Raw genomic sequence first — 48,159 nt, 5'->3', positions numbered from 1 at the left:
ACCCCGGAACCGACCAACCCGGCATCAACCCCGACCACTAACCCCAGAACCGCCCCCCGACACATCAAGCACCGCCCAGCCCCCTCCCCCCACTACGAGAAGTCTTTCACATTCCCTTCAGTCGCCACTCGATCACCTTGCGCAGCCTCAACAACGACTATGGGCGCAGGTTCATTGATCCATGCTTCAAGAAGCGTCGACGTAACCGCAAGAATCACCGGCCCGACGAACAGACCGACAATTCCAAACGCAAACATGCCGCCCAACACACCGGCCAAAATCAATAGCATCGAAAGGTTCACCCCACGCCTGATCAGAATCGGCCGCAGCAAACTATCGAGCATGGCGACCGCAACCGACCAGATCAGCAGCAAAATCGCGGCAACAGTCGAGTCATGCATAAAAAGCCACGCAACACCGCCAAGCAAAGGCAACAACGGCCCGATCTGTGCCAGACACAACATCAGCATGACCGCGGTCAATATCCCGGCAGCAGGGACGCCAGCGATCCACAGACCGATCCCGCCCAGTGCAGACTGCGCCACCGCCGTCACGACAATCCCAAGCGCAACCGCGCGAATCGCCAGCCCCGCCAGCTTGACAGCTTCCGCACCACGCTGGGCGGCAAGCCGGGTTGCGAAACGCGTAACGAAGCGGCCCGCTGCTTCACCCTGGCTATAGAGAATCCCCGCAATGATAATCGTGACGAACATGTGAATCACGAACACGCCCACGGCCGCCGCATGACCAAGCATCCAGCGCGCGACGATCGTCAAATAAGGTTCCAGCTTCGCCAGCAGGCCCCCCGGCCCGGCGTCCGACAAGGTCTGCCATTCACGCGCAACACGCTGCCCGGCCAGCGGAACCTCGCCGACCCAGCCGGGCGGCGGCGCCAGCGCATAGCTGGGCAGGCCCTTGATGGCTCCCATGATGTCGCCCGCGTGCAAGGCCAGTGTCGAAATGGCCTCATAGAGCGGCAGCGCGATCACGACCAGCAAGATGATCAGCATCACTGCAGTAGCTATCCATCGGCGATTACCGACTCGGCGCTGCACCGCCAGCATCACGGGCCAGGTGGCAACCACGATGGTGGTCGCCCAGATGAGGCCGGGAATGAAAGGCCGCAGAATATAGAGGCTGCCGATCGTCAACGCGGACAGGATGACAATAACGAACAGAATGCGGGCAATATCGACTGGTTGACGCGGGGTCATTTCGTGTTCCTGACAAGAATATCCTGGCCGTGCCTGAACGCGCGTTCCAGACACCCAACAGTGGATTCGGCCGCACGAGCCGCACGGCGAACCCGATGCTTGATTTAGTTTACCGGCTATTGGTTTCCGACAATGTGCCCGACTCGAACACATGATGCCGGAGGCTTCCGCAAGAGGTCACCCCAAATGCGCGGCGAAGCGACTTTGACAGGCTTCGCCCCGGATGTCGATATCTCTCAGGAGCTGAATGTGGTCATGTTGTCAAACTTCATTGCATGGGCCGCGACGTACGACACGTTCGCATCACCTTATACAGGAAATGAGCACGGCACTCAGCAGTATCGTGAACGCGTCGGTCGGGTCGATGCGCGGCGCGCTGGTCCGCCAGCCGCTGAGTTCACGCGATCGAAAAGGAAGCCGTGAAACGGGAAATTCCGCTATGGCCGGTGACATCACGAGTCACGTACTTGCCGGGCGCCAGCGGCAGACGCACCAGGAAATGATCGTCGGACGCACCGATGGACTTGTTCACGCCGTCGAACCTGAAGCTGAGGCGATTTGCGCGATCATCATCGGCGCCACGCTTGATCCTCACGCCGACAGGTCTACGTTGATAACCCGTGTGATAAGTTTTTTTTTGAGCGTGACGGTCATCAACGCGTGCGACAGCGAAGTGAAAATGTTCCAAAAACTTAAATAAATATCACCCGTTAACACAACCAGCGTAGACAGGTATCCACGACCATTAAAGCCTCATTGTTCCGGTCTCGGCGAACCGCATGTGCAGACCGAACGCGGTCGCCAGGTCGTGCGGCGTGTGCCCGCCGAATCTCAGCGCGTCGCGGTAATAGTCGCGCAGCAGGTCACGATACGACGGGTGCGCACAGTGCTCGATAATCTGCAGCGCCCGCTCGCGCGGCGCCAGGCCCGTCAGATCGGCCAGCCCCATTTCCGTCACGATCACATCGACGTCATGCTCGTTGTGATCGCAATGCGGCACCATCGGCACGATGCTGGAGATCGCACCGTTCTTCGCCATGGACTTGGTTGCGAAAATGGCATAGGCCGCATTACGCGCGAAGTCTCCCGAGCCGCCAATCCCGTTCATCATGTGCGTGCCGCCTGCATGGGTGGAATTCACGTTGCCATAGATATCGGCTTCGAGCGCCGTGTTGATCGCAATCAGCCCGAGCCGCCGGATCACCTCCGGATGGTTGCTGACCTCCTGAGGGCGCAACACCAGCTTGTCGCGGTAGCGCGAGAGGTTATCGAAGACCTGCCGTTGACGGTCTTGTGACAACGTGATCGACGCGCCGGAGGCGAACGCGACCTTGCCTGCATCCATCAGTTCGAAGGCCGAGTCCTGCAACACTTCGGAATAGATCGTCAGCGCGTCGAAAGGCGAGCTTGCGAAGCCGGACAGCACCGCGTTGGCGATCGTGCCAATGCCCGCCTGCAATGGCGGCAGCGTTCGAGGCAGGCGCCCGCGCGACACTTCGTGCTGAAAAAACTCAATCAAATGGCCCGCAATGCGCGCGGTGTCCTCGTCGGGTTTCTCGACCGTGGAGGGACTGTCCGGGCAGTGGGTCACAACGATCGCGGCAATCTTCCCGGGCGTTACATCGATCGACTGCGTGCCGATGCGCTGATCAGGACGCACAATGGGCAGAGGCTCGCGAAGCGGCCTGTCAGCCGGCAGCCAGATGTCGTGCAAGCCTTCAAGCGAGGCGGGCTGCGCCAGATTGATTTCGATGATCACCTTCTGCGCGCAAGCGGCGAACGTCGCTGAATTGCCAATGGACGTGGTCGGGACAATGCCGCCGGTCTCCGTGATGGCGGCAGCCTCGATGATCGCGATGTCCATCGACCCGAGGCGATTCGTGCGAAGCAGTTCCACCGTCTCGGACAGATGCTGGTCGACGTACATCACCCGGCCGTCGTTGATCGCGCGGCGCAGCGTACTGTCAACCTGAAACGGCAGTCTTCGCGCCAGCACACCTGCCTCGGTCAGGATCTTGTCTGTGTTGTGTCCGAGCGAAGCGCCCGTGATCAGCGTGATGCGCAACGGCTGGCTTTCGCGTTGCGCGCGCTCGGCAAGCGCTGCGGGCACCGCCTTGGCATCCCCGGCGCGCGTGAAACCGCTCATACCGACCACCATGCCGTCATGAATCAACTGCGCGGCGTCGGCACTCGACATGATTTTACTGAGCAGTGCTTTGCAATGAATGCGGTCTTCGACCATTTGAATGTTCCTCAGGACCGTCGATCGCAGGGTGCGTTCGTTCTGGTCAGATGAGCGGCGACGCGGGCGCTTGCCGGGACGTCGCGCAGATCAGCTTCCGCCGAAGAAAAGGCTGCAATAGCTGGCGGGTCCAACGCATTCGTCCGGCTTGCGCGCCACATGAGATACCTGGGGTACTTCGCGAACTGCCGCGCCGGCTGTATCGGTTGCAACCGTTCGCTGATCCTGTTGCGCCGCTTGCGTGTTTGCCGCGGCCGCCGCACTCACCGAGCCCGATTGCGCATAGGCAGCCGACAGGACAAACCACGAACAAACCACCAGCGCACTCTTCAATAATTTCATTTCATGTTCCCTGTTTCATTACTTGCATGCAGCAATCAATTCGCCGCCGAGGGAAATATATGACTGTGTGATGGGTTGATTAAGGGGCCGTGGTGTAACGCACCCTTCCTCATCTGCGGACAATAGGCACACGACTATTTGCCACGGCGCGGACCACGCCGGTCAGCGCCGATGGAACGGCGCATCGCGATCGAGCAACGCCGTGCGAATGGAATGTAGCGACGCCACCATGCGCCCCACTTCGCGCCCGTGGCCATGCGCAACACCCATCCCAAGGCTTTGTTGCGCCGCTTCGAGCGCCGACACCACTGCCCCAAGCGCCTGAAGCCGATGCTGATCGGTTGGCGCGGTGAAGAGCAGCGAAACTGCCTGCCGGAAGGACAGCATGGCCGCGCGCCAGTGCCCTTGTTCATCGATGGAGACGCCGGACGCCGCTTCACGCAGATCGATAACCGCCTGGCCCACTTCGAGTGTCGCCAGCATCCATCGCAACGCGCGCCGATGTTCCCGCGACCTGTCGGCAAGCAAGCCACGCAACTGGTACATCAAGTCGTGCGTGCTTGCGTGAAAACGATGATTCAATCCAACGAGCCTACCGTGGCATGCGCGCGCTACCTGAGCCCGCAGCTCGCGTTGAGTTCTTTCAACAAGCCATGCGGCATTGGGCGGACAGACCAGCGCGAAGCAGAGCGACGCGGCCAGCAACGCGAGGACCACTGCAACGCCGTTATTCATCAACGTCTCCGGGGCATAGCTCGTGACATTGTCCGGCCCCGCGAGCAAGCAAAAGAACACGAGAAACCCCGTCCCAAAGCCGCCACCATGCCGATGCGACGCCACATAAGCGCCCAGCACGACGACTGGCGCGAGGACCGCGCACAGCAACGCGAAGCCATCGATGGCGGGATATACATAACGTGTCAGCCCACAGCCAACGACCACGGCAAGCGCCGCACCGGCAGCCATTTGCAACGCGAGCCGGGACGGCCGTGCAGAGGTCGCGCACAAACCGCAAGCGAGCGTGGCCGCAATCACGGCCATGCCACCGCTGGGCCATGCTGTTGCAATCCAGAAGCTGCCGATCAGCGCGACCGTCGTTGCGGTCCGCACGAACGAGGCAAGCACGACACTGAGATGCGTGCGCGCCACGTGCGGATAGGTTACGCGATCAGGAAGCGCGAGCGGCTCGTCGTGTTTCCAGGCGGCATGCGTGCGGGTGTACCGGGCGAAGTCATCGACGAAACGAAACAGCAGTTCGATGGCGGTATCGAAATCGGGCAGCAGTGCGGGAACGTCCGACTCCATCCGTGCGCGTGCGGTGCGGATGGTCTCCTGCATACCGGCCCGGAAGCGCTGCAAGGCCCCGGTGAACTCCGCTTCGTGGTTAAGGCTGTCATGCGTTCGTAAGAGAATCGCAAGCGTGTCGAGATGCGCGGAGATAAGGGTGATCAGCGTGGCGCCATCGTTCGCCAACATACGCCTGAGCAACTGATGCAACCCATGCAGGCGCGCGCAGGCATCGAGGAATTCGCTGTTGAGCCGCGCAAGACGACGGCTTTGTGCACGCATGGCCGGCGTCTCATACGCGGCGTAACGAAGCTGGGCATCGAGGGCAATGGTTTCATCGACCCACGCGCCAAAGCGCTGCTCGAACGCGCCTCGCCCAACGCTGCGGCCGAGCACGTTTGCCGCGAAAGCTTTAAAATCCTCATCCCGCCGACGCAAACCCGCCGCGAATACGGCGCTCGCGCGCAAAGGCATCATGAGCGCGCTGATCGCGCCTGAACACAATATGCCGAGCGTGACTTCGGCTGTGCGGTTCAACGAGGCGAGCAACAAACCGTTCGGATCGTCCACGGCCGGTATGCCAATCAGCGCCGCCGTGTACCCTGCCAGCACGAAGCCGTACCACCTAAAGTGACGATACCTCACAGCCAGCGCCGTACAGACGGCAACCCATCCAGTCAGACCGGCCATGTAGGCCTCTGGCTGCTGCACAAACACCCCTCCGAGCACCAGAGCCGCGACCGCACCCAGCAGCGTGCCGAACAACCGGTAGACGCTTTTTGCGAGCACCATGCCCGCCAGCGGTTGCATGAGCACGACGGCCGTGGTCATCGCAACACGAGGCTGCGGCAACTGAAGCAGCATCGCGAGGCCCATCGCGCTCGCGACGGCCATGAATGTTTTCAGCAGATGCAGCCAGCTGGGCGCAGCGGTCGCGAGCCAGTCGCGGGCGGCATCTTTCACCCGATCCAACGCGCTCTCGGGCACCTCTTCGTCGTTCATGAACCAGCACGTTTCCTTGGGCCAGCGTTAGGCGCGGGCAGCTCGGGCGTGCTTCATGCAATCACGCGAGCCGCCATGCGAAGGTGCCGATTGTATGGAGCCGGCGTCGCCGGATTAAGCCGCCGCGCCACAACCCGCTTCTCCGGATTTCGCAACAATGTCTGCGTGCCGCAGGCAGACAATTCGGCCCTCTTCGCCAACACAAGGTTCTGATGGATACGCTACAAAACATGCGCGTCTTTGCGCGCGTGGTCGAATCGGGCAGCTTCACGGCAGCCGCGCTCAGCATGAATTCAAGCACCGGCGCAATGTCACGTGCCGTCTCCGAACTTGAAGAGCATCTGCGCACTCGCCTCATGACGCGCTCCACCCGCAAGCTCTCGCTCACGACAGCGGGCGAGCGTTATCTGAAACGATGCCTGCAGATCCTTGCAGACATAGACGGTGCTGAAGAAGAGGCAAGCTGCGCGCACGAACATCCGTCCGGGACGTTGCGCATGTTCAGCTTCGCGAGCATCGGACAGCATTACGTGCTGCCGGCGATTGCGCAGTATCGGCGGCAATATCCGGACGTCTCGGTCGACCTGACACTGTCGCAACGCATGCCTGATTTGTTCGAGGGAACCAGCGACGTGGCGATCATCTCGGCGGCGTCGCTGCCCGACTCCGAGATGGTTTCGCAGCCGCTCGGCGCCACCTTCAGCATCTTGTGCGCATCGCCTGAGTATGTACGTTTGCAGGGTATGCCCGAGCGGCCTGCTGATCTCGCGCAGCATCAGTGCCTGACGCTGCATACGCCTGCATTTCCGGCCAATGAGTGGACACTCGACGGTCCCGACGGCGTTCAGACGATGAACATAAGCGGCCCGGTGCAAGTGAATATTGCAGAGTCGCTCGCGGTGGCGATTCGCGAAGGCCTTGGCATCGGCATGCTGCCGCTGTATGCCGCCGTAGAGGGCTTGCGCAACGGCTCGCTGGTCCGCATCCTGGACCAGCACATTTTGCAGAAGACGAATATCTATGCGCTTTACGCGTCACGCCGCTTCGTCGATGCAAAGACGCGAACGTGGATTGATTTCCTGCGCACTTACCTGCCCGCCATGATCGCGCGCGATGAAGCGGTTCTCGCGCATGTCGCCAGCACCAAGTCAGTCAAGGCCGACGAAACTTTCCCACCCGATTTCATAACAATGCCTTCCGGACAGATATCTTAATCTTAAAGGTGCGCTTACCTAGACTTGAGTCACCGGTTGCGAACAAGACTGCTCGCACCGGACCAAGACCTAAACGAGAGGTAAGTCATCATGAAGTCCCTGATTCAAGCCGTTATTGCCGTAGCCGTGCTTTCCGCACCTGTTGCATCGTTCGCTCAGTCGAACGCGCCGGTCACCCGTGCGCAAGTTCGCGCGGAACTGAACCAGCTTGCACAAGCCGGGTATCACGCGGGTGATGGCGATAACACGCGTTATCCCGAGGACATCCAGGCTGCGGAAGCACGCATTGCCGTTCAACACAGCGCGGCGACCGGCGCAGCAACCAGCTATGGCGGCAGCGCCAACGGCACATCGGCTTCGGGTCGCCCCGGCGTATCGGCCGCTGACTGGAACGCGATGTACACCCGTTAAGATGGACACCCGTTAATCAAGTCAGCCGCTGGTTTCCGGCGAAAGCCCGAACTGATCGGGCGGTTCCCGCGCCCCGATGCGCGGGAACCGCCGTTGAATAAACTGCGGTCGTGATCGAACGCATCACGCCTCTGACTCAGCACTCGACACCTTGTTCCGGCCGGCCGCCTTCGCGTTGTATAAGGCCTCGTCCGCGGCTTTGATCACCGTCGTCAGATCGTCGTCCATTTGCGGTTCACGGCTCACCGCGCCAATACTGGCCGTCACGCATCCATACTCGCTGCCCGCGTGCTCGATATGGCATGCGCAAATAGCGGACCGGATCTTCTCCGCGATCAGCGAAGCGCCAAGCGCCGATGTATCGGGAAGCACGACAATAAACTCCTCTCCTCCATACCGTGCAGCGCTGTCGGACGGACGCCGGATATTGTCGGCAATACAGCGTGCGACCGCCGCCAGGGTATCGTCGCCGGCCTGATGGCCGTAGGTGTCGTTGTAAGCCTTGAATCGATCGATATCGACGAACAGCAGCGACAGCACGCTCCGCGAGCGTTTCGCGCGACGCCACTCAAGTTCAAGTATCTCGCCAAGACTGCGGCGGTTGTTCAGTCCGGTCAGGCCGTCCGTTCTCGCGAGCAATTCCAGCGCCGACTCAGCCCGCATGCGCCGCCGCAATTGCATCCCGAGCAAAATGGAGAGCGCAATGAACGCCGCGCCGAACACGGCCATCAGCGACCCGATCGTAAGAGCACGGCGCCGCCATGAAGCGTAGATATCCGTCTCGGACGCCGCCACCATGATGATGAGAGGCGCGTGCGGAAAGTTGGCAAACCAATACAGGCGGCGATCACCATCGATTGACGACTTTTCGATGAAGCTCCCCTCCGGCGCCAATAAAAACTGCTTGAACGTAGCGGCGTCCTTGATGTTTCGCCCGATAACACTGGGATCGTACGGCTGCCGCATCAGCATGGAGCCGTCGCTTCCGATCAGCGAAATCGATCCGCGCGGACCCAGCGACAAGCCGGCGAACAAGTCGTGAAAATACGCGATATTCACCGCGAGAAGCACGATCCCAGCAAACGATCCGTCCGGGTTGGAGAGCCGTCTGCTCAGGCCGATGCTTGGCGTGCCGTTGCGCAAGCGAGACAGGTACGGATCGCTTACATAGAGACCCGCATGGGGATTGTCGCGTTGAACCGTGAAATACGGCCGGTCGCTGAAATTACCCGCTCTTGGCGTGTCGCTGCCGGAGTCGATGACGACGTTGCCGAGCGTATCGATCACCAGCATGGAACCAAGATATTTCGCGCTGGCTGCGCGGTCGAAGAGTACTTCGCGGCGCATGTGCGGCGACAGGGCCATCACGTCCGCTTGTTGAAGCCCATCGACCACGGCTTGCAGCGACAGTTCGTAAAGTTCGAGATTGCGTTCTATATCGCGCTGTGCGATGACGGCGATATCACGCAACGTGTCGCGGGTATGCTCCAGCGCATCCTGGCGACTCTGATACAGGACCACGCCGCACAGGCCCACCATGACAACTGCAATAAAAACGCCACACGAAGCGACAGCAACGGATGTCGACAGACCACGCTTGATGCGGCTCACGATGCCGACGCAGCTGGATTGCTCTGCTTTTGTCATTATGGTTACGGTCTTTCCTGCTTGATAGAGGACACGGTTCCCGTCCCTGGTCCCGCCGGATCAGCTTCGATGCATCCGCGGATCTCACGCTCAACTAATGTCAGACCGACATCCCGCCGCCAAACCTCCATGCGAAGAACATCACTATCCGCTTCATACCTCGCGTCACTCTATCAGTACTACCGCTAACTACCGGCTCGGCGGTTCATTTGCCATGCCGTCATGCACACGCCATTATTGGCGGGCGGGTTTCCAACGGAGAACGCGCCACCCCACCGCTGTTTCCCGCGTTACGAATCATATTCCATCAACCCCGTACCCGGTGTTTCCGTGGAAAACCAGGCTCATAAGGAGGCGTCGATGTTCCAACCGCTATTTCAAGTCCATGAAGTGACGCAAGACACCAAAGAACTGGCAACGGCGCGCAAGATTGCGGCAATTGTCGCGGCGCTCACGCTTCCCGCCATTGCACATTCACAACTTGCTTACCACGCGCTGCCTGCTGATCTGGAAGCGAAGCTGGCTGGCTATCTTCAGGGGTTTTGCCTGCCGATCTGCGCGGCGTGGCAAATTGAAGACTCCGGTGTTCCGCTCGTGGCCGCCGGCCTTGTCATCGCATTGATTTTTCCCGATAACCCGGCATCGTTCACCCAATCGATCGACAGCGCGATCATGAGTTCGGAGGCTTTCGGCAAAGGCATGGAGGCAGGCCGCCGCGACGGCGAACTTTATCGTGCCACCGGACGTAAAGGCACCGGGCTATTGCAGATATTAGCGAGCGATTTCCGGGAGTTTTGCGACTATTCAAAAGTTGCCGCGGACGTGTCTGCGTAAGACTGCTTGACCCTTCGCGTTTATCGCGGATTGCATCGGCATCGGATTGGCGCCGGATTTGCAATCGGGGGAAATCGAAGCAGAAAACCGCTTCGAGGGGCGAGTGTTGTCCGCCGTTTCGACATTGGGCCGCTAATCGCCGGCCAACCGGTTTTGAGGTTCAACGCAGCGCGTTAGAAGATCCGGCGTACGGAGTACGAAACACCATCCGCTAACGTGCAAGATTGGGCGCGAAAGCGCATGACCCGCAACCGCTAACCCCGGAATCACGTGCAATCCGGCGTTGGTCACGGCGCGCTTATAATCTTGCGCGGCACCGGGCTGGGTGCAGCGTTCCGACTACGCCACGGTTTGCTCCGAAGCAAACCCAGGGCGGACAGGTCAAGCCGCATTGTCAGGCACGTGGCTAGCCGGTTCAATCGCCTGTCCAGGACTGTCCCGAGATTAAACAAGATAAAACAGGCCGGCGCGGCATCGTTCGCGCCGGCAACCCCTCATCGACTGAAAGAGTGACCATGACCATTTCCATGTACAGCACGTCCGTCCCGGTTTTCAAGCAGATGCTGACCGCCCTGTCCGACGTGCTCAAGAAAGCAGAAACACACGCCGCCGAAAAGAACATCGACCCGAACGCGCTGCTGCAAGCACGTCTGTTCCCGGACATGTTTCCGCTGGTGCGCCAGGTGCAGATCGCCGCTGACTTCACCAAAGGCGTGACCTCGCGCCTGGCCGGCGTGGAAGTGCCGTCGTGGCCCGATACCGAAGTCACGTTCGCCGATCTGCAAGCACTGGTGTCCAAGGCGCTGGCTTACATCGGCACGTTCAATGCCGAGCAATTCGAAGGTAGCGAAAACAAGGAAATCGTGCTGCGTCCGGGTACGCCGAAAGAGAAGAAGCTCGCCGGCAGCGCCTACCTGCAACACTACGGCCTGCCGCAGTTCTTCTTCCACGTGACGACGGCGTATGCAATCCTGCGCCACAACGGCGTGGATATCGGCAAGCGCGACTACATGGGCGCTTATTGATCGAGCTATTGATCGAGCGCATGGGCATCAGGCCGCAACGGGCTTTGACGCTGTCCGTTGCGGCCTGACTGACCGCCAATCGGCAATCGCCAATAGCGCTCGCGCAGACGCACGATCGTTCAGAGCTTGTCGATCTCCGGGGGCGCTTGGGCGAATAGTTGCGCGCATAACTCGCGGCCTGCTTCGCTCAACGCGGCCGTGGGCGTATTCGCGGCGGTTTCACGGGTGGTATCCGGATCGGCCGGATCCAGCAATGCCGCGTCGGACAGCGCGGTCAAGTGACGTCTCAGGCTGCTCATCGGCACGCCTGATTGCTTCGATAACTTCGCCAGCGACCACGCCCGTCCGGGGGTCTCCCGCGCCGCCCGCCATAGTTGCGCGAGAATCGCGATCAGCGCCGGGTCGATCTCATCGTCCATATTCTTAACCTCCAATTTTTTCGCGCGCCATGCCGGCGACCAGTTCGCCCAGCGTCTTCACCGCCGCTTCCGTCTGCGCGTTCCAGGGGTAACTGTAGTTGAGCCGGATGAAATGACGGAAGGCATCGCGCGATGAAAACATGGTGCCAGGTCCGATCGTGATCCCGAGCGCGAGCGCGGCTTCGTAAAGCAGCATCGAGTCGACATTACCGGGTAACTGAACCCACAACACATAGCCGCCCATCGGCGTTGACGTCTGCGTGCCGGCGGGAAAGAAGCGCGTGACCATTGCAATCATAAGGCGTGCCTGCTGCCGATACACCTTGCGCACATGCCGCAGATGACGGTCATAACCGCCCTGCCGAAGGTAGTCAGCCACCGCAACCTGCGGCACCGAAGGGGTAGTCAGCGTGTTCAGGAACTTGAGCTTTTCCACTTCGCGGCGGTAGCGCCCGGGCATCGCCCAGCCGATCCGGTAAGACGCCGTCAGGCTCTTCGAAAACGACGCGCAATGCAGCACCAGGCCCTTTTTATCGAAGTTCTTGAGCGCGGACGGACGGGCTTCACCGTAGTACAGCTCCTGGTACACATCGTTCTCGATCGCCGGTATTTCATGGGCGGCGAGCAGGCCGACAAGCCGCTCTTTGTTCGCATCCGACATCACGAAGCCCAGGGGATTCTGGAAGTTCGGCATGACCATGCACGCGGCGATCCGGTGTTCGCGGATGATGATCGCGAGTGCGTCGATGTCGATACCTTCGGCCGGATGCGTCGGCACTTCGATCGCCCGCATGCCGAGGCGCTCGATTGCGTGGAGCATCGCGTAATAAGTTGGCGATTCGACCGCGACGGTGTCGCCCGGTTTCGCCACGGCCTGCAAACTCAGGTTGATAGCCTCGGTGGCGCCGACGGTGATTACAATCTCGTCGGGGTCAACGGGCACGCCGTTCTCCGCGTAACGCCGCGCGATCTGGCGGATCAGTTCGGGGTTGCCGGGCGGCAGGTCGTCCATCAGGTTCCAGCTTGAATGTCGGCGCGCAATAGCGTTCGCCAACTGATTAATACGACGCCAGGGAAACAGAGATGGGTCCGGATAAGGCGACCCCAGCGGCGTGGCGTCCTGCGAGCGGATGGAGCGAAGCGTGGACAAGACCAGGCGGCTGACATCGACTTTCGATGCAACCGGCGGTGGCTGCGAGGCGGCCTGACTGACCGCTTGCGGCGCAGGCAGTTCGCGCACGAAGTAGCCCGACTGCGGCCGGGTTTCCAGCATGCCCCGGCTCTCCAGCAGCGCGTAGGCATGCAGGACCGTCTTTATGCTGACGCCATGCTGGGCGCTTGCCTGACGCACCGACGGCACACGCTCGCCCACGGCGAACACGCCGCGTCGTACGGCTTCCTCGATCTCGGCCGCCAGTTTTTCGTAGAGCGTCACGGTAGGTGAATGAGCAAAAGGGGTTGGCCGAGCCCGGCAAACCCCAAACTGTACTCCTCGTTTATCTATTTTTCTGTATACCGCGTTATTTTCGGAACACAGTAGTCTCGGATCATTGGTGAAAACCCTCATGGATCCGCGGCAGGCATTGTGAAAAAACCCGAACCTCGCATTGAACCGTACACGCACCCCGCAGCCGGCTGGGGCGCGCTCAAGTACGTCGCCCTCAATCTCCTCAAGGAGAAGGTCTCGGGCGGAAATTACCGCACGCTGTTCGGTCAGAACCAGCCAGACGGCTTCGATTGCCCCGGCTGCGCGTGGCCGGATCGCGAACATGCGTCCACGTTCGAATTCTGCGAAAACGGCGTGAAAGCCGTGGCGGCCGAGTCCACCAGCAAGCGCGTCACGCCCGCATTCTTCGAAGAACATACCGTCGAACAGTTGATGGCGCAGTCGGATTACGAGCTTGAACAGCATGGCCGCCTGACCGATCCGCTTGTCTACGACGCAGGACGTGACCGCTACGTGCCCATTGCGTGGGACGACGCGTTCGCGCTGATCGCGGACCACCTGAATCGCCTCGATAACCCCGATCGCGCCGCGTTCTATACCTCGGGCCGCGCGAGCAACGAAGCCGCGTTCCTGTATCAGCTATTCGTGCGTATGTACGGCACCAACAACTTCCCCGACTGCTCGAACATGTGCCACGAAGCGACGAGCCGGGGTCTGCCGGGAACCGTGGGCGTAGGCAAGGGAACCGTGACGCTCGAGGATTTCGAACACGCGGATACCCTGCTGCTCTTCGGCCAGAATCCGGCGACGAACCATCCGCGGATGCTGGGAGAACTGCGCGAGTGCGCAAAACGCGGCGCCACGATCGTCTCGATCAACCCGCTGCGTGAACGCGGTCTCGAACGCTTCGCGAGTCCGCAGCATCCGGTCGAGATGCTCACGGGCGGCAGCACGAAAATCAGTTCGGTGTTTATCCGGCCGAAAATTGGCGGGGATTTTGCGTTGATCAAAGGCGTGGCCAAACGCGTGATCGAACTCGACGATGCAGCGCTCGTGCAAGGCTTGCCGCGCGTGCTCGATATCGCGTTCATCGCCGAGCATACGGTCGGTTTCGACGCCTTCGCCGAAGACCTGCGCGCCGAAAGCTGGGATGCGATCGTGGCGGAATCGGGCGTGCCGAAAGATGAAGTCCTGCAACTCGCCGATATCTACGCACGCGGGCGTGCCGTCATCTCGACGTGGGGCATGGGTCTTACGCAGCACAAGAATTCGGTGCCAACCGTGCAGCTTCTCTCGAACCTGATGTTGATGCGCGGGAACATCGGCCGGCTGGGTGCGGGACTGTGCCCGGTGCGCGGGCATTCGAATGTGCAGGGCGACCGCACGGTTGGAATCGAAGAGCAGCCGACGCAAGCGTTCCTCGACCGGCTCGGCGCCGCGTACGACTTCGAGCCGCCGCGCGAACATGGCTACGACGTCGTGCGTTCAATCGAAGCAATGCTCGCCGGCAAGCTGAAGGTGTTCATCGGGCTGGGTGGCAATTTTTCGATTGCGACGCCTGATACGCCGCGCGTATGGGAAGCCATGCGCTCATGCGATCTGACCGTGCATATCACGACCAAGCTGAACCGCAGCCACCTGATTCATGGCCGCGATGCGCTGATCCTGCCGACGCTCGGCCGCACGGAAATCGACATGCAGAACGGCGTGGCGCAAGGCGTGAGCGTGGAAGACTCCATGAGCATGGTGCACATTTCGTACGGCATGAACCGCCCGGCTTCGCCGAACCTGTTGTCGGAGATTGCGATCGTCGCGCGCATGGCGCTGGCCACGCTCGGCAGCGCCAAGGTTGACTGGCTCGCGCACGCGAACGACTATGCGCTGATTCGCGACGGCATCGAGAAAGTGATCCCTGGCTTTGAGAATTACAACGAGCGGCTCAAGCATCCGGGAGGATTTCATCTGGGTGTGGCATCGCGCGAGCGCGTATGGAATACGCCGAGCGGCAAGGCACAATTCCTCGTGCACAGCATTGAATTCGATACCCCGATTCATCGTGCGCGGACAGTTCACGGTGAGCGGCTGATGACGCTCATGACCACCCGTTCACACGATCAGTACAACACGACAATCTATGGTCTCGATGACCGTTATCGCGGTGTGTACGGCCAGCGGCGCGTGTTGTTCGCCAATCAGTTGGACATTGAGATGTTGGGGTTCGAAGCAGGTCAACGGGTGGATATCACGAGCGTATGGGACGACGGCGTCGAGCGGCGCGCGGATAGTTTCCTGCTGGTCGCTTATGACATTCCGCGCGGTTGCCTCGGCGCGTATTACCCGGAAACGAATCCGCTCGTGCCGCTGTCGAGTGTTGCCGATGGCGCGGGGACGCCGACGTCGAAGTCCATTCCGGTGTTGTTGTGCGCCTCTTCCGAGAAGCAACTCGAAGCGGCTTGATGCCGGAGCGCGTTGCCCTTTCGCGGGTACCGCGCGCACCTTGATCATGTCGTAAAGGGCTTGCGTCGGATACGCGCCTTTTTGCACGGCGAGCCGCGGCACCGCCGCCGCGGCAATACGCTCGGCCACCAGCCCGACCGCCGTCGAACTCCACTAAACTTCTACAACGACTGCAAGCCGAGCCCATTCGCGCCTCGGTGACGACAACAAACGCCCTGAACGCCGAGGATGCCGATTTTCATAAGAAAAATGAACCCATTAGAATAATAAATTCCTTTTACGCAGGACATCTGCGGTGCGTAAACTAGCGGCCCATACCCCTTCCCGCAGAGAAACCCCCCCTATCTACGCAAGACGAATCCCCCTTGCAAATGCTGCGCACCTCTCCGACAGCGTGCGACGACGGACAGGACATCGGCTTGCAAACCTTACACGACCACTAATGGTTTTATAACCGGCAACGCATGTTCACCCGCGTTAGAACCTGCGACCGGTTGCACTCATGCTGTACCTTAGTCAAATCGAGTCGAAGCTTGAACATTGACGCCCGCGGTGTCCGGCTACTGAATGAAGCCCGTCGAAACCGCGCGGCACTGTCATCTATCTATCGAGGAATTACACAGTGAGCTGGTCTGCCAAGCAATATGTAACCTTTGAAAACGAGCGTAATCGTCCCATACGCGATCTGCTCGCTGCCGTTCCGGACATCGATGCGCGCACTGTCGTGGACATAGGATGTGGTCCCGGCAATTCGACCGAAGCGCTCATAGCGCGCTTTCCCAACGCTACGGCAAGCGGATTTGACAGCTCACCGGACATGATCGAAGCAGCCGCCAAGCGGCTGCCGCAAGTTCACTTCGAGATCGCCGATATCAAGACGTGGAATGCCCCCGGTCCGTTCGATGTGATCCTCGCGAACGCAGTGCTGCAGTGGTTGCCCGATCACGCCAGCTTGTTTCCCGCGCTCGTCGCGAAGCTTTCACCTGGCGGCAGTCTCGCGGTTCAGATGCCGGACAATCTCGAGGAGCCGGCACATCGGCTGATGCGTGAGGTTGCAGCCGACGGCCCCTGGGCCGGCAAGCTCTCGGAGGTTGCAAAGGCCCGGACGCCGATGGCCAGTCCGGCGTGGTATTTCGAACTGCTTCGTTCTTGCGGCGCGAAACCGGATGTCTGGCGGACTACTTATCATCACGCGCTGGCGGGTGGCGCGGACGCGGTCGTCGAGTGGTTCAAGGGAAGCGGTCTGCGGCCGTTTCTGGAACCGCTTGCTGAAGATGAACGGCTGGCGTTTCTGGAGCGTTACAAGACGGCGGTTGGGCTGGCTTATCCCGCGTTGGCGGACGGGACGGTGCTGCTGCCGTTCCCCCGATTGTTCGTGATCGCCGTCCGCTAGGCCTGGAACTGGAATTGACCGTTGTTCGCATCGGCGAACCCGGTAAATCGCTCATGGACACACGCCTAGAAACCCTCGCGCGAGCCATTTCGAAAAGCGTATATACTGTTTATACCTTTACTCAACTGGAGATTTCATGCCCGGACCCGCTACGAAGGCCCCAAGCAAGAAGGCTTTTCATTTTCCCAAGACGACGGAAACGGCTGCTGCCGAACCGGCAGCAAGCAAACGCAAGTCAACCGCCAAAGCAGCGGTCGAGGTAGCAAAGGAACCCCAGGGTAAGGCCGCGCAAGCGCCTGCTAAAACGAAAATCAAAGCGGCGCCTGTCGAGTCCGCTGCATCCGAAGAAAAAATCAAACGGCCGAAAAAAGAGAAGGTCGTGCGTGACAGCTTTACGATGCCCAAGTCCGATTACGACAAAATCGGCCTGTTGAAGCAAAAATGCCTCGCCAACGGCGTGCACGTCAAAAAAGGCGAGCTCTTGCGGGCGGGTTTGCTCATACTTGAGCGCGCTAACATCGAGCAACTCACTGCGGCTGTTGCCGCTGTCGAGACAGTCAAAACAGGAAGGCCAGGCAAGTCCTGAGCGTACCAGGCGTCCTGAGGCGGCCACTCTGTTTCCGGCCGCCTCAGGACGCATCGAAAAACAGGCCGTGGGCATGAGACCATTAAGCGTAGCCTCCACAAGCTTTGCGGAGTTCGATGACCTCAATGCCATCCTCGCGGCCGGCAGCGCACGCTTTGAATCGCGCACAGTGGGCGAAGTACGCGCCGGCGCACACTCCTTCCCAATCCTTACTGCCGCGATCGGATCGAACGATCCCGAAGCGCCCGCCATTGGCTTTTTTGGCGGCGTACACGGCCTGGAGCGCATCGGTACGCAGTTGATCCTCGACTACATGCGCGCGCTGCTACGGCGCCTCGAGTGGGACGAACTGCTGCACGAACAGTTACGCTCGGTGCGGCTCGTCTTCATGCCGATCGTGAATCCGGGGGGCATGTGGGCACAAACCCGCTCGAATCCGAACGGTGTCGACCTGATGCGCAATGCCCCTCAAAGCGCTGAAGGGCGCGTCCCCTTCCTTGCGGGCGGCCAGCGTATTGGTTCGTGGTTGCCGTGGTATCGCGGTCCGGTCCAGGGGTCTCTGGAACTCGAGAGCGCCGCGTTGCTCGACGTCGTGAAGCAGGAACTCATGAGCCGCCCGCTCAGCCTTGCGCTCGACTGTCATTCAGGTTACGGCTGGGACGACAGCATCTGGTTCCCTTACGCGCGAACGAAGCAGCAAATGCCCCATCTCCCCGAGATGTATCAGCTCAAGACCATGTTCGAACAAGCCTATCCGCATCACGGCTACGCGTTCGAACCGCAAAGCCACCAATACCTGCTTCACGGCGATTTGTGGGACTGTGCCTACGACCAGACGCCCGCGCCCAACGTATTCCTACCGATGACCCTGGAACTGGGTTCATGGCGCTGGATCCGGAAAAATCCCAGCCAGATCTTCTCGCGCCTCGGCATGTTCAACCCGGTCAAGGCGCATCGGGTCGAACGGGTCTTGCGCCGTCACGCCAACTTCCTGGACTTCCTGACCCGCGCGGCGTTTGCATCGAATAGATGGCTCCCCAAGGGCGACGCGAGAAAACAGATTCTTGAGCGCGCCATTGAACACTGGCAGCGAAAATCCTCACGATGAGCACATGGATCTTGCTGCGCGGACTTACGCGCGAGGGTCGTCACTGGGGATCGTTTCCCGAGCAACTGCGTGTTGAAGCGGATTTCAGCGGCGATGCACACAGCATCACGCTGCTTGACCTGCCCGGGAACGGCCGCGAAAACGCGCTGAGCGCTCCACTCGATGTGGCCGAGATGGTGAAGTTCGTCCGCTCGCGTGCGGCCGGTGCCGGGTTGCCGCCGCCGTATCGGCTGGTTGCCATGTCGCTGGGCGGGATGGTCGCGACCGGCTGGGCGCAGCGCCATCCGGAAGAGATCGAGCGGCTGGTGCTCATCAATACCAGCATGCGGCCGTTTAGCGCCATGACCGAGCGCCTTCGACCCGAGGTCTGGCCCGCGCTCATGCGCGTCGCCGCTTCATGGGCGAATCCCATGAAGTGCGAGACGATTGTCCATGACCTGACCTGCAATCGGGTGGACACCCAGTCCGCCGATATCGCCGCATGGGCCGCGATCAGGCAGAGCGCCGGAGTGAGCGCGGCGAACGGTCTGCGCCAGTTGTGGGCGGCGGCGCGCTTTCGTGCCGGCAATCATGCGCCCGCTTGCCCTACGCTGCTGCTTTCATCGAAGGCGGACCGGTTGGTCAATCCGGTCTGCTCCACGCGCATAGCGGCTCGTTGGGGAACAGCTCACGCCGTGCATGCGTGGGCTGGACATGACCTGCCCCACGACGATCCGCTCTGGACCAGCAAGGCGATCGCCGACTGGCTGCGCAACTTGGAAAGTCTGGCGGATAAACCTCCGGTTGTGTCCGCTAGGCGCCCCGATCCGTCGGAACCACCGGCTGCTCTCTCACGGAACCACGATTGCTCACGCTTTCGCTTTGCGATGGCGCTGTACCGTGCCTGCGAGATTCAGGTCATCAGGCATTCCATGCGTGGAAAGACGCGGCCCATCACCGATAAAATCGTGAAACGCACCACGCGAGATTCGCTACAGTGTTCGCCTGCGCATGGCGCTGGGGAGAATGTCCTTGCCGCGCTCATTCGACGCGTCGCTCATATCGACGCTTCATACAGGGGACAGATTTGAATTTGAATCAACAATCCATCAAAATCACCGTGGTTGGCGGTGGCGCTATCGGCGGTATCGTTGCGGCTCGTCTGGCGCGTGCCGGCGTCCCAGTGAACCTCCTTGCGCGCGGGTCGCATCTTGACGCCATACAAAGCAATGGCCTGACTGTCATGGAAGGCGACGACCGTTATGTGGTCGATGTCAACGCGACCGATCAACCCGGCTCGCTCGGGGCGCAGGACCTGCTGTTCATCTGCCTGAAAGGACCCGCGCTGATACAGGCCGCCAGTTCATTGGCGCCGCTCGTGAACGCGGGTACACACATTGTTTCAGCAATGAACGGGGTGCCCTGGTGGTTCCTGAACTCATTCGGTGGCCATCTTGAAGGGCAGCGCCTCGAATCGGTCGATCCGGCAGGTGTGGTGTCCACGGCCCTGCCGCCGTCGCAGGTCTCGGGCTGTGTCGTGCATCTTTCCTCTTCAATAGCCGGTCCCGGCGTGATTAAAAAGGGCAATGGCAACCAGCTTATTGTCGGGCCTGCCGCTGCGGGCGTCACCGATCAGGCGGCCCGTGCTATCGAATTGCTCCGTCTCGCTCAATTCGACGTAACGGCGTCGACCCAGATTCGCAGCGATATCTGGGCCAAGCTGTGGGGCAACATGACCATGAACCCCATCAGCGCGATCACGCGCTCGACCGCCAACGTGATTCTCGACGACCCGTTGACGGCGCAGCTTGTCGTGTCGATCATGGAAGAGGCGCGGCGGATCGGCGAAGAGATCGGTATTGAACTGAACATGACAACACAGGCGCGTAATGCGCAAACACGCAAGCTCGGTGCGTTCAAGACGTCGATGCTGCAGGACGTGGAAGCGGGCCGTGAGCTGGAGGTCGAAGCGATCCTGGGTGCACCTCATGAGCTGGCCGCGAAGGCTGGAATCCCGGTGCCGTTTCTTAGCATGCTGTATGGGCTTGCCGGTCAGTTGAATGCCAATCTGGTCAGTAAGGTCAACTCACCGACGCGCTAGGCATCTGCTCGCTTCATATAACGTTCTCTCTGGTAAGCGCCAGAGCGTAAGGCGAATGCAGCGGCTATGTTCATGTCACTACCTCGTCAAGAATGCCGGGGCATAACGTTGCCGGGCGGGACGTTTTTTTATCGTATCAATGCGTTTGGCAGGCGCTCGCGATAACCAGCGAGCGCCCATGTTCTTGTCAGAAAATCTTGCCCGGATTCATGATGCCGTGAGGATCGAATACCTTTCGAATCTCGCGCATGAGCCGGATTTCCAGCGGGTCTTTATAGCGGCTGAAATACTCGCGCTTGAGTTGTCCGATGCCATGTTCCGCGCTGATGCTGCCGCCATAACGTGCCACTTCGTCCAGCACTTCTGCCGTCAATCCGTCGCCATGAAGCTTGAAGAAATCGCGCGGCGCGCCTACCGGACGCGAGAGATTGTAATGAAGATTGCCATCGCCGAAATGACCGAACACGATCAGGCGCACGCCGGCGTGATGCTTGTCGATGCGCTCGCCCGCCGAGGCAAGAAACGCCGGAATGGAAGCAATCGGCAGCGAGACGTCATGCTTCACATGCGGACCATCGGCGCGCTGCGCTTCGGAGATTTCCTCGCGAAGCCGCCACATGCTGTTCACCTGCGCAATTGATTCGGATACCGCAGCATCAATGCATAACTCGCGTTCGAGCGCCTCGCCAATGACCGTTTCCACAAGCTCGCGCAACGCGGCTTCATCGACGGTATCGGCGAGCTCGATCAGCACGTAAGCCGGATGACGCTCGGCGAACGGCGCGCGCATGCCATCGACTTGTTCAAGCACCATGTCCAGGCATTCGGCGGTGAAGAATTCGAACGCCTGCATGCGCGGGCCGCCACGTTCGAACAAGAGTTCGAAAAGATCCAGCGCCTGCTGCGACGAATTCACGGCCGCCAGCACAACCACGCGCACGTCGTTGCGCGGATAGAGCCGCAATGCCGCGGCGGTGATGACGCCGAGCGTCCCTTCCGCGCCGATCATCAACTGCTTCAGGTCGTAACCGGTGTTGTCCTTGCGCAGCGTGCGCAGGCCGTGAAAGATCTCGCCGTTCGGCAGGACAGCTTCGAGTCCGAGCACCAGTTCCCGCGTCATGCCATAGCGCACGACATTGACGCCGCCCGCGTTCGTCGACAAATTGCCGCCCAACTGGCACGAGTCCTCGGCGGCGAGACTGAGCGGCAGCAGGCGGTGTTCGTCGGCTGCGACTCGCCGCAGGTTGCCGAGAATACAGCCGGCTTCCGCGACCATCGTGTTGCCGATCGTATCGATACTGCGAACAGCATGCATCCGGTCCAGGCTCAGGATCACGTTCACAGGACTGGCATCGGGCGTGGCGCCACCGCACAGGCCCGTGTTGCCACCGCGCGGTACGACCGGGACGCGAGCGTCCGAGCAGAGCGCGAGGGCCGCGGCAACCTCTTCCGTGCTCGACGGGCGCACGACCGCTTGTGCGTGGCCGGTGTACATGCCGCGCCAGTCCGACAGCCACGGTGCGATGTCGTCGGCGGCCGTGATAACGGCGTCGGGTCCGAGCTTGTCGATCAGACGTTGGGGGAAAGAGGAGTCGGTCATTTATTCGTTCGTCAGTGGACTTGGGGTGGCGGCGCTGTTGAGTGCGTCACGTCCGCGGATCGTGAGGTTCAGGCGAGCGGCCGCGTTCTGCAAATGCGAGGTCGCCGCGATGCGCGCGGCCACAGGATCACCGGCGCGGATCGCGTCGAATACGCGCACGTGTTCGCGATGCACTTCATCGGGCAGACGCTGACGCGCGAGCGAATGCGTACGAGCCGTCTGCACCGCCTGGCGGATCTGCAAGTTGAGGTACTGGAGCAGATCGACGTAGTAGCGGTTGTGGGTGGCATCGGCAATCGCGACGTGGAACGCAATGTCCAGCTCCACCGCGTGGTCCGGGGTGTAGAGGTTGTCGGCGAGCGATTTGAGAATGGCCGCCAGCGCGTCAATGTCGGCGTCAGTCCGCCGCACGGCAGCCAGCGCCGCTGCTGCGCCTTCCAGATCGAGCCGCAGCTCATAGACGTCAGCGAGGTCCGCCCGGTCCGCGCCGACCGCGTGAGGGACGCGGAAACCGCCCGTTTCCGTGCGCGCCTTCACCGTACAACCCGCGCCCTGCCGGCTGTCGATCAGCCCATTCGAGCGCAAGCGCTCCGTCACTTCGCGGATGACGGACTGGCTGACGCCGAAGCGCACCGCCAGATCCTTGCCGGACGGGAGCTTGGTGCCTACCGGGTAAATCCCATCGCGAATGTCGCCAGTCATTTGCTGGGCGACTTGCTGAGTCAGGGTTAGGGCTTTTGTCACGGGGCTCCGGGCTTCAGCCGTTTGTTTCAGGTTATCCGGTTTGCATGTTATATGAAAACTTTTGGCGAGTGAATGGGAAAGATCCTGACGTCGCCGAGGTAAGCCGGCTTCCGTTCGCACCCTGCCGCCAGACCGATATTAATTCGGCCTCAGGTACTCTCCCTCGCGACCACCTGAAACTCCACTCGCCGTTTCTCCGAAAGCCCTTCCAACCCGTTCTTGCGAGCAGCCGCCCCAGCCAATAACATCTCGCCCGCGATGCGCCCGATCGCGTAGGGATCGACCGCCACCGTCGAAATGCTCGGATAGCAATATCGCGACACTTCGAAGTCTCCGAACCCGGCCACCGCCATCTGAATGGGAACCGAAATCCCGCGCCGGTGGCATTCCATCAGCGCGCCGAACGCCGACATATCGCTCACGCACATCACGGCGTCAGTATCCGGCCATGCATCCAGCAACCGCGAGAACGCCTCGCCGCCGTGGCTCATGGTCACGGGGGAAGCGCCATGCGCGATCACCCTCGCCTCACCGAGCCCGAACAAACGCAAGCCCTGCCGATACCCCGCTTGCCGGTCCAGGCCGCGACGGTCAAGCCCGGTCGCACCGCCGATAAACCCTATCCGACGATACCCCCGCCCATGAAGATGCCGCATCATTTCGCAAGCGGCATCGACGTTGGAAAATCCCACCGCCTGCTGGATCGGCGTGCGCGGCACATCCCATGTTTCGACGACCGGAACCTTCGAACGCTTGAGCATCGCGCGGGTGGCAACGGTGTGAAACGATCCGGTCAACATCACGCCTTCCGGCCGGTGCGCGAGCATCACGCGCAGCAGCTGTTCTTCCTGCTTCGGGTCGTAGTCGGTGTCGCCGAGAAGAAGTTGCAGGCCATGCGCGGTCACTGTCGCGTTCAGGCTGTGGACAGTATCCGCGAAGTTCGAACTCGACATGGACGGCACCAGCGCCACGATAAACGGCGAGCGCCCGGACGACAGCGTTCCCGCCGATGCATCGGGCACATAGCCCAGTTTCTTGATCACCGCGAGCACGCGCTCGCGCATGGCTACGGATACATCGCGGTCGGCCAGCACGCGCGACACCGTCATCTTCGACACACCGGCCTCGCGCGCGACATCCGCCATCGTCGGCATGAACTCTGACATTGACTCGCCTGATCTCGTTGAATAACGCCCGATATCATACCGCGCGAGCCGGCGCGGATTAACCCGCGGGGGCGCATGGATGCTCTAACTGCCCTTGCCCACGGCGTCGTTAAGCAAGGTCAGATCGCGCTCGCGCGTCTCGGTGGAAAGGAACGTACCGACAAGCGTCAACACGCACAGCACCGCCATATACACGCCCATCACCCAGAACGCGCCGCCCGACAAACCAATCAGATAGACACCGAGCAACGGTGCAATGCCGCCTGATAAAACCGCGCCCAGTTCGCGAGCCAAGGCGACGCCCGAATAGCGATAGCGGTTGCCGAAGAGCTCGGTAAAGTGGGCGCACTGCGCACCAAGCATGCTGTTGGCGCCAAACGCCAGACCACCCACCATCGAAACGGTGACCCAGACCGGATTGCCCGTGCTGATCATCCACCATGAAGGCACTGACCAGATCAGCAGGAAGATCGCGCCGCCACGATAAACCGTCAGGCGTCCGATCCGGTCTGACAGCGCGCCAAACAGCGGCGTGGTGACAATACTGACGATGCTCGCAATCAACGCCCCAGTCGTACCGATCGCAGCGAGTTCGCCTCGCGGCACGCCAATCTTCGTTGCGACAAAACCGCCGAGGAACGCAATCACGATCGTGTTGTAGATAGTCGAACCGCCCTGCTCCGCAAAACGCATCAGCGTCGCCGCAAGCAAAGGACGGCGCGCCGTGGCTATCACGGTTTTCATCGGCGAGCGGATCACTTCGCGCGATGCTTCCAGCTTCGCGAACACCGGACTTTCACGCAGGCGCAGGCGAATCCAGATTGCAACGCCGATCAATACGACACTTCCGAGAAACGGCACGCGCCATCCCCATGAAAGCATGGCTTCGTCGCCGAGCAGCTTTTGCATGGCGCTGAACGTGAACGTTGCAAGCGCCAGCCCGGCGAACACGCCGACGAACGGCAATGCCGCGAAGAAACCGCGCCGCTTGATAGGCGAAACTTCAGCCATTAGCGTCGAGGCGCCGGCCTGTTCCGCCCCCGCGCCGAAACCTTGCGCAAGCCGCAACAGCACCAGCAGTACCGCACCCCATGAACCGGCAGGCAAACAGCCGATCAGCGTAGTCGATGCACCCATGATGGCAATAGTCGCAAGCAGCACGAACTTGCGCCCTTTCCGGTCACCGATCGAACCAAAGAACAGGCCGCCGAACGGGCGCGCGAGGAAACCCGCGCCATAGGTCGCGAAGCTCGCCATCAAACCGGCGGTCGCGCCCAGCGATGGAAAAAAGATATGGCCGAACACAAGCGCGGACGCGAGGCCGTAAATCGCAAAGTCATAGTATTCAAGTGCACTTCCCACGGCACCTGTAAGCGTTGCCCGTTGTAACTGCCGGGCTGAAACGGGTGTGGACGCGATATCGGCATGCTCGTTGCCCGATGGCCTTGGATCGCCTGCGAGGGTTGACGGCTGAGAATTCACTTCTGTCTCCTGATTATTGGCTTACGCCTCTTTATGCATCTACGTTCTAAAGCCGCGCGGGTTCCGAACCGCCGCGCAGCAGATAAAAATTCGTAGTGTTCGCGCGGGCCTCGCGTTGGTTCGCGTTGGCCATGCCGCGTTTGTCATGACGTCGGCGGTACCCGCTCTGTCGTGTCTCTTTTATTCTGGACATCCCGGTATGCTTTTGATACTGTTACCGGTAACAAATGAAAACCAATTTAGCATGAGGAAACAACGTGCGCAAGCCGGATTTACGGGTGGTCGACCGGTATTCAGAAGATGACATGCGTCAATTGGAACGACATGACATCCGCCTGTTTTGTCAGGTTCACCCCAACCGAACCAAGCAAGCATCGGCGGGAAAATCTTCGGGTCCATCCGCGCATGCGGCATGCTGTTCAACATCGCTCGCTGCAGCGTCAGCGACGAACCTGCGCTCTTGCAACATCTGTGCGACCATCGCTTCGGCGGCGCGGCACGCAATGTATTCTGGAATGAACCATCGATTGATCCGTGCTTCGCCGAGCTCGACAACGTCATGCTGCAACCGCACAGATCCAGCGCGACAGTAGAAACCCGTACGGCAATGGCCAGCCTCGTTCGAGACAATCTACAAGCGCTCTTCAACGGCGAACCGCTGCTCACCGAATACACGCAATACACTCAATACACCCGCTAAGCCGCCCAGCCGCCCCCCTACAAAACAAACCTGAGACATTCACGCTTATGAACCCGTCCAACCCCACCCATACAAACGACACAAACGACACCGCCACACCGCGTCTGCGCAGCCGCCGCTGGTTCGACGATCCCGCCGACCCCGGCATGACCGCGCTCTATCTCGAGCGCTACATGAACTACGGGATCACGCGCGAAGAGCTGCAGTCGGGCAAGCCGATCATCGGCATCGCGCAGACGGGTTCGGATCTCGCCCCCTGCAACCGTCATCACATCGAGCTTGCGAGCCGCGTACGCGACGGCATCCGCGACGCAGGCGGCATTCCGCTCGAATTCCCTGTGCATCCGATCCAGGAAACAGGCAAGCGCCCCACCGCCGCGCTCGATCGCAACCTCGCTTATCTCGGTCTCGTTGAAATCCTGCACGGGTATCCGATCGACGGCGTGGTCCTCACCACCGGCTGCGACAAGACCACGCCCGCGTGCCTGATGGCCGCCGCTACGGTCAACATTCCCGCCATTGTGCTGTCGGGCGGACCGATGCTCGACGGCTGGTATCACGGCAAGCTTGCCGGCTCCGGGACGGTGATCTGGGACGCTCGCAAGCGCTTGTCCGCAGGCGAGATCGACTACCCCGGTTTCATGGACATGGTGGCTTCTTCCGCGCCCTCGGTCGGGCATTGCAACACGATGGGCACGGCGCTCTCCATGAACTCGCTTGCTGAAGCGCTCGGCATGTCGCTGCCCGGTTGCGCGGCGATTCCCGGGCCGCATCGCGAGCGTGGATGGATGGCGTATGCAACTGGTAAGCGTATCGTCGGCATGGTGGCGGAGAATCTGCGTCCGTCGGACGTCATGACCAAGGGCGCATTCGAGAACGCCGTGGTCGCGGCGGCCGCGCTCGGCGCTTCATCGAATTGTCCGATTCACATGATCGCCATCGCGCGTCACATGGGTGTCGATCACACGCTGGAAGACTGGCAGCGGCTCGGTCCCGAGGTGCCATTATTGGTGGACTGCCAGCCCGCCGGACGCTTCCTCGGCGAAGCGTTTCATCGGGCCGGCGGCGTGCCGGCCGTGATGAAGGAACTGCTGGATGCGGGCAGGCTCAACGGCGCCGTGCGCACGGTGACGGGGCGCACGCTGGCCGAAGATCTCGCCGCTGTGCCCGCGCCCGATCGCGAGGTGATTCGTGCGTACGCGAACCCGTTGAAGGAGTCAGCCGGGTACGTCGTGCTGTCAGGCAACCTCTTCGACAGCGCCGTCATGAAGGTCAGCGTGATCGACGAGGCGTTCCGCAAGCGCTTCCTCGCCGACCCGGATCATCCCGATGTCTTCGAGGGTAAAGTGGTCGTGTTCGAAGGCCCTGAGGATTATCACGCGCGCATTGAAGACCCGGAAACCGGCGTCGATGAACGTTCGATTCTCGTGATCCGTAACTGCGGTCCAGTCGGCTTTCCGGGTGGCGCGGAAGTGGTCAACATGCAGCCGCCGGCGGCTCTGCTCAAACGCGGTATCGACACCCTGCCTACGCTCGGCGACGGCCGTCAGAGCGGTACGTCGGCGAGTCCGTCCATTCTCAATGTATCGCCGGAAGCGGCCGTTGGCGGCGGCCTTGCGTTGCTGGTTTCGGGCGACAGGATTCGCATCGACCTGAAGACGCGCAAGGTCGACCTGATGATCCCCGAGGCTGAACTTGCCGAACGCCGCGCGGCCTGGAAGCCGCCTGTGCTGAAGAACATGACACCGTGGGAAGAAATCTACCGGAGCATGGTCGGGCAGCAAGGCAGCGGCGCTTGCCTCGAACCGGCCACGCTGTACCTGAACATCGTCGAGACGCGCGGCGAATCGCGCCACAACCACTAAGGCGCACCGACGCCTGGCCATCATCCTTCTGGAAACCTTCTGGAGACAGACAACATGCCTCACGCTTACCTCCCCTCCGACCTTGACGACGCGCTGCTGATCGGCCGCGTCTGGCGGCCCGCGCCCATAGACGGGCCGTCGGTGATCGTCGTGCGGCGCGGCGAAGTATTCGATATCACATCGACGGTCGCCACCACCGCCGATCTCTTCGATCGCGACGATGCCGTAGAGATCGCGCGCCATGCACCGGGTGAATCGCTAGGCTCGGTCGATGCACTGATCAGCGCGTCGCTCGATTCATCCACCCATGCAATGCATTTGCTCGCACCGTGCGACGTGCAAGCGGTCAAGGCGTGCGGCGTGACGTTCGCGGTGAGCCTGCTCGAACGCGTGATCGAGGAACACGCGGGCGGCGATGCCAGCAAGGCGCAGGAAACCCGCTCGATGATCAACGAGTTGATCGGTGCGGATTTATCGAAGATAAAACCCGGCTCTGAAGCGGCGGAAAAACTGAAGGCCGAACTCGAGCGGCGCGGAGCGTGGTCGCAATACATGGAAGTCGGAATTGGTCCGGATGCCGAAGTATTTTCCAAATCGCAACCCATGTCCTCGGTTGGATTCGGTGCGGACGTGGGTTTGTATCCGACTTCAAAGTGGAACAATCCCGAGCCGGAAATCGTGCTGGCTGTCAACAGCGCGGGCACAATCGTGGGTGCGACGCTCGGCAACGACGTGAACCTGCGCGACATTGAAGGCCGCTCCGCTTTGCTGCTCGGCAAGGCTAAGGACAACAACGGTTCCTGTTCGATCGGTCCGTTCGTGCGTCTGTTTGACGGCGCGTTTACGCTCGATACCGTGCGCGAGGCGAGCGTGTCGCTGCGCATTGAAGGCGCGGACGATGGTTTTGTGCTGGACGGCATCAGCCACATGCGCGAGATCAGCCGCGATCCGGCCGATCTGGTTGCGCAGACGCATGGCGCGCATCACCAGTATCCGGACGGCTTCATGTTGTTTCTCGGCACGATGTTCTCGCCGATCAAGGACCGCGACACGCCCGGTGGCGGCTTCACGCATCATCTGGGCGACGTGGTGACGATCTCTACGCCATCGCTGGGCGCGATCGTGAACACCGTGCGTTTATCGACGGAAATTACGCCCTGGACGTTCGGGGTACGTGCGCTTTATAGCAACCTGGCGGCGCGCGGTGTGCTTGGAAACACGCGCACTTCCTGACGCTGAATCAACGATTGGATCGATACGGCGCATTCGTCCGGCGGGGCCGGGCGCCGCTCGACCACGTCCTTGCCCGGAAACGCTGCAAGGACGCATCCGTCATTCTTACTGATTGACGAGATCTTTGAACGCTTTACCGGCCGTGAACTTGACCGTCTTTGCAGCAGCGATCTGGATGGTGTCGCCCGTCTTCGGATTACGGCCCGTGCGCGCGGCGCGTGCGCCGGTGCTGAAGGTGCCGAAACCGACGAACTGAACGCTGTCGCCGCTGACAACGGCTTGCGTGACAGTAGAGATAAATGCATCGATAGCTTCCGCGGCTGCGGCTTTGCTCGTGCCGGTGGCGGACGCCACGGCGTCAACGAGTTCTTGCTTGTTCATTTCTGTTTTCTCAAAGATGGGTACAACGCACTGCCCATGCGAGTTGCATGGCGGAAGCGTCACCTTACCGGACGCGCACGCTAGAGGCAAATCCGTTTTCTTGCGAATTTGTTGCAGGTTTGGTTCTGGTTTGGTTCCGGTCCGGTCCTCATGGCCTCTGCGATTTCGCTCGACGGGCCGCACTATAGCGCGATAAATCGCGCTGTCATGGAATGCAAATTCGAATTCAATAGTTTGCAACGCACTGAAGCTGTGTAAGCATTCTTGCTGCCTTTAGCGTTGAAACGCGGCTAAAACTGCTTTATGTAGGCGGTTTTTGTGGCCTTCGTTCGCTCCCCTTCCTCCGCCAGTCCTTCGCGCACCACTCCCATGAGCAAGAAAAAGATCCTCCTGAACGCGTTCAACATGAACTGTGTCGGCCATATCAATCATGGCTTGTGGACGCATCCGCGTGACCAGTCACAAGATTACCGAAAGCTTTCATACTGGACAAATCTTGCAAAGTTGCTTGAACGCGGGTTGTTCGACGGACTTTTTATTGCGGATATTGTGGGGACGTATGACGTTTATCAGGCGTCGGTCGACCTGACGCTGAAGGAATCCATACAGTTACCCGTCAACGATCCCCTGATGCTGGTTTCCGCCATGGCGGCCGTCACGCAACATCTTGGTTTCGGCGTCACGGTGAACCTGACTTACGAAGCGCCTTATCTTCTGGCACGACGTTTCTCCACGCTCGATCATCTTACCGAGGGGCGGATCGGCTGGAACATCGTGACCGGTTATCTCGACAGCGCCGCGCGCGCGATGGGCCTCACCGAGCAGATTGCCCACGACGAACGCTACGACCGCGCCGACGAATACCTCGACGTCACGTACAAGCTCTGGGAAGGCAGTTGGGAAGACGATGCCGTCGTGCGTGACCGCAGCGCACGCGTGTTCGCCGATCCGCAAAAGATACACAAGGTCAATCATCATGGCCGCTACTACGACGTCGAGGGTTATCACTTGTCCGAGCCCTCGCCGCAGCGCACGCCTGTGTTGTTTCAGGCGGGTTCGTCGGGTCGGGGCCAGGCGTTCGCGATCCGTCATGCCGAGTGCGTATTCGTATCGAGCCAGAGCAAGGAAGGCACGCGCAAACTCGTCGATGCACTACGCAAGCAAGCAGCCGAGGCGGGCCGGGACCCTGCTGGTCTCAAGGTGTTCATGGGTATCACCGTCGTGGTGGGACGCACGACGGCCGAAGCCGAGGAGAAGTTCGCCGAGTACGCGAGCCATGCGAGCGCCGAAGCGGGACTGGCGCACTTTGCGGCGGGCAGCGGTATCGATTATTCGAAGATCGGTCTCGACGACGAACTCGAACCACCGGGCGGTCACAAAAGCCGCGGCATAGAGTCGTCGGTGCAGCGCGTGACGGACGGACAATCCGGCTGGACCGTACGGCGCCTGCTCGATCAGCTGAAACTCGGCGGGCGGTATACGACTATCGTCGGCGACCCGGTGCAAGTGGCTGACGCGCTGGAATCGTGGATGGACGAAGCTGGCGTCGACGGCTTTAATCTGACGCGTACGGTAACGCCCGAAAGTTACGAGGATTTTATCGACCTCGTGATTCCCGAGTTGCAGGCGCGCGGTGTTTACAAGACTGCTTACGCCGACGGAACCCTGCGCGAGAAGTTGTTCAACCGCGGCGCGAAGTTGCCGGACGAGCATACGGGTGCGTCGTTTCGCCGGGACCACGCGAAGTGAGGGCGGCGGCGTTGTCACGACAGCACCGCCCCTGTAGCAAACTCGGCAAGATAACCGTCGGGCCGGCTATAGGTGGTGTCCAAGCTTCGATCCAATCCTTAGGTATCCAATACAAACTACCGGGCTTCGCTCAGCCCGACTTCTGCAGAGAAGACAGTGCCGCCAGGCTCGCAACCGATCAAGTTCCACCTCGGTTTCATCACACTAATCCTCAGAAGCTTAGCGAATTTCGTGCTTTACACAGCGGTCACCCGGAGTATTGACTGAGGTATCCTCGACGCTCCAGCATCATGAGCACTCTCTTGAACACTCCAGGACACATCCCGTTGAATATCGTCGTGATCGGTGGCGGCTTCACCGGCGTCGCCTTCGTCATTCATGCCATTCGTGCCTGCCCGGTTGACGTCGACCTCGACTTCACCATTGTGGAACCGTCGACGGAACTCGGCCGGGGTATCGCCTATGGAACGTCGGACCCGCTGCATCGGATCAATGTACCGAGCGACCGGATGAGCCTGTTCGCCGGCGACTCCACGCACGCCACGCGCTGGCTCAAGGCACACGACCTGATCGATGCCGGCAGCAGCGACGGCCAGGGCAGCTACTACGTATCGCGCGCTCGATACGGAGAATACGTCGCCGCGACCTTGAACGACGTCGTGGCCGAGGCCGCCTCGCATGTGCGCGTGAAGCATCGGCGAGCGACCGCGACTGGGGTGCGCAAAATCGATTCAGGTTATACCGTCACGCTCGACGACGGTTCGCATCTGGATGCACATCGCGTTGCGCTGTGTTTTGGCCATACGCCTTCGAAACCACCGGGCGTCATCGACGAACAAGCGCTTCACGATCCCCGGCTGATCACGCAGCCGTGGGCAACGGACGCGTTGCGCGCGATCCCGCGGGACGCGTCCGTGCTGCTGGTCGGCACCGGCCTGACGATGGCGGACGTGGCCGTCACGTTGATCGAGCGCAAGCACACCGGACGCATCACGGCAATTTCGCGACGAGGTTTGCGCGCCCAGCCGCACGGACTTTTCTCCGATGCCGCCGATTTCCTCGGCAACGCCGCCCCACCCGCCAGCGCCCGTGAACTCGTGCGCAAGCTCAGACAAAGGATCGCGCGCGACGGGGCTCGCATCGGCTGGCAACCCGCCGCCGACGCCCTGCGTTTCGATCTTCCCCGGATCTGGAACGCGTTGCCTTCACGCGAACAGGCTCGGGTGGTCAAAAGGCTGCTGGCGTTCTGGGACGTGCATCGCTTTCGCATCGCGCCGCAAATTCATGCTGCTATAGAGCGGGCCATCGAGAGCGGTCAGATGAGCGTGACCACGGCGGGTATCGTGGGGATCAGACGCGTGGCGGAGCACTTGCGCGCCAGCCTGCGACTTCCGGGCGGCACGCATGAAGAGCATGATTTCGATGCGGTGGTTTTCTGCACGGGACCGGCACGCGATATCGACCGGAATCCGCTTGTGAAATCGCTGTTGGAGGGTGGGCTCGCGCGGCTGGATGCGGTGCGGATCGGACTCGATACCGATCTTCGGAGTCAACTCCGGAATGTGGACGGCGAGGTGTCGCCCGGCCTGCTGGCCTTTGGCCCGATGACGCGTGGAAGCTTCGGTGAAATGACCGGCGCACCCGACATCGCGCGGCATCTTGAACGGGTGCTCAAGGATGGCAGCCTGCTCGCGTATACATCGCGTTGAGGCGTGCGCGTAGCTGCATACGTCAACCCAAGACCGACGAAGAGAACCAGACGTGCTGGTAAGCAGCAACCGCGGTCTTGTCCGGTACACGCTCTGACGTAAGCCATGCCGACCTGACGGACCGTGCCGCGTGGGCGTCTGGCGGCTTCACGAACAAATCCGCAGTCGATGCCCCGCCGACGCAGGCAATGAACCACGCGTTCATCAGCGGTTCCACGTCAAAACCCGCGTCCGTTCGTGTGATCAGCAGGGTTAGTCCGACTTCATCGGACGGGCGCCAGGGGAAGATCAAGCGGCCTTTCGGACGCAGCGCCTGAAGCCACGAACGCGGCGGCGCCAGGACGCCTGCGTTCACATAAATCAGATCGGACGCCGGCAAAGGCAGCTTGGTCGCGTCGCCTTGCGTCACCGTTACGCCCTCGAACGCCCGCAAGTTCTTGCGCGCGGCCTCAGCCAGGCCCGGTTCGATTTCGAACGCCTCTACGTGGCCGCCGGGCAGCGCGAGCACGGAAAGAATGGCAGTGTAATAACCGGAACCAGCGCCGATATGGCACACCACGTCGCCCCGTTGCGGCGCAGCCAAACCGAGCCAGGCAGCGTGAAGGAACGGTTCGCCGTTGTTGATTCCCTTGGCTGCATCGAGCGCAACCAGGGCGTTCTGGTACAGATAAACAGGGTCCGCGCTGGGGGTGTCGAAGTACTCGTTGTCCACCATGATCTTCCACGGGCCGGGTGGCAGGAACGCCTCACGGGGCACGAGTTCGAAAACGCGCTCAAGCCTCGGATCGCCGGTCTTGCTCGCGGCCGCCATGAGCCTGGCGTAGGACTTCCTGGCTTCCGCGATATTCCCCTTTTGCTTACGAATCACAACAACCCCTTACCCTCGGATGATTGGGAAGCAGGGTTTCGCGGCCCTTCGGCGTTGCCGGCTTCACTGACGCCATCTATCGTGGCAATGCCTTCGGCTGACGTCAAGATGCTTGATGATGCGGTGCATGGACCCGCCACCCTGCGGTTAAGGCCGAGCTTCCGAAACTAGCCAGGATCAGGCGCGTTTTCGTCAAAGTCAGTGCTCAATTGAACACCCGTGCAAAAAACGGTCATCATCCAGCGACTGAACTCGAGCGCCGCATCCCTCGAATGGACTTTCTATAGTACGTATAGTTATTTTGATATCCTAAATGTATGCTGGATTTTCCGTCGAACACCGGGCCGATCCGGCAACACATCGTTTCCAAACCGTGTTCTGACTTCGCGATCCGCTCTCCCCACCCCTACGCCCATTTCAAGCCCTCGGACCTATGCACCTAGTCGAAACAGCGGCCTTGTTCCATCATGACGCGCCACGCCATACTCGCGGCAAATATGTCACGCCCCTGTGCGTCTGGTCGACAGCCGTTGGAGATGCACCAATCGGGGAAAACATCCGGGTCGATATACGCCTGAACCACGAGGATTCCCTGGCTAACCAAGCGTTCGCGCAAACGTTCAACCTGCTCCTTCCACTCCTGGTATGAACGCGGCAACGTATCGCCGTCGATCAGCATAGCGCGGCTCCTGTCGTAGTCTTCCCGCATATACCACGCAACGCCGAACACGCCGACCTGCGAATCCATGGTTTCCTTTTTAGAGAACTAGCGGGTGTGCAAGACCTTAGCTGCGGCCGCTATTGGACTATGTACAGACATCCGCAGGCAACGCCGCAAAACCCCGGCAGCGAGTAACCCGTCGCGAACCACCAGCCCGAAACGTGGAACGCGCCAGCCATGTCGATATCGGTATCGATATCGCACGTTTATCGAACCAGGGTTATCGCGTAGTACAGACTTCGACCGAACCTCATGTGCATCCTTGTCCGCAAGCTCTGGACGAACGAATCTCGAAGCAATTCAACGCCGCGGCCTGCTCGCGCAGGCAGAAGACCCACCGCCTGAACGAAGTCGTCCACGGCGTCCGTATTCGCGTCCTCTTCGAGCACGACGATTCGATGTTCACGCACTGTCCCGACGGCCTCCGGTCCCCCGGCGTTCCCGCTGAAGCACAGCGAGTTCGAAATGCCTCGCTCGCCTCCTGGAACGAGTAACAGGTCGGCTGCGTAGATACCGCCCCTCTCATCAGGACACGTCCCGGCAAACCGGGTCCGCCCGGGAAACATCGACGACAAATCTGCGAGCCATGGCGCTACCGCCTTGTCTCGCCTGCCGGCGATCAACAAGCGCGAGTTTGGGGTTTGCATCAGGGCAAGAATGAGCGCGGTTTGCCGGGCAACCCGAGCGGTACCGGTCATCGAAGCTTCGTCGCTGACGACAGCCAGCGCGAAGTCGCCGTCCGACACGTTCATCGCCGTCCGGGCACGCTGCCTTGCTGCCATCGAGACGTGACCGAGTCGTGGATCGGCTAAGACTTTCATCGGCGTCTGACTGGCGGTCCTGACTTCGCCGCGCGCATCGAAGGTAAGCAATGTCGCACGGGAAGCCAGCGAACGCCGGTCGCTCCATTCACTATCGACCGGACACTCAGTCGGGTTTTCGCCGCGTGTGTCCAACGCAAAGACAGATCCAGCGCCGAATCTGCGTCTAAGCGTGAATGCACATTCGGCGAATGCATCTGCATAGGTCTCGACGCCGACGAACACATAAAAATTTCCTGGAGCGGCCGCGGAGATGTCCGTTCCGACGCGCTGCATCATTGAGAGGAGATGAGACGACGTAACAGCAATGGCAGTCGGCGTCCCGCCGCTCGGTTCCGCTTCAATAAAGTCAACGCCCACGAAGATCTCAGCCCCCAAGCGGCGCCATAGCGGTATGGACCTATTCAGCGGCGCAACTATCTTGATGGGAATGTTCGAAATGGAACGAATGCCATTGATCGAGTCGAAGATAATATTTACCGACGCGAAATGGGTTCCTGGTATTAGAAAGACAATTGAGGAATGCAATTCCAACCATCTAAGTAGGAAGACGTGTTTAGTCCGCTGAACGGCTCTTCAAGCCTTTGTAGACCGCGCTCCACGGCACTTTTTTATGGCAAATTCATAGCATATTTAGTACCAATTTTATATACATTTTTTTCAATTATAGATAGGTCTTCTTAACCATTTCGGACAATACGTATCCCTTTTGAGACAGCTGATAAAGCGACATTTCATTGTTGGCTAGAATGATTTTAGGACACACAAACGAGAAAAAGATGAACTTAGAGGGCGCAAGATCCTGGTCGAACGCGAGACAGCTAGTCTCGATCGAGCAAGGAACCCGACGGCATGGACACGCGACCAAAAAGCGGATCGCGATCCTGGTCTACGAGAACTGCTCTTTCGTCGAGATCGGTTTGATTGTCGAGTCCTTTGACCTAGCCAACTCGGTCGCGTTAACGCCGTCGGGTCAGATGCCTCATTATTCGGTATCCTTATTGTCAAGCAAGGGCGGCCGGATTCAATGTTCAAACTCCATCAGCATGGAGACCAGTCCGGTGGAGGGCGCCTCGTCGTCCGGATACGACGCACTGTTCATTGCGGGGGGAGAAGGCGCGTCGATTGCTGCTGGCGATATCCGGACAAGAGAATGGCTCAGGCGCGTGTTCCAGACGGTCCGCGTCGTGCAGGCGGCGGGGAACGGTACGCTCCTGCTCAAAGGTGCGAACCTGCCCAATGCTCGCGGCATGATCATTCCTATACGGCCGGCAGGCCAGCTGCCCAGTCCAGCGCTGGGCAACGACCTGGTGATCGACGTCAACGCAGGTTCACCGGTTATCACTGCTCTGTCGCTTATTAAATCTGATTTCGACTATGAAACCGCCGAAGGCATCGCAGAGCGCCTGATGCCCTTCTCCGGCCGCTGGCTCGAGCCGCTCCTCGGGGACCTGCCCAACGCCAACGTCGCGTCGACCATTAAGGAGGCGACGCGCTGGATAGAAGAGCATTGTGCCCGACCCATCACGGTAGACGACATTGCCCAAAGCGTGTCGATGGGCGAACGTACATTTCTTCGGCATTTCAAGGCCGAAACTGGCATGCCGCCGTCCGAGTATTTGTTGCGCACCCGTCTCGACATTGCTTGCAGGTTGTTGATAACAACAACCTTGCCTATCGACAAAGTCGCGCGCCGCTGTGGAATGCGTAGTGGCACTCGGCTTGCGAAGATATTCAAGCGCCGCCTGGGAATTTCCGCGAGCGACTACCGCAATTGCGCACGCAAGGATTTCGGTAGTGGCTGAGCTCGGAAGGATAGGCCACGAAGCGTCGTTGGGTGTCGGCGCTGCTCGGTCCAGCGGCACTCACTCTCTGAGCGCAGTGATAATGCCGGCGTGATTGGCCACGCACGACGACGTCCTCTTATACCGCTCCGGAAGTGTGAACGAGAGTTCCATTCCTTCCAATCCATACGAAAATTGAATACGCAACATGAACCGGCTTGCCGAGCTGCCAAAGGCATCCTGTTCATGACCAGCACCACCTTCGTCATTTGCCATACCTCCAACAGCCGGCAGTGCCCCGATGACCATTTCGTCCTGCACCTTTGGCAGAAGAAGATGCCTTCCGGGTGCCAATGACAGCACAGGCCGCTGAAAAATCCAATGTCCGATTGCCGCAGCATTTAGGCAATATGACGATGGCACGGGAGGTTAAGGTATATATCGAAGCCCAATTCGGTCACGCACCCTCGACACCCTGCAGACGAGGGGCAAAACTCATTCAAGGCGATGCTAAAAGTTACGAAAGCGGTTTTTCCCGTTGCGGGTCTCGGTACCCGATTCCTCCCCGCGACCAAGGCCAGCCCGAAGGAAATGCTGCCTGTTGTCGACAAACCGCTGATCCAGTACGCGGTCGAAGAGGCCATGGCGGCCGGCATCACGGAAATGATCTTTGTGACGGGCCGCAGCAAGCGCGCGATCGAGGATCACTTCGACAAGTCGTATGAGATCGAAGCCGAACTGGAAGCGCGCGGCAAGCAAAAGCTGCTCGATCTCGTGCGCAGCATCAAACCAAGCCACGTGGATTGTTTCTACGTGCGCCAGGCCGAAGCGCTCGGTCTGGGCCACGCCGTGCTGTGCGCGGAAAAGATGGTGGGCGACAACCCGTTTGCCGTGATTCTCGCGGACGACTTGTTGTACGGCACACCACCGGTGATGACGCAGATGATCGAAGTGTTCGATCACTATCACAGCTCGGTGATCGGCGTGGAGGAGATCCCCGCTCAGGATTCCAAGTCGTATGGTGTGATCGACGGGAAAGAGTGGGAAGACAATATCTTCAAGCTGTCGGGCATTGTGGAAAAGCCGGAACCTGAAGTTGCGCCTTCAAATCTGGGCGTGGTTGGGCGGTACGTGCTGAAACCGCGCATCTTCGACCACATCCGTGCATTGAAGCCGGGCGCCGGCGGCGAGCTGCAACTGACGGACGCTATTCAGTCGCTGCTCGCTGACGAACAAGTGCTCGCGCACAAGTATCACGGCACCCGTTTCGATTGTGGCAGCAAGCTGGGCTACCTAAAGGCGACGGTGGAATTCGCGCTGCGCCATCCGGAAGTGGCTAAGGATTTCAACGCCTATTTATCGGCGTTCATGTCGGCTTTGCATGTTTGATTAGTTGGCGGCTTCCTCGCAGAAAATGCCTTGTCAGGAGGGTCAGAAAATATGAATATGCCGCTGCCACGCCGCGGCCCAACAGCTTCAATGCCCGCGTCTCATCGTTCTCATCAGTTCGGCGAGGAACGTGGACGCTTCGATTTCCTCTTTCTGCGCCCGCCACAGTAGCGCGCCCGCAGATGCAATGGCTTCCCAGTCGCTATCGCCGACAATGCCGTGCGTGCGAGCAAGAACGCTCGCCAATGAAACAACCGTTTCCGACGGACGTTGGCCGTAGGCCGGGTTTTCGGCCATCTTCTTGAACAGCGTCAATATCAGCAAACTATCCATCTCGTTGCTCCAGGTCAGTTGCAGATTGGACACCGGATACTTGCGATCACGACGCAGCTCAGATCGGTTCGCTTCCGGGGCTACTTATCTTCGGTGTACTTCGCTTTTTCTCAGAATGCGTGCGCAAGGAAGCGTTCGGGGCAAGGATTTTCGTGCCTTCTCGGACCAGCGCCTCACCAAGCACCAGGCGTGGATTTACAAGCAGTGCACCAGGAGAATGCGTTTGGCGAGGGGTAGCATTTGGAGGTCGACAATGCTCCGCATCATCGCGCGCATCTACGTTCCGATGACCGCCGCCTGGCGCGAAGACTTTTAGATTTCTATTCCGACTCGAGCTGTCCGCGATGAGCTGCGCGGTACTCACTCGGCGTGAGCGACATGCGACGCCGGAAGATACGCGAAAGCCGTTCTCCACTCCCTAAGCCGCAGCGACGCGCGATTTTATCGACCGGTAGCGTCGTCTTTTTGAGGAGGTGACAAGTGATCTCGAAACGCGCATTCAACAAATACTCTGACGGCGTCACCCCTGTCTCGACCTTGAAACGGCGGAGAAAGTTGCGCTCGCTCATCCCCGCGACCTCCGCGGCCTGCGCAATCGAAATAGAACGCTTGCAGTTCTCGCGAAGCCATTGCCCGGCTTTCTGCACTCGGTGCGTCGCATCGATCTCGTCAGATGGGTCCGTTTCCAAGTGGGGGAAATCCAGATTCGGTGACGTCACATGACGAGTAATCCGCCGCGCAATTTCAATGCTCAGATTTTCCGGAATCAGCGACAGCGCTGCAGCGAGCGGACTGCTTATGTCGCGACGCGCAAACCGGTTACCCTCTTGCGCCGCGATGGAGTGGCGTTGATATTGGGTGCCGGAACTGCTTACGCCAAACGAAGAGTGACGGCGGTATCCCGTGGCCTCGACCAATCTGGATGCGTGATGGTTCCATTCCACGATGCTTGCATTCGACAGCAACTTGCGAAGCGGTCCCATCATTGAAGAATCGGTTAGTGCAATGTCGCGCTCGGTTCCCAGCATGATGAAGACACCATCGAAGCGGAGACCTAAATGCTCATCGATGGCATCGGTGCGTATGCCTACCGATGAAGAATCCTTTACATAACCGCCTCGGGCGGAAAGCAAAACAACTGACGACCCGATCCCTACCGGACGCTCGGCTTGCTTCGCCAGGTTGGCTTGCTGACATACCTCGGCTACGAGACCGACGTCTAGAAGAGAGAAACCGTCGGACAAGACAATGGCTATCTGGCCGTTCCGGCCGGGTGAGTCGTTCAGTCTGATTTGAGCCACCGTACCCCGGAAAAGGGATGGCTCCGTTTGAGTGTGCATGACTGCTCTCAATGGCGGTTGATAGGTTTTCTTATTTGTTGCAGCGCATGATACATTTCTGAAAAAGCAATAATTACGCGTGGCGCAAATGGACAACGTTTTGTCGGAGTCGGTTTTACTTATAGTTAAGTGAATTTCATACGAAATCTCATATATTTTCTTTTGTTCTCAACGCGTTATGACACTTTTTTATGTCATTTCAATTCATTTATCATATGAATACTCGACGTCATTATTACAACAATTACATTCACAAATTACTTTTAGGCGCATATGCTTGGCGGAATTAACCGGTAGATTCGCCGCGTGTTCACGCCATATGGCTTGCGCTTAGTCGACATGGTTCGAGGCGTCCAGCGGATCGCGTCGGGTTTGAGGTTGGGGGTCAAGCAGGCGCGGCATGCAGTCAGTTGTCCCGGCGCCGCGGCTGGGTTGTGACGTGGAGGCCAGGAAAATCCAGGACGCAACCGTATCAACGCGGCGCATGCACATGGGATTGCCCGAAGTAATTACTTTGATAAGCGACTCCTGAGCGGAGTTACGCCAAGCTGCGCACAGGCCCAGATCCCTGACGAAACTGACGCCCTTGGAGGTTGCAGATGGACGCTTCTCCGACTAACCAAGAGGATTTTTCAGAAAGAGTCGTCTGAACACTGAAGCGTTCGCCAGTAAATCAGACACCGAGCCAGTTTAAGGCCCCCTTCGTGGATATCGGCCCGACGCTCAAACCGAGTGTGAAGACGGCGCAAGCCATGAAGCCATGCATTGGTGCGCTCGACGATCCGGCGGACTTTGCCAAGACCGCTTCCGTGAGATTCGCCTCGTCGGGCAATCGATGTGGGGATGCCGTCAACGTGCAGAGGGCGGCGATATTTGTCGTGGTTGTAAGCGGGCTCGGCAAGGCTTCGAACCGGCTTACGAAGAGGTCGACCACGCAAACCGCGAATCGGCGGGATAGGGTCGATCAGCGGAAGAAGTCGAGTGGCATCGTCTCGGTTGGCGCCGGTCAGGATGACCGCGATCAGCCTGCCGTTGGTGTCGCTCGCAACGTGATGCTTGGAACCGGGTCGTTCACGATCGGTGGGATTCGGGCCAGTTTTTCGCCCCCCCTCGAGCAGAAGTGATCTGAATGAAATTTTCAAACGTTAGCGATACTGACAATTGTGCGCTGTGCCGCATCCATCATCGCCGAGAGGAAGTCGATGAACTGACCCAGATGCAACTGCGCGCGCTGATATTTTCTCGGCGGACTCGAACTCGTTAGCAATGCAGTTACATGTTCAACGCAAACGTCATCTGACGGGTGTATCTCCCGCGGACCCGGAAGGGCGTTGTCGGAAAGGAACTCGGCGCACTTCCTCTGGTAGCAAAATAGCAATGTGGGAATGTCGTAGACATAGCTGACAATCGCGCCGTGTAGTTTAGACGTCACAACGCACGATGCTGATGCGATCAGGTCGATAACTTCCGTTATCGAATCGCCATATTTGAAGCGATCGATGGAGACGTTCAACGGGGCGAAGATCCGTGCTATGTCCCCCGTGACTGCTATGCTTTCATCGTCGAGCGAAGCGAATATTATTTCATCCACGAGACTCCTACTGTCAACTTCGGCAAGGATTGCGAGCACTGTGTCTGTGTATTCACGCAGGTGAACGGAGACGACAAGGGTGCGCTTTCTGTCCGTCGTACGTTTTGGGGTGTAAATGGCAGGCAATGAAAACGCCAGATCTCCCAGGTTCGAAGGGGGGACGTTTTTCGTCTCCGCCACCGCACTGATTGATGCTTCGTCACGAACCGCTATATGAGGGATTCGTTGGATGATCTCCAAGAACGCCTGACGGCGTTCGGCGGTCCTGAACGGCCCGATAGAGACGCCCACTGCGGCGACTGGCTTGTTTAGCCGAGCGCCAGAAAAAACGATTAGCTTTGCGAAACCTACGGATGCGTCGGCACCGAACAACGAACCGCCCCCGAATACCACTGCATGTGAGCGCATCAATGCCGACAGGTATGTCAGCGTTCGAACCGCCGCTCCCAAAATGCTAGGACGGGTCCATAATCTGTGGGCGATGGGAAGATTGAACCGATTGGTCAACTCCTTCTGAGGGGACGCGCCAACGATTAGCGGACGTACGCCGGGTATTCGCGCACAGATCTCCTGAAGGAGATATCCGAAAAGATCGTCGCCAAAATTGTGGCGACCATAGAAGCCAAAAAATGCTATGCGCTTGCTGCGTCGATCAGGGATAGGAACCGCCCGTTCACCAGGCCCAACTGTCGGTGCACAAATAATGGGGTTGCTTACGATCGGCCGGTTGGCATCGAGTCTGCTCATTTCGTTACCTCGTGTTGGTAAGCCGCGGAAGCCGCCAGTAGATGACTCGAGTGCGCTGGCGTAAGTAGATGTCGATATAGGCCGACATATGAACGGAATAGTCGTCGGTCGGAAAATTGTTTGAGGGCATGGGCTTTAGCGGCTGCCCCCATTCGGCACCGTAGTTCAGCGTCGTTGATCAGTTGGAGCGTGTAGTGCGCCAACTCCTCGTCGTCGTTCGCCAGAAATCCCGTCACACCATGAACGATCACGTCGCGGTTGCCGACAATCCGGCTGGCGACGGCAGGAAGGCCTGCAGCTTGAGCCTCAATAAGCGCTATTGGCATACCCTCCCAAAGAGAAGGGAGTACGAAGACATCGCACTGCGCCAATCGTCGCCGAAGGTCGGAAGCCGGAATCCAGCCCGTCACATTCACGGTTTCCCGGTCGATCCAGCGGTCAATCGCTTCCGCTGGGCCGTCCCCAAACCATACAAACGTCACGTTTGACGAAGCGGAAATATCTCGCGCCAGCGAAGTGAAGCGCCATGGAGCTTTCTGATATGTAACCCGGGCAGATGTGCAAATGGTTACGGATCCCGCTGTCCGCTGTTCCGACCCAAGATCAAAATTGGCGACGTCCACGGCGTTTTCGACAAGGCTCGTGCGCTCCGCACGCGCGAGTAACATTCGGGCATAACGCAGTTCGCTCTTTGAGCATGCGACGATATGTCCACCGATCGCGTGCAACATACGTTCGACCTGGAGGAAGAACTTCGCCTTTCTCGGCGATATATCTTCTTTCAGAAATGCGAAGCCATGCGGAGAATAGATGGTTCTCCGAGCCATACCGAGCATGCGTGCGGCGACGCGACCCAGAGCGGCGGCCTTCGACGAATGCAAATGGATAATGTCCGGACGCTCATAGATGAAAGCAAGCGCGATCCGAACCGCAGAGACAACGTCGTGCGATCCGATCGATGTCCGCATGCCGATCACTTTTCGGCGCACCCGCTTATCGAAAACCTCGTCGAGTTTCGCAGGGGATGGTGTGTCGTGCCGTATCGAATGCAGCAACACTACGTCGTCGCCCGCGGCGGCCTGTCTATTGGCTAACAGAGCAACGCAATGCAGCACCCCGCCTCCCAGTGCTTCCGTTACGTGTACGATTTTCTGTCGCATGATCACTCACCCTAAGCCTTGGATTGCTGGAGCCGCCTGATAAGGCAAGAACGGAGACTGCCCGAGCCCTTCTTCATCGCTCATGTTGTGGATTCGTCCCGCGAGCGCGATCAGTCCGATGATGAACAGCCACGTCGCCAGATTCGCTTTCATACGTCCAGTCGGTGGCGAGAACTGCCGCCAGAGCACGACCAGCATCAGGTTCACGAGGATCAGCTGAAAGCGGATGCCCGCATAGGTCACCTGCGTCATGCCATAAAGGACTGCCGCCAGCACCGCACAGATCAGCCAGCCGACGGGTGGGATCGCGAACTGCCTTCGGTACGCGATCATCACGCCCAGCATCAGCATCTGGATTCCCAGGAAGAGCAATCCGGACGAGGCATTTGGGGCCGATATTCCCGTGTAGAGACTGGTCTTGTCCGCAAAGTAGTCGGGCATCAACAGCGAGCCACCGATCACGGCAATCGTCACACCGACAAACATCAACGTGTGCCCGCGCCGGGTCGTTGCGATGAACAGCACGAACAGGAGCGCTGAGGAGAAATGCACGCAGGTGCCAATAACCGCGTAAGCGAGGTATCGAAGGGGCTTCTGCTGTGGCGACACCCGGGTCGCGAGTAGAAAAATCGACGATGCGAGACCGAATCGCATCACGTTCATGGTCAGCTCGTAGAACATGCCAGGCATGAGTACCAGTCCCCCGAACCAGATGCCGAAGCGGCTGCGGGAAATGGACAGTAGCAACAGCAGCGACGTGGTCATCGAAATGCTGTTGACGACAAACCGCGGGTCGGGATCGATAGCCCAGAGAAACTGGGCATAGGCATTGAACAGCGGTTCGCCGCCATAGCCGTTGCCCTGGCCAAGATCCGTGAATGCCTGGTAATAAGCAGCCGTATCGGTACCGGTATGGCCGCGCAAAACGGCCAGCGCGACCATCGGCAACGCGCACGTGAAAACGACGGCAGGGTTGGTTCCGCCATAGGCGATGCACAGGGCTACGCCGAGGTAAAAGATCAGGAGCGGCACGAGGTAGTAGGTCATAGCGCGTGCCTCGCTGTTTGGTGCCTTGCGGTAGTTGCGGATACTGCGGATACGTTTCTCACGTGAATCTCCGCGACAACACACAACGCCGAAGATATTTGACCGCGCTCAGCAGGGAAAAACTCAGCCATTCAACGTTACTGATCACTCCGCGCCTGCGAAAATGGAGGTAGTTGTTCTGTTCGCCTTTCTGGATTTTCCAGAGTTGCGCGCTAAGGCCGGTTTGCGCACCGAACTGCGCCTTGTAGACATACGAGAGCGACAACGGAAACAGATAGGCGTGCCCCCCATCCACCAGAACGACTTCTAGCAACATGAAGTAGTCTTCTGCATGTCGCTTCGTCTCATCGAAACGGCCGCAAACGTCCGCGCGCATCAGAATGCTGGACGGCGTGAAGCGGTTTGAGAACAGGATGCGTTGTCGCGACATGCGGCTCGGCTCGGTATTAGCCGGCCATGGTTGCGATGTGGGCTGCTTGCCGGGTTCGAGTTGCGCCACGGGGTGGCCGGTGATCGTTACGTCCGGACGGGCACACATCCATCCGTACTGGATCGCCATCTTCGCTGGATGCCAGCTGTCGTCCGAGTCGAGAAACGCGATGTAGCGCAGCGTCGTCGCCGCCCATCCAGCATTGCGCGCTGCGCCAGGTCCAGCATTGCGAGGCTGCAGGAGCACGCGGATCCAGTTGACCGGATACCTCTGCGCCAATTCGCCGAGACGCTCGCGTGTGTCGTCGGTGCTGCAATCGTCAACCAGGATCAACTCTTGTGGGCGGCATGTCTGATGAAATACCGACTGGACGGCACGTTCGATCGTATCGCGACAGTTGAAGCACGGAATGATCACACTCACCGGAATCTGTTCGGGTAGCGACGGCGACGCACCATGGGCGTTACACTGAACGTCAGCCACCGGCACCGCCTTGCGTCGTGTATCGCCCAGGAAGTGGCGGGCGCACAACACGGACAGCGCGGCCCACAGGGCCTCGCCAGCGACCGATGCGACCGCAGCGCCCACGATGCCCGCGGTTATCACGCCAATGACGCCGACAACCACGCTAAATAGCAGAGCAGCCGCGGCGCAACGGTTACGCACGCGAATCAAATCGCCGGTCGTCATCACAGAAGAGGCGCTGACCGTCAGAAATCTGAATGGCGTGCTCAGCGCCATAAGCACGACCACGTTCACCGATTGCTCATATTGCCTGCCAAACACCAGCGGGATCGCATACGGCGCGAGCAGTGCAGCTATCCCGGCCAATATGACGCCCGAGGCGAACATCCATTTGTTGCCCTTCCGGTACGCCCGTTCGAGGCGCTCGTCGCCCGATGCAGCCCAACGATGAAAACGTGGCATCAGGAGCTTTTGGAATAGAACCGTCGGCAACAGATAGAGCGCAGTCAGGATTGTCACAGCGACGCTGTAGGTACCGACGTCCCGCGACGTGCCAAGGTGCGAAACGATCACCAACCCACTTTGTCCGTACGCATAGAAAAGGAGACTGGACACGCCGAAGGGCATGGCGTTACGCCAAAGTTCGCTCATCGACGGCGTCGGCAAATGCGCGCTCGGACCTCGGGACGCGGATTTCGGCCCATGCCCGATCAATTCCGCCGCGCCACGCCGCAACACGGAGACCGACCGCCACGCGCCGAGCGTCACGATTGCGCCGATGCAGCCGAAGCCGAACGCAATGGCCTCGCTGCGTGCCCGGAACTGCCAGCATGCGACAACCAGCATAAGACGCCCGGCGTGCTGCAGTGCCTGCCACATCGCTACCCGACCGAACTTCTCTTCAAGCTGCAGTTTCGCCGATGCTATTTCGATTGCTCCCTGCGTCAGTACCACAGGGAGCATCGAGAGCAGCAGTTGCCGCGTACCCGTATTGGCCGTCCCGATCCATGCCCAGAGAGCGGCAACGACGAGGCACACGAGCGCGCTGCGCGTGATGAAGCGCACTGACACCTCCATCCAGCGCCTTGCCGACCAGCCTTCCGTCCCATATGCTTTCAGCCAGAAGGACGGCACGCCGAAACCCACCGCTGGCGCAATGATCGTCACGACAGCGAGCGCGGTGATGAACCGCCCGTACTCCGATGGCGACAGGGAGCGTGCAAGCAGTGCCTGAACAGCGAACGCCAGCACAGCCGATCCCAGAGCGCTGAGTGACAGCAAGGATGCTGCCCAAGCGTCGCGGTACCGCTGCGTCATTGCACCCCCTCGCCCAGCGCGGAGCGAGCATCTTCGCCGCGCAAGCGCGCGTAGCGATAGCTTCCGTACGACGAGCCATACCTGAAGCGTCCTGCGTGCCGATCGATTCCGTTGAGCACGACGCCTTTAACTTCGACGCCAACCTGCCGCAAGCGACGTGCGCATTCTTCGAGTTCCGCCGGTTTGGTAACGGAAGCGCGCGCGACCAGGAACACGTTGCCAGTCGCATACGGCGCGAGAATCGCCGCGTCTGGCACGGGAAGGAGCGGGGCGCTGTCGACGATTACTACGTCGTAGCACGCGGAGAGCGTCTTGAAGAGGTCGGCCACGCCCGGACTATTCAGATGGTCGGCCGCATTGGGCGGCATCGACCCGCTCGGCAGAAAGTCGAGCGTCGAACGCTCGATCTTCCTGATCGATGCTTCGAGCTCGCTACCGCCGGCGATCACATCAGACATCCCCATAGCCGAGTTGTAACCAAATGCACGGCTCAGTCCGCAGCGCCTCAGGTCACCATCGATCAGCAGGACACGCTTACCCGTCCGGGCGAGGACCGCGGCCACGTTCGACGCGATAAACGATTTCCCGATGTTAGGTGACGGCCCGGTGAACATCACGACATTGTTGCCAGAGTCAGACAGCGAAAACTGCAATGCCGTACGAAGACTGCGTAAACCCTCGATCGCGGGGTCGGCAGGATCGACGAAGGCCAGCGGGCGCCGCGAAGGCGCTTTGCGACGCAGGAGCCCAGACCAGCGGAACCCTCTCTGACGCCCCATCGGCACCACCGAGAACACGGGGAGATCGGT

39 protein-coding genes and 3 pseudogenes (1 of these 42 running past the window's edge) are annotated in these 48,159 nt (G+C 59.8%); 18 read left to right on the top strand and 24 right to left on the bottom strand.

Annotation, left to right across the window (positions count from 1 at the left end; translation table 11 throughout):
* Nucleotides 1-92: 92 nt before the first annotated feature.
* Nucleotides 93-1,214 carry an AI-2E family transporter YdiK gene (gene ydiK / locus HB376_RS23325; protein ID WP_213766021.1) on the bottom strand — a complete coding sequence of 374 codons (1,122 nt, stop codon included), beginning with the start codon at nt 1,212-1,214 and terminating at the stop codon, nt 93-95.
* 343 nt (nt 1,215-1,557) lie between these two features.
* Here ydiK and HB376_RS23320 point away from each other — a divergent pair, with 343 nt between their 5' ends.
* The gene (locus tag HB376_RS23320) at nt 1,558-1,914 is read left to right on the top strand and encodes a hypothetical protein (RefSeq protein WP_213766020.1); all 357 of its coding nucleotides are present in this window, start codon (nt 1,558-1,560) and stop codon (nt 1,912-1,914) included.
* Nucleotides 1,915-1,959: 45 nt separating this feature from the next.
* Here the strand turns inward: HB376_RS23320 and HB376_RS23315 are convergent, their stop codons facing one another.
* The 3 genes from HB376_RS23315 to HB376_RS23305 form a co-directional block, all read right to left on the bottom strand.
* A complete protein-coding gene (locus HB376_RS23315) occupies nt 1,960-3,456 on the bottom strand; it encodes a succinate CoA transferase (protein WP_213766019.1) in 1,497 nt (498 codons plus the stop codon).
* A 90-nt stretch (nt 3,457-3,546) separates the two neighbouring features.
* A complete protein-coding gene (locus HB376_RS23310) occupies nt 3,547-3,798 on the bottom strand; it encodes a hypothetical protein (RefSeq protein ID WP_213766018.1) in 252 nt (83 codons plus the stop codon).
* A gap of 162 nt (nt 3,799-3,960) precedes the next feature.
* Entirely contained in the window at nt 3,961-6,087 is a 2,127-nt protein-coding gene (locus tag HB376_RS23305; RefSeq protein ID WP_255631514.1) for an FUSC family protein, read from the bottom strand.
* A 212-nt stretch (nt 6,088-6,299) separates the two neighbouring features.
* Between HB376_RS23305 and HB376_RS23300 the strand changes: the two genes are divergently transcribed.
* Together HB376_RS23300 and HB376_RS23295 are read left to right on the top strand one after the other, a co-directional pair.
* Nucleotides 6,300-7,301, top strand: coding sequence for a LysR family transcriptional regulator (locus HB376_RS23300; RefSeq protein ID WP_213766017.1), 1,002 nt, complete (start codon nt 6,300-6,302; stop codon nt 7,299-7,301).
* Between the two features lie 90 nt (nt 7,302-7,391).
* On the top strand, nt 7,392-7,712 hold the full coding sequence (locus HB376_RS23295) for a DUF4148 domain-containing protein (RefSeq protein ID WP_213766016.1): 321 nt from the start codon (nt 7,392-7,394) through the stop codon (nt 7,710-7,712).
* 123 nt (nt 7,713-7,835) lie between these two features.
* Here HB376_RS23295 and HB376_RS23290 read toward each other — a convergent pair whose 3' ends face one another.
* Nucleotides 7,836-9,359 (bottom strand): sensor domain-containing diguanylate cyclase, encoded by a 1,524-nt coding sequence (locus HB376_RS23290; RefSeq protein WP_213766015.1) that lies wholly within the window; start codon nt 9,357-9,359, stop codon nt 7,836-7,838.
* A gap of 360 nt (nt 9,360-9,719) precedes the next feature.
* Here HB376_RS23290 and HB376_RS23285 point away from each other — a divergent pair, with 360 nt between their 5' ends.
* Entirely contained in the window at nt 9,720-10,193 is a 474-nt protein-coding gene (locus tag HB376_RS23285; protein WP_213766014.1) for a hypothetical protein, read from the top strand.
* Between the two features lie 515 nt (nt 10,194-10,708).
* A complete protein-coding gene (locus HB376_RS23280; protein ID WP_213766013.1) occupies nt 10,709-11,218 on the top strand; it encodes a DUF1993 domain-containing protein in 510 nt (169 codons plus the stop codon).
* A gap of 119 nt (nt 11,219-11,337) precedes the next feature.
* On the opposite strand, the gene HB376_RS23275 is transcribed toward HB376_RS23280, so the two are convergent.
* Nucleotides 11,338-11,637 (bottom strand): helix-turn-helix domain-containing protein, encoded by a 300-nt coding sequence (locus tag HB376_RS23275; protein ID WP_213766012.1) that lies wholly within the window; start codon nt 11,635-11,637, stop codon nt 11,338-11,340.
* Nucleotides 11,638-11,641: 4 nt separating this feature from the next.
* Nucleotides 11,642-13,072, bottom strand: a complete 1,431-nt coding sequence (locus HB376_RS23270; RefSeq protein ID WP_213766011.1) for an aminotransferase class I/II-fold pyridoxal phosphate-dependent enzyme — start codon at nt 13,070-13,072, stop codon at nt 11,642-11,644.
* Between the two features lie 150 nt (nt 13,073-13,222).
* On the opposite strand from HB376_RS23270, the gene HB376_RS23265 reads away from it, so the two are divergent.
* The gene (locus HB376_RS23265) at nt 13,223-15,541 is read left to right on the top strand and encodes an FdhF/YdeP family oxidoreductase (protein WP_213766010.1); all 2,319 of its coding nucleotides are present in this window, start codon (nt 13,223-13,225) and stop codon (nt 15,539-15,541) included.
* A gap of 18 nt (nt 15,542-15,559) precedes the next feature.
* On the opposite strand, the pseudogene HB376_RS41760 reads toward HB376_RS23265, so the two are convergent.
* A pseudogene (locus HB376_RS41760) lies at nt 15,560-15,703 on the bottom strand (LysR family transcriptional regulator); the annotation flags it as partial.
* A gap of 460 nt (nt 15,704-16,163) precedes the next feature.
* Here HB376_RS41760 and tam point away from each other — a divergent pair.
* From tam to HB376_RS23240, 5 genes and pseudogenes are all read left to right on the top strand, one after another.
* Nucleotides 16,164-16,934 carry a trans-aconitate 2-methyltransferase gene (gene tam / locus HB376_RS23260; protein WP_213766009.1) on the top strand — a complete coding sequence of 257 codons (771 nt, stop codon included), beginning with the start codon at nt 16,164-16,166 and terminating at the stop codon, nt 16,932-16,934.
* 136 nt (nt 16,935-17,070) lie between these two features.
* Complete coding sequence (locus HB376_RS23255) at nt 17,071-17,520, top strand: hypothetical protein (RefSeq protein ID WP_213766008.1); 450 nt, start codon at nt 17,071-17,073, stop codon at nt 17,518-17,520.
* A gap of 73 nt (nt 17,521-17,593) precedes the next feature.
* The gene (locus tag HB376_RS23250; RefSeq protein ID WP_213766007.1) at nt 17,594-18,628 is read left to right on the top strand and encodes a M14 family zinc carboxypeptidase; all 1,035 of its coding nucleotides are present in this window, start codon (nt 17,594-17,596) and stop codon (nt 18,626-18,628) included.
* Nucleotides 18,625-19,377: pseudogene (locus HB376_RS23245) on the top strand (alpha/beta hydrolase); the annotation flags it as partial. The gene HB376_RS23250 and the pseudogene HB376_RS23245, both read left to right, overlap by 4 nt.
* A gap of 317 nt (nt 19,378-19,694) precedes the next feature.
* Entirely contained in the window at nt 19,695-20,708 is a 1,014-nt protein-coding gene (locus HB376_RS23240; protein ID WP_255631513.1) for a 2-dehydropantoate 2-reductase, read from the top strand.
* Nucleotides 20,709-20,895: 187 nt separating this feature from the next.
* Here the strand turns inward: HB376_RS23240 and HB376_RS23235 are convergent, their stop codons facing one another.
* From HB376_RS23235 to HB376_RS23220, 4 genes are all read right to left on the bottom strand, one after another.
* On the bottom strand, nt 20,896-22,308 hold the full coding sequence (locus tag HB376_RS23235; RefSeq protein WP_213766006.1) for an FAD-binding oxidoreductase: 1,413 nt from the start codon (nt 22,306-22,308) through the stop codon (nt 20,896-20,898).
* Nucleotides 22,309-23,052 carry a FadR/GntR family transcriptional regulator gene (locus HB376_RS23230; protein ID WP_346730554.1) on the bottom strand — a complete coding sequence of 248 codons (744 nt, stop codon included), beginning with the start codon at nt 23,050-23,052 and terminating at the stop codon, nt 22,309-22,311.
* A 149-nt stretch (nt 23,053-23,201) separates the two neighbouring features.
* On the bottom strand, nt 23,202-24,197 hold the full coding sequence (locus HB376_RS23225; RefSeq protein WP_213766036.1) for a LacI family DNA-binding transcriptional regulator: 996 nt from the start codon (nt 24,195-24,197) through the stop codon (nt 23,202-23,204).
* 105 nt (nt 24,198-24,302) lie between these two features.
* Nucleotides 24,303-25,700 (bottom strand): MFS transporter, encoded by a 1,398-nt coding sequence (locus HB376_RS23220; RefSeq protein WP_346730553.1) that lies wholly within the window; start codon nt 25,698-25,700, stop codon nt 24,303-24,305.
* A 412-nt stretch (nt 25,701-26,112) separates the two neighbouring features.
* On the opposite strand from HB376_RS23220, the gene HB376_RS23215 reads away from it, so the two are divergent.
* The 3 genes from HB376_RS23215 to HB376_RS23205 are packed head-to-tail and all read left to right on the top strand — an operon-like array spanning nt 26,113 to nt 29,498.
* A complete protein-coding gene (locus HB376_RS23215) occupies nt 26,113-26,400 on the top strand; it encodes an NAD(P)-dependent oxidoreductase (RefSeq protein ID WP_213766005.1) in 288 nt (95 codons plus the stop codon).
* A 47-nt stretch (nt 26,401-26,447) separates the two neighbouring features.
* On the top strand, nt 26,448-28,265 hold the full coding sequence (locus tag HB376_RS23210; protein ID WP_213766004.1) for an IlvD/Edd family dehydratase: 1,818 nt from the start codon (nt 26,448-26,450) through the stop codon (nt 28,263-28,265).
* Nucleotides 28,266-28,319: 54 nt separating this feature from the next.
* On the top strand, nt 28,320-29,498 hold the full coding sequence (locus HB376_RS23205) for a fumarylacetoacetate hydrolase family protein (protein WP_213766003.1): 1,179 nt from the start codon (nt 28,320-28,322) through the stop codon (nt 29,496-29,498).
* A gap of 105 nt (nt 29,499-29,603) precedes the next feature.
* Here the strand turns inward: HB376_RS23205 and HB376_RS23200 are convergent, their stop codons facing one another.
* Nucleotides 29,604-29,942 (bottom strand): HU family DNA-binding protein, encoded by a 339-nt coding sequence (locus tag HB376_RS23200; RefSeq protein WP_301952118.1) that lies wholly within the window; start codon nt 29,940-29,942, stop codon nt 29,604-29,606.
* A 306-nt stretch (nt 29,943-30,248) separates the two neighbouring features.
* Between HB376_RS23200 and HB376_RS23195 the strand changes: the two genes are divergently transcribed.
* Both HB376_RS23195 and HB376_RS23190 read left to right on the top strand, forming a co-directional pair.
* On the top strand, nt 30,249-31,628 hold the full coding sequence (locus HB376_RS23195) for an LLM class flavin-dependent oxidoreductase (protein ID WP_213766002.1): 1,380 nt from the start codon (nt 30,249-30,251) through the stop codon (nt 31,626-31,628).
* Nucleotides 31,629-31,918: 290 nt separating this feature from the next.
* Entirely contained in the window at nt 31,919-33,337 is a 1,419-nt protein-coding gene (locus HB376_RS23190) for an FAD/NAD(P)-binding protein (protein WP_213766001.1), read from the top strand.
* 22 nt (nt 33,338-33,359) lie between these two features.
* Here HB376_RS23190 and HB376_RS23185 read toward each other — a convergent pair whose 3' ends face one another.
* The 3 genes from HB376_RS23185 to HB376_RS23175 form a co-directional block, all read right to left on the bottom strand.
* Nucleotides 33,360-34,205 carry a protein-L-isoaspartate O-methyltransferase gene (locus tag HB376_RS23185; protein WP_213766000.1) on the bottom strand — a complete coding sequence of 282 codons (846 nt, stop codon included), beginning with the start codon at nt 34,203-34,205 and terminating at the stop codon, nt 33,360-33,362.
* Nucleotides 34,206-34,644: 439 nt separating this feature from the next.
* Nucleotides 34,645-34,953: a hypothetical protein gene (locus HB376_RS23180; RefSeq protein ID WP_213765999.1), complete on the bottom strand. Its 309-nt coding sequence runs from the start codon at nt 34,951-34,953 to the stop codon at nt 34,645-34,647.
* 179 nt (nt 34,954-35,132) lie between these two features.
* The gene (locus tag HB376_RS23175) at nt 35,133-36,107 is read right to left on the bottom strand and encodes a hypothetical protein (RefSeq protein WP_213765998.1); all 975 of its coding nucleotides are present in this window, start codon (nt 36,105-36,107) and stop codon (nt 35,133-35,135) included.
* Between the two features lie 419 nt (nt 36,108-36,526).
* On the opposite strand from HB376_RS23175, the gene HB376_RS23170 reads away from it, so the two are divergent.
* Nucleotides 36,527-37,552 carry a helix-turn-helix domain-containing protein gene (locus tag HB376_RS23170; protein ID WP_213765997.1) on the top strand — a complete coding sequence of 342 codons (1,026 nt, stop codon included), beginning with the start codon at nt 36,527-36,529 and terminating at the stop codon, nt 37,550-37,552.
* 486 nt (nt 37,553-38,038) lie between these two features.
* Complete coding sequence (gene galU, locus HB376_RS23165) at nt 38,039-38,920, top strand: UTP--glucose-1-phosphate uridylyltransferase GalU (RefSeq protein WP_213765996.1); 882 nt, start codon at nt 38,039-38,041, stop codon at nt 38,918-38,920.
* 87 nt (nt 38,921-39,007) lie between these two features.
* Here the strand turns inward: galU and HB376_RS23160 are convergent, their stop codons facing one another.
* From HB376_RS23160 to HB376_RS23125, 8 genes and pseudogenes are all read right to left on the bottom strand, one after another.
* Nucleotides 39,008-39,253 (bottom strand): hypothetical protein, encoded by a 246-nt coding sequence (locus tag HB376_RS23160; RefSeq protein ID WP_213765995.1) that lies wholly within the window; start codon nt 39,251-39,253, stop codon nt 39,008-39,010.
* 320 nt (nt 39,254-39,573) lie between these two features.
* Entirely contained in the window at nt 39,574-40,689 is a 1,116-nt protein-coding gene (locus HB376_RS23155) for a helix-turn-helix domain-containing protein (RefSeq protein ID WP_213765994.1), read from the bottom strand.
* Nucleotides 40,690-41,225: 536 nt separating this feature from the next.
* A pseudogene (locus HB376_RS23150) lies at nt 41,226-41,699 on the bottom strand (transposase); the annotation flags it as partial.
* A 32-nt stretch (nt 41,700-41,731) separates the two neighbouring features.
* Entirely contained in the window at nt 41,732-42,931 is a 1,200-nt protein-coding gene (locus HB376_RS23145; protein WP_213765992.1) for a polysaccharide pyruvyl transferase family protein, read from the bottom strand.
* Nucleotides 42,928-44,091: a glycosyltransferase gene (locus tag HB376_RS23140; protein WP_213765991.1), complete on the bottom strand. Its 1,164-nt coding sequence runs from the start codon at nt 44,089-44,091 to the stop codon at nt 42,928-42,930. The genes HB376_RS23145 and HB376_RS23140 overlap by 4 nt, the downstream gene beginning before the upstream one ends.
* Nucleotides 44,092-44,097: 6 nt before the next feature.
* Nucleotides 44,098-45,138, bottom strand: a complete 1,041-nt coding sequence (locus HB376_RS23135) for an EpsG family protein (protein ID WP_213765990.1) — start codon at nt 45,136-45,138, stop codon at nt 44,098-44,100.
* Nucleotides 45,139-45,196: 58 nt separating this feature from the next.
* On the bottom strand, nt 45,197-47,350 hold the full coding sequence (locus HB376_RS23130) for a glycosyltransferase (protein ID WP_213765989.1): 2,154 nt from the start codon (nt 47,348-47,350) through the stop codon (nt 45,197-45,199).
* Nucleotides 47,347-48,159, bottom strand: partial view of a polysaccharide biosynthesis tyrosine autokinase gene (locus HB376_RS23125; RefSeq protein ID WP_213765988.1) — the 3' portion only. 1,449 nt of this gene lie beyond the right edge of the window; only the last 813 of its 2,262 coding nucleotides appear in the window; the start codon falls outside the window, past its right edge — the gene reads right to left on this strand; it ends in the stop codon at nt 47,347-47,349. The genes HB376_RS23130 and HB376_RS23125 overlap by 4 nt, the downstream gene beginning before the upstream one ends.

Origin of the sequence: Caballeronia sp. dw_19, assembly GCF_018449515.1 — a bacterium.
Taxonomy (GTDB): Bacteria; Pseudomonadota; Gammaproteobacteria; order Burkholderiales; family Burkholderiaceae; genus Caballeronia.
This window is presented reverse-complemented; position numbering and strand designations above follow the sequence as displayed.

Excerpts from the sequence above, each read along its gene's own strand:
- HB376_RS23210 (WP_213766004.1), top strand. The coding sequence starts at position 26,448 with ATGAACCCGTCCAACCCCACCCATACAAACGACACAAACGACACCGCC.
- HB376_RS23215 (WP_213766005.1), top strand. The coding sequence starts at position 26,113 with ATGCTGTTCAACATCGCTCGCTGCAGCGTCAGCGACGAACCTGCGCTC.
- HB376_RS23305 (WP_255631514.1), bottom strand. The coding sequence starts at position 6,087 with ATGAACGACGAAGAGGTGCCCGAGAGCGCGTTGGATCGGGTGAAAGAT.
- HB376_RS23190 (WP_213766001.1), top strand. The coding sequence starts at position 31,919 with ATGAGCACTCTCTTGAACACTCCAGGACACATCCCGTTGAATATCGTC.
- galU (WP_213765996.1), top strand. The coding sequence starts at position 38,039 with ATGCTAAAAGTTACGAAAGCGGTTTTTCCCGTTGCGGGTCTCGGTACC.
- HB376_RS23160 (WP_213765995.1), bottom strand. The coding sequence starts at position 39,253 with ATGGATAGTTTGCTGATATTGACGCTGTTCAAGAAGATGGCCGAAAAC.
- HB376_RS23145 (WP_213765992.1), bottom strand. The coding sequence starts at position 42,931 with ATGAGCAGACTCGATGCCAACCGGCCGATCGTAAGCAACCCCATTATT.
- HB376_RS23275 (WP_213766012.1), bottom strand. The coding sequence starts at position 11,637 with ATGGACGATGAGATCGACCCGGCGCTGATCGCGATTCTCGCGCAACTA.
- HB376_RS23135 (WP_213765990.1), bottom strand. The coding sequence starts at position 45,138 with ATGACCTACTACCTCGTGCCGCTCCTGATCTTTTACCTCGGCGTAGCC.
- HB376_RS23250 (WP_213766007.1), top strand. The coding sequence starts at position 17,594 with ATGAGACCATTAAGCGTAGCCTCCACAAGCTTTGCGGAGTTCGATGAC.
- HB376_RS23205 (WP_213766003.1), top strand. The coding sequence starts at position 28,320 with ATGCCTCACGCTTACCTCCCCTCCGACCTTGACGACGCGCTGCTGATC.
- HB376_RS23180 (WP_213765999.1), bottom strand. The coding sequence starts at position 34,953 with ATGGATTCGCAGGTCGGCGTGTTCGGCGTTGCGTGGTATATGCGGGAA.
- HB376_RS23300 (WP_213766017.1), top strand. The coding sequence starts at position 6,300 with ATGGATACGCTACAAAACATGCGCGTCTTTGCGCGCGTGGTCGAATCG.
- HB376_RS23280 (WP_213766013.1), top strand. The coding sequence starts at position 10,709 with ATGACCATTTCCATGTACAGCACGTCCGTCCCGGTTTTCAAGCAGATG.
- ydiK (WP_213766021.1), bottom strand. The coding sequence starts at position 1,214 with ATGACCCCGCGTCAACCAGTCGATATTGCCCGCATTCTGTTCGTTATT.
- HB376_RS23235 (WP_213766006.1), bottom strand. The coding sequence starts at position 22,308 with ATGACCGACTCCTCTTTCCCCCAACGTCTGATCGACAAGCTCGGACCC.
- HB376_RS23130 (WP_213765989.1), bottom strand. The coding sequence starts at position 47,350 with ATGACGCAGCGGTACCGCGACGCTTGGGCAGCATCCTTGCTGTCACTC.
- HB376_RS23295 (WP_213766016.1), top strand. The coding sequence starts at position 7,392 with ATGAAGTCCCTGATTCAAGCCGTTATTGCCGTAGCCGTGCTTTCCGCA.
- HB376_RS23170 (WP_213765997.1), top strand. The coding sequence starts at position 36,527 with ATGAACTTAGAGGGCGCAAGATCCTGGTCGAACGCGAGACAGCTAGTC.
- HB376_RS23310 (WP_213766018.1), bottom strand. The coding sequence starts at position 3,798 with ATGAAATTATTGAAGAGTGCGCTGGTGGTTTGTTCGTGGTTTGTCCTG.
- HB376_RS23255 (WP_213766008.1), top strand. The coding sequence starts at position 17,071 with ATGCCCGGACCCGCTACGAAGGCCCCAAGCAAGAAGGCTTTTCATTTT.
- HB376_RS23225 (WP_213766036.1), bottom strand. The coding sequence starts at position 24,197 with ATGGCGGATGTCGCGCGCGAGGCCGGTGTGTCGAAGATGACGGTGTCG.
- HB376_RS23140 (WP_213765991.1), bottom strand. The coding sequence starts at position 44,091 with ATGCGACAGAAAATCGTACACGTAACGGAAGCACTGGGAGGCGGGGTG.
- HB376_RS23290 (WP_213766015.1), bottom strand. The coding sequence starts at position 9,359 with ATGACAAAAGCAGAGCAATCCAGCTGCGTCGGCATCGTGAGCCGCATC.
- HB376_RS23195 (WP_213766002.1), top strand. The coding sequence starts at position 30,249 with ATGAGCAAGAAAAAGATCCTCCTGAACGCGTTCAACATGAACTGTGTC.
- HB376_RS23315 (WP_213766019.1), bottom strand. The coding sequence starts at position 3,456 with ATGGTCGAAGACCGCATTCATTGCAAAGCACTGCTCAGTAAAATCATG.
- HB376_RS23285 (WP_213766014.1), top strand. The coding sequence starts at position 9,720 with ATGTTCCAACCGCTATTTCAAGTCCATGAAGTGACGCAAGACACCAAA.